The organism is Frigoribacterium sp. Leaf172 (genome assembly GCF_001424285.1).
Lineage (GTDB): Bacteria > Actinomycetota > Actinomycetes > Actinomycetales > Microbacteriaceae > Frigoribacterium.
This window is the reverse complement of sequence record NZ_LMPB01000001.1, coordinates 110,741-167,407: the sequence shown is the minus strand read 5'-3', so window position 1 is coordinate 167,407 and position 56,667 is coordinate 110,741. Positions and strand designations below refer to the sequence as shown.

Sequence of the window (56,667 nt, the reverse complement as noted above, 5' to 3'; positions counted from 1 at the left end):
GGCCGTGAGATCCGCGCCCTGATCGCCCGCAGCACACCCGAACCCGACGCCTGGCCGCTATAGGCGCGGCTCAAGGACTCACCAGCGGCCGGGCGGTTACGCTCGATCCAGGCCAAGTCCCCCCACTTGGCCCCTGGCCCCGGTGTGCACCCCCCTCCGCACCCGGGGCCCCTCTCTGCCCGGCGGCTGTCTCTGACGCCTTGACGGCCCCCTGGCCGGGGTCTCGTTCGTTCGGCTATCGTCCAGGGCACCAGAGGATCAGACCTCTGAGGCCTTGCCTTCATCGCAGGCGGCCACGCCGCCCCGCGCATCCTCACCACGTGCGCGGGGCGGTCCTCATTCCGGGGGAGGAGCGCGACAAATTACACGCGCCCCACGCCCCTGAATCCCGCGGGAAATCAAGGACCCAGGGCACTCGCTGCGCTCGAGGTCGCTTCGCTCCCCGGGGGTGCCGCTGCGCGGCGCTGTGTTGCCCTGACGGGCTCGTTGTTTTGCCGTGAAGCCTTCGGTGGCTCGGTCGCTGCGCTCCCTCGTAGCAACCGGCTGACCCCGCGAAAGCCGCTGCGCGGCCTATCCCCCGAGAACTTCGGCACGCGGTCGCTGCGCTCCCTTACTTCGCGCCGAACTTCTCTCGTCCCCGCCCCTTCGGGGTTGCGCGCTGCCCTCCGGTCGCTAGGCGATGGAACCGCCTTCACGGCAAAAAAACGAGAGGAAGAGAAGAACATGACAACCACTAACGCAGGCACCATCGAGCACGTCGACCCGACCACCATCGAGGTCGAGGAGAACGTGCGACTCGACGTGACGATCGACAAAGATTTCGTCGCGTCGATCAAAGCGAACGGCGTCCTCGTGCCGATCCTCGCGCGTCGGGACGACCAGGGACGCGTCCACGTCCGGGCGGGTCAGCGTCGCACCCTCGCCGCCCGCGAGGCAGGCGTCGCCACGATCCCCGCCTACATCGTCATGGGGGACGACGACACGGCAACGCGGATCATCGAGCAGCTGGTCGAGAACGATCAGCGCCAGGGCGTGAAGCAGTCCGAGCGCGTCGCCGCGTTCAAGCAGCTGTCGTTCGACAGGATGAGCGCTGCCACCATTGGGTGTCGCACCGGCACCAAGGCGGCCGAGGTGAAGAAGGGCCTCGCCGTCGCCGACAGCGCAGCGGTCGCCGAGTCGGCGGACCTCTACGAGCTGACCCTCGATCAGGCCGCTGTGCTCATCGAGTTCGAGGACGACGCCGATGTGTTGGCGGAGCTTTCCGCCGAGGCTCGCCAGAGGCCAGCTCAGTTCCCCCACTCGGTGCAGCGTGCGCGTGACGACCGCGCCCGCGCGGCCTCCGTCGCAGCATTCACCGAGGAGTTGGCCGGTAAGGGGTGGACGGTCCTTGACCGCAGCCCCGGCTACTACGAGACCGAGCACGTCCGCACCTCGTATCTCACCGACGCCGAGGGCAACCCGGTGACCGATGAGGCCGTGGCCGCTGTCGAGGGCCGCGCCGTGTTCGTCGGGTCCGCCTACGGCTCGACCGACGCGCACGCGGAGTCCTACATCACCCGGGCCGAGATGAAGGCCCAGGGCTGGCGCGACCGCAGCAGCGGCGCCGGTGCCGCCGGTCCCATGACCGACGAGCAGAAGGCCGAGTGAAAGACCCTGATTGCCAACAAGAAGGCGTGGGCCTCAGCTGAGGTCGTCCGCCGCGAGTGGCTGACCGAGTTCGTGTCGCGTAAGACGATGCCGAAGGACGGCCAGCACTGGGTCGCCGTGGCGCTCACGCGCCACCGCCAGCCCATCGGGCACGCGCTGGGGGAGAGCAACACCCTCGCCGCGACGCTCCTCGGCGTGGAGGCCACGGCCTCCTACTGGAAGCAGACCGCTATCGAGGAGTACGCCACTGCGCACCCAGCGAAGGCGCTGCACGTGGCCGTCGCGGTCACCCTCGGCGGTATCGAGGCCAGCACGAGCAAGGGCACCTGGCGCAACCCGTCCGAGCGTGACGAGCTCTACTTCGAGCAGTTGGCGGCATGGGGTTACGCTCTGTCCGAGGTCGAGCAGATCGTCGTCGACGGCGGCAAGGCCGACGCCGCCCAGACCGCGGCCCGGGCCTAGAGCATCCGCGGAACCGCCGCGGACGACACCGCAGGCGTGAGCGACGTCGACCCGTTCGACACCGAGGGCGACGACTACGACGAGACCGCCACGGACGAGAGCTAGAACCGGGGGAGGGGAGGGCCTAACCGAAAAAGGCACCTCCCCGTCCCTTCGGTTCCCCGGCGCCGGCGTCCCACCTCCGTTGTGACACGAAGGGGTTCCGCCCCCTCATCCCTCCACAGTGCACCTCGACGGAGCTCGGCGCACGTCACTATCACTGGCCGTGTCTTCAGGATGTGTAGATGTGCCTACGGCCATTACGGGTTGCGCAGGTCAGCGACCACGGCAGCTTCCTGGCTGGCGATGCACTTCGCTTTAGATCCTCGGGGTCAGTATTCGGGGTGGTAGTGATCGAAGTCGGGCGATGCGGAGAGTGTGGACCGGTCCTCGTCTTCTTCGGAGTCGAAGTGGGTCGTCTCAGTCTCGAAGGTGATTGTGACACTCGGTGTGACGAGGACGTCGACGGACTTTCGGCCGAAGACCGAGACGGTGACGAACTTGGCTCCGTCGCGGGCGGCCGCCGCGATTTCGGCTTTGACGAGCGCCGGATCCTGGTTCTGAGCGAGCATGTAGTGAAATCCATTGACACTCATCGTCACTCGCTCCATCAGGCAATACTGCCGACCAGCAGCGAGGGTGTTCGGGGATTGACGTCCAGCTCAGCATGCCCTACCGGGTCTTGCGCCCCGGGTCTGTCGGATGCGGTCTCGCACTTCAGTTCGCGGAGGCCGGTCAGCCTTTGATGTCGGAGGCTCGAGAGGGTGGTCCGCTAAGGGTGACACTCACTCTGGGGTCGGGACTTCCGGCTCCGGATGAGGGAGCGTGAGTAAGACCTTGTTCTCCGCATTCGTGACGATCACCCGCCTTGGCCCGTCTGATCTACGTGACCACGCGCTACCACCGTGTGGTGGAGACAAGGAGGATCGGGAGCGGCGATGCCCAGCACGTACAGGACACAGAACGACCCCCAGGCGAGGTTCGGCGGTATCACTGATGAACCCCCGTCCCTGCCGGAGAATTCGTTCAACCGTCAAGCATGGTCAGGTGCCGACATCGATAATGCGACGGCCCAGCTCGAGGCGGCCCTTGAGGGGCGGCAGTTCCGCGCCCGCCTCGGCGCAGACCCGTTCTCGTTCCGATTCGCCGCCGCCGGCGACGCCCGGCTGAATCTGCAGACGGGCACGTTCACCGGTCACCTCCAAGGCGTGATCCCCTGGTCGCGTGACTACGTCGTGTCGTGGTTTCCCGTGGGAGGGGTCACGATCGACTACCCCCAGGGGCAACTGTCAAGCGTCGGCGGACGACCCTTTCTGACACCGACTGAAACGTCGTACTCGTTCACAATGACCCCACACCGGCACGGGATCGCGCAATTCGGCTCGGACTTCTTCGAAAGTGTCGCAGCCGCCCGCCACGGCGGCCCTCCGCAACGACTCGTCTTCGACTACACCGCCGTGCCCACCGATGGTGCCTTGGCAGGGTGGTCACAGACGTTGGGTCGCGTGACACCGGTGATCGTGAGCCCGAGCTCCACCCCGGATGCTCGTGTTCAAGCGCAGACGGATCTCGCGAACGCAGTTCTCGACCTATTTCCCTGGCGTGCCGTGAACGTGCCGGCGAGCCTCCGAACCGAGTACACCCGAAAACTGCGTCTGGCGGCTGAGTACGTCCACACGTACGTCGAACAATCGTTGACATCGGCCGAGATCGCGCAGGCCGCCGATATGCACCCTCGGACCCTGCAGCAGCAGATGCACGAGTATCTCGGCTCGACCCCGAGTCTCTACGTCAGGAACGTCCGCCTGGATCGGGTTCGTCTGGACCTTCAGGACGCAGAACCCGGAAGCGCCTTCGTTGCTGATATCGCCCGACGATGGGGCTTCAGGAACCTCGGACGGTTCTCGGCCGCGTATTTCGCACGCTTCGGCGAACACCCCCGGGACACTCTTCGCCAGTGAACCAGGCACCCACTGAGCACACGCGTGAGCGCGTGGCCACACCGTTCGCGCCCGAAAGGGCCGCATCGGGTGATCCCGCGAGCCTTGCCAAGCTAGCGCTGGTGATTGCTGCAGGCGCTTCCCTCGGGGCTGCGGGTACTTATCCGCTTGAGGGAGGACAGCAGGGCCGTTGCGGCGATCGCCGGGGCGATTACCGTCACCGGGCGCATGCCAGGAATCTGAAAGGTGAACTCCGTCGCCGAGGGGCCGGTCACGGAGGACCAGGGCGTGACCGCGGTGACATCGAAACTCACCAGCTCGCCGCCAGTGTTTTGTCGATGCCGCAGCTGCACAGCTGTTCTGTGCTCGTGGGCCTCGTAGTAGCCGTTCCGGTCGACCCACTTGACGTAGGTGGTTGCCGTTTCATCACTCCTGGGCGAGGGGTGCTCGGGTTGCACGTATAGATATCCGTTCCGGCACAGGCGACGCACCTAAAGGAACGGTGGCGCGGGTGGGCCGCACCTCCGTCATCCCTGCCCGTGAAGCTCAGCGACAGAGGTGCAGCCGCCAGACGGTAGGAGCGCCCGGCTTCTCGAACATAAGTTCGGCAATACCCACGCAGCAAGTAAGGGAACCCTGCCTGATCAGCAAATTATGACTAGAGGATCTAGACAAGCTTTGTCATCTGGGGTTTCTCGCTAATGCACATGGGACACGGCTGGCCGTTTTGCGAATGTCGGGGAAAAAGATGAGGGGCATGGCCTGCGACGATGTCGCGGACCATGCCCCTCGTGCCGATGTTGTTGCAGTTGAGCTTCACGGGCAGGGATGCAAGCAACACCGGCCAATGAAGACGAAAGAACGCCTTCGACCCGGGGAACACTATGCGTCCTGGCGCCCGAATGCCCATCTCGGCCCGCCAGTGGATAGGGAGGTCAGGCGCCCTGGAGGATGCCGTTCAGCTCACGGGCAACCGAAAGAAGCGCATCCCAGTCGTATCCATTGGGCTCGATCGGGCTGAGGAACTTCACCCGGACCCGCAACGGCTCCTCAGTCCCAGCCAACAGGGCGTTTCCCGAGGCGGCCGCGAGGGCACCCTGAGTGTCGAGCAGGGCAGCCACCCCGGCGACGTCGTGCGCCACGAGCTGCTTGATCGCGACTGCGAGAGCCTTCGTCACTGACTTCCGGGTGCTGGCGTCGAGGTTGGCGATGCCCCACTCGCGGGCGAGGAGGTGCAGGCCGGCGAGGAACTGTGCCGCCTCGGCGTAGAGGACGTCGTCGCGGCTCGCGACGCGGGTGTATCGGTTGGCCTCGATCTCGACGAGGCCGTACGCGTGCAGCTGCGCGATCGCCTCGCGCACCGGCGTGCGGGAGACCCCGAGCCACTTGGTCAGCTCGTCATCGTTCAGGCGCTCACCGGGCTCGAGCGTGCCGTCGACGATGGCGGCGAGCATCTTGTCGAAGACGACGTCGCGCAGCAGGCGGCGGGGAGTGTCAGCAGTGTCAGAGATGGGAACCGGCATAACGCCAGAGTACGACTATTTGATTTCGAATACCACATTTGTGCCGCGTGTTTCGGCTAGATCCGCCAGAATCTGTGAGCACAAGGGGTGCGGGCAGGTGCTGTCAGAGGTTGCGGGCCCAGGTCTGAAGAGTCAGCCCTCACATGGATATGGGGACGGTGCCCGCTTTTGCCTTGTAGTCGAAGAGGGCGCCTACACGGCGGAGCTCACCGAGATAGAGCGGATCGCGCATTCGCCGAACGCTCCACACGTCAGCGCCGACGCATGCGATGACAAAACGGCCTTCACCGCTGTCGAACAGGGCCGTGTCTCCTGCGACCTGGGGCAGCTCGGGGTACGCCAGGGGGTATTCATCATCCACCACGGTGGAAATTTACCGCGCGGCGGGCTGCGCTCGAGGTCGCTGCGCTCCCATCGGAGTCGCCGCGTCGCGTCGACCCTGTCTAGGCCCTGGCGGGCCGTTGTTTTGTCGTGAAGCCTTCGGCGGCTCGGTCGCTGCGCTCCCTCGTAGCCACCTCCGGGTCTGCGTTCAAGTGGCTACGCCACCGGCTCCTCCGAGATTGCCGGCACGCGGTCGCTGCGCTCCCTTATTTCGCGCCGGAATTCTCTCCCCTGCCGCCCGTCGGGTTGCACTGCGCCCTCCTGTTGCTAAGGCGGAAACCGCCTTCACGGCAAAGAAACGAGGAAGAGAAGGAGAGAGCACATGGCTCAGCAGATCACGACCGTCACCACCGTCGTCCCCGTCGTTCAGGAGGAGGGCCTCCAGCGCCAGCTCCGGAAGTTGGGGGAGCGCGACAACGACCTCGCCGGGCACGCTCGCAACGGCTGGACCCTCAGCCACACAGCAGCGATCGGCGGGACCGACCACACGACGTTCGTCGACACCCTCATACGCGACCACTAGCGGGCACACAGAAGCGAGACGGACCCAACCGAAATGGGTCCGTCCCGCTCCATCCAGCCAAGCAGACCCCACGACAGGAGACAAGACCCCATGAGCACCATGATCCCCACCAAAGACGTTGCGAAGCTGCTCCGCACGGAGCTTCGAGCGGCGTTCCCCGGCGTCAAGTTCACTGTCCGGTGCAGCACCGGCACCGCGTCCGCGTGGATGAATGTCAGCTGGGCCGACGGCCCCACGACCGGCCAGGTCGACGAGATCGCCGGCCGATTCGAGGGCCGGAAGTTCAACGGCATGACCGATAGCTACGACCACCAGGGCAGCGTGCTGATCGCCGGTCAGGGCGCCGCCATGCCCGAGGAGGTCGTCTACGGGTGTGACGGCATCCTCACGGCCCGTACCTTCACGGCAGCGGGACACCTCGAAGCCCAGCGGGTGATCGAGACCGACAGCAGCATCCCCTACGTCCGGGTGTGCGACGAGGACGGGAACCTGCTCAAGGGGGCCGGGAACCTCATCCGCCCGGGAGACGAGGTGCAGATCGCCGGGCACGGCTACAGCGACTGGATGGACGTCCACCAGGCCGCTCACCTCGCCCTCTACGAGCGGGACCTGACCCCCGCCCGGACCAAGTGAGGCCCGCCATGCACATCACCTACCGACGCCCCAGCACGCTCAACGCACGCCGGATCGACCCCGCAGCCCCCGACGCAAACCTCGACCACCGCCAGATGGAATGCGAAGCCGCACCCGAGAGCATCCCTGGGTGGCAGTGCACCCGGCCCCTCGGGCACGAGGGCGAGCACCGCGCCGTGTTCGGCGGACTCGGCGACGGCCCCGCCAAGGCCGTCGGCCTCGCGTGGACAGCCGACGACGTAGCCGTCACGCACGTCACCCCGGCGTGCATGTTTGCCAGGAGACGAGCACCGTCGAGCTGACCCGCGCCGAGTACCGGCTGTTCACTGAGGGGGAGGCCATCCAGGACGCCATGCCGAACCGGCCCGCCCCGGAGCGTGAGCTGATCCGCACGGGCATTCACCCGACGTGCTGGTCCGACGCCTTCGGCCCCGCTGATTGACCGCTGCACCAGAATGAACGAAGGGGGTACCGCCATGATCACCGTTTACAAAGAGCCGCAGTGCTTCGCGTGCACCAAGACGATCGAGAAGTTCGAGGCCGCAGGGCTCGAGGTCAAAGTCGTCGATGTCACCGATAACCCTGGCGCCTTGACGTACGTCAAAGACGACCTCGGCTACACCGGCGCCCCCGTCGTGGTCGTGTCAGAGCACGACCACTGGTCAGGGCTTCGCCCCGACCACATCGCCCGTGTCATCGCCGGCGGTGGTGCCGACAATGAGACGCAGGGGGAGTAGGTCATGGACTGGGGAGGATGGGCTGAAGAAGAGGTGCCCCCACCCACCGACGCCGATGCGCCGCCCGTCTTAGATGACCCGACGGACGACGTGCATCCGTGGGAGCTGACTCCGGCCGAACAGCGGATCTACGACGCGGGTTTCATCACCGGCTACGAGCTGCAATCCACCGCTCACACGAACGAAGTCGCGCATCTCAATCACGAGGCCGACCGGCTCTACCGGGCGGCGTTCGATCATCGCAACTGCCAATGCTGGAAGCAGCACCGAACCTGATCACCGGGCCCCTGGCCTCCAGGATCGACACGCGATAGAATGCTCTATAGGAGGTGGTTCACGTGACACTCATGGACATTCCCATTGATGCGCAGCCGGCCGTTCGGGCGCGGCTCCGAAAGGACATCGACGAGCTGGATTACCGGCGAGAGCTGGTGCTCCTGTCCAAGCGGTACAGCCAGCGCGAGATCTCGAAGTTCCTCGGCATCGCCCAGCCGTCGGTCTCGAGCGCACTGAAGACTGCCCAGAACCTGTCGATGCCGATCGAGAATTTCTCCGGCGCGACCCCGGAAGAGATCTGCCGCCGCTATGCCGCCGGGTTCCTGACGAGGGAGCAACTGGTCGACGAGCTCGCCCGCTTCCCGTACGTCAAGGGCGGTACGACTGACGGGTACGACACTCTCATCGTCGACCCGCCTGGTGCCTGGTCCGAGGTCGATGACGCAGCCCGATTGGGCCTGATCGACGATGCCATCTACGAAGAGGTTTTCAACCTCCGCCACGGGCTCGGATAGGTCTTGGCCGAACCGCTGACGCCGGACGAGGTTGTCCGGCACATGGACACTGTTCGCGAGCTGTCCAAACCCGGGCAAGCCCTCGCCGCCGGTGCCCCGTCCGCCACCGTCAACAACCCCCGATGGTGGATCGACGGAGACGTCACTCCGGCGAGGCGGAGGCTACACACGCGCCTTATTGATGAGGTGCGATCGGTCACACCGGATCTCCTCCAAGAGAAGCAAGCGATTGTGCTCGCGGGCCCACCCGGCGCCGGCAAAAGCACGGTCCTGAAAGAGGTCCTCGGGGACCACCGCGGCGAGTACCTCGTCATCGATGCCGACGAGTTCAAACGGTCCCTGCTGCACGAGGCGCAAGCCGACGGAAGCTACAACGACTTCCTCATCCCGAACGAGATCCGGGAGCGCCAGGAGGCGGGGGAGAAGTTCTACCCGCTGGAGCTTGCGTCCCTGGTGCACGAGGAATCGTCCTACCTCGCCAGGGCGCTGCGAACCAACGCCATCGCCACTGGAGACGACATAGTCGTCGACTCCGTCCTGAGTGACATGGACGGGCCGAGACGATGCGGCCGTCCGTGTGGCCGGCCGGACGGCCGGTGGACTGTAACGACGCCGGGAAGACAGACTCAACAGCGCCGTAGTGTGTTTGGTCCAGCACGACTACGAACTGGCGTCCCTTTCGGGCCAGCTGCACCCGAGCACGACATCTTGCCGTCGTGATGCCAGGTCGTGAAGGGCAGAATTTGGTTCGAGTGCCATTCGGCAGTCTCTTATTAGCCACGTTTCAGAGGGACCGGTCTAGTCTACTTAAGCCGTGGAGTCATCACTAGATGCAACCCTGATGCTTGGCTTCCAAGTCTCCACATAGCAGCTATAGGAGAAAGTGATACTGAAATGAATGCGGATCTCACTTTGTCCAACGAGAAGCGTGTAGCTATCGCTGGCGACTGGCATAGCAACCGTGCAGGGGTCCGCACTTCTCTAAGCCGTTTACACCGTGAGGCGCCAGACGTGAAGACGGTCCTACACCTGGGTGACTTCAACCTAGGCGCAAACCGTCCTTGGGTCGCTTACAAGAAGTCCCTACTAGACCTCATGGCCGATTTTGCAATCGAGCGAATCCTTGTCACGCCCGGTAACCATGACAACTGGGCGCAACTCGGCCCCCGTTTCGCCACATACCCCTTCGATCCCTACCCTTTGCCTGGGGCCGAGAGTATCGCGTTCCTTCCGCGCGGCTACCGCTTCAAGATGCAGGAGCGAACGTTTTTGTCCTTTGGTGGTGCCGCATCCCCAGACCAAGATGCTCGGGTCTCAGGCAAGGACTGGTGGCCCGAAGAGGCGCCATCACTAGTCGAAGCTGAGCGCGCGGCCCGTGGCGGGACGGCCGACGTGATGCTCACTCACGAGGCGGTCAACGGTGGCAGCTCGAAAGTGGATGATGTCATCGCATGCCCCAACCGCCAGCAATTCTCCCAGCGCGGCCTAGAGGCCTCACATCGCAGTCGCGCTCTCGTCACCACTCTCTGGAACGAAGTCCGCCCGAAGGTTTTGTTTCACGGGCACATGCATGAACGTGCCGAAGGCCATCTAGCCGACGGACGACACGTCTACTCTCTGGACCGCGACACCAAGGCGGGCAACATTGGTGTCCTTAACCTGAAAGACCTCGCATGGGCCTGGCTTGCTGGATCGTGACGCCGCTCGCAGAACGCCTAACGACGCATGGATCTATAAATCTATAGTTCGGGTCCACCAGGCAATCGGGCCTAGTTTTAGGTTCAAGCGCCAACGGGCGAAACCATCAACACTTTGATCGCATCGCGCAACGGACCTCGGAAATTGGGGCGCTGAGACGCCAGGGCCCTACTTCTGGTCGGCTTCGTCCGCTCTGGCCTGAGTGACCCAGTTGATGAGCGTGCCCTCCGGTCGGTCGACCACCTCGGCGAGGGTCCGGGCTGACAGGCCTCGTCGGTTTGCCTCCAAGATGAGCCTCTGGCGTCTAGATCGCAAAGAGTCGTAGTTCTCGATAGCAGTGATGGTGGCCTTGAGATCGTCGAGCAGATCCTTGTCTTCGGCGGTGGGAAGACGACGCGACTTGGGCATGGTGGGCTCCGTGAGGCAGATGAGATGCTTCGTCACGCACTTTCGGGCGTGGCAAACTGGACTCTGCCAAAGGAGACGTTCGGCTTGAGGTCGCAACTCAGGCCGACTCGATAAGCGAAAAGATCTATCCGAGACCGATTGAGGACCACCTCGACCGGCATTCGTCGTGCTCCGATGCTACCCACCTCTCCCGACATTTTTGCGAGCTTTTTCCCGGCTGCTACAGCACACGCAAATTTAATGTGTCACATACGTTGACGGCATGGATCTTCATGCCTAACCTGAATCCGTGCCCGCGAGTTCCATGCGACCAGCTTGCGGTGCCACCCGTTCCTGCCAACTTCCCCGGCGGAATGTAGGGCGCCGGTCGCCGATCGAGCGCACCGGCGCCCTTTACTCACGGGAGGTCTGATGGACATCGGGCGTCTCTGGCGTGGGTTCCTTACGGCTCTTCTCGGCATGCACGGCGTCCTGAGCTCCAGGCCTGGCAAAGTTTTAGCGCCGTCCACTGTGCTGGTGGTTGGCTGCTCGCGGTACGACCGGGTTAGGCCAGCCCGAGCTGAGAGGCTTGCCAGCATGAGCGTCCGGTTGGCGACGCGAAAACTTGAGAGCCGTGGGCCGAATGCGTAAGCCGCGCGCGAACACATCCGAAGATAAACGAATACTTTTCGGGCAGGCCTACGCTCGGTTCATCGATGCAGAAGGCGTTGCGACCATCGCCTTGCCTCATGAACTTGACGCCGGCGCAATCTTGCATTCGACTCCTGCGCGTGAGTCCCCCAACTTCCCGGGGCAGAGGAACATCACCGGATACGTTTTTAGTGGTATCGACGGCAACCTCCTCTGGCGCGAGTCGAACGTTGAGGCTATCTGCGTTCTTGAGGCTGAGTACTCGCATCGCTTTGTCGGCCTTGTGTCCCAGCCGTTCGATTACCGGTATAACGACGTCACGCACTCTTGGCACGTGCCAGATTTCTTCGGTCTTGACATCGACGGAACTTTTTCGACGTTCGACGTTAAGGAGCGAAGTGCCTTCACATCGGACGTCCGGTCGGCGATGGCGCGCTTCGCTGACGCGATGGAAGACATTGGGATCGGGCACGCGATGTGGCACGAGCCGTCGCTCGTACGACGGCATAACCTTCGACGGCTTTCACGAGTTCGCCTTCCGGGCATCGTGCACGAGCCCACTGTGCAGGCTGCCGATAAGCTTTGGAACGAAGGTGACACTTACGGCGATCTCGAAACCAAGATGAACTCCGCCGGATGCCCGAGCATGTTCGTGCGCTACGCGATCGAGTTCCTGATCTGGCACCGCCGATTCGAGGTGGAGCTGGAGCAGCGGCTCTGTCTGGACACGGTCCTCGGGCCCATTGGCGGTTGAGATGACTGACACCAGCATCGGAACGCAGATCAGGATCGACGACGCCGGCGGCGTCATCGTCGAAAGCCACCGGGACCGCTTCGGCATTCGCATGTCCGATGGAAGTTTCACCGAGGTCGCCAGGACAGAAGTTGATACCAACCTCGATGGCCGCTACTACTTTCCGCAAGTTGAAGAATTCATGGAGCCTTTCGGGGCGAAAGCCATCTTCGACCTCCACGGACCAGAAGCCGTCCGAAAGTTAACTCGGGTGCGTGACCTACTCGACTGGGCTGAGACGGGTGACATCCCGCCAAGCCTTAATGACGAAGATCGCGAACACCTCAGCCAGGTCCACGTCGAAGCGTCCAATATCACGCATCGGATACCAGTTGTGGCCCCAATGATGGGCGTGAAGCCTCGCCAGGCGTGGAATCGCAACGCCGCGAAGGCTAAGGATGACGGCTGGGGCATGATGGGCGAAACTCCGCCGAAGGGCGGCGTGCAGTATCCAGTTGTCGATAGAGCACTCCGGCGACTTGTGAAGAGAGCCGCTATTGCGATGCAAAAATCGGGGCAATCACGCCTGACCAAAAAGCTCCTCCTGGAGAGGGTCGAGTCCTTGGCTACCGATGAGGGTCTGCACTGGCCTTCTCGAACCGCGGTCAACGAGGTGGCGAAGCAGGTGCTTGCGCCCCTCGGAACGTTCCGGCTCGACGTCAAGGCTGAAGACGGCAACGCCACCCGCTTCGGGCTCGACTACGGCCATGTCGAGGCCACCTATCCCGGTGAATACGTGCTGGTTGATTCGACAGTCCTCGATGTCCACGCACGCAGCCCCTACGGACCAACTGTGTGGCACCGAGTCGAACTTACTGTAGCAATGGACCTTTTCTCGCGAGCCATAATCGCAATCCGCCTAAGCCCCTTTTCTACGAAGGGCATAGACATCGCCGAACTGTTCCACGAAATGTTACGGCCTGAGCGCACCTCCTGGGACTCAACCAACAACGTCAATCTGCCGGGCGTTGGGGCTCCGTCAGTCCTTCTCATCGACTGGGAAGGGAGCACTCTATCGACGATTCGCCCGGTGACGATTGTGGCCGACAACGGCAAGGTCTACACGTCGATTCAGATGCGTCGAATCGCTCGATTAGCTGGCATCAGCATCCAATATGGACGCAAGTTGAAGGGAAGCGACAAAGCTCATGTCGAGCGGTTCTTTCGATCCATCCGGACCCTGCTCCTTGAACGCCTTCAGGGCTACAAGGGAAATAGGCCAGGTGCTCATGGGAAGAGGGCAGAGAAGAATGCCATCTACCCCCTCGAACTTCTGAACCGGATCATCCGAGAGGTAGTGGCCACCGTGTACCACTGCGCAGATCACCGAGGCGTCAAAGGATTTGGTGATCCAGGACTGCCTTGGTCGCCGCTGGAAAAACTTGCCGAGGGATTCGAAGACGCCGGCGTCCCTCTCCTTCTTGGCGTCAGAGATCTCGCCGTGCAACTGCTACCCACGTTTATGCGATCCATCAATCACTATCGCGTCGAGTACGGCGGGCGGGTGTATCGAGGAAAAATTGTCCCTGAGTACGCTAACAGGAAGAGCAGCCTTGCAGGCGCCAAGGGCCTTTGGCCCTTCTTCCATAACATCGCACGCCCTGACGTGATCTTCTTCCAAGAGCCGGAATCGGGGCGCATTCATGAACTGGTCGATTTGTCGGCTCCCGACTGGTCCCGTCCTTTTGCTATCGAGACCGCCATTCGGACGGCCGCCATTAATTCCGCCTCGCCTCCGCGCCTTGCTCGCGGGGCGAGGGACCAAGTTGTCGCAAACGGGGTTAATCGAATCATTTCCGCCGTTGACGCAGAGCACAAGATTCCCGGTTGGAAGAGCCTCATGCGGGGTCTCAGCCACGACGAAAAGTTCCGCCCCGACGTATCCCCCAAAGGTGGCGTCGTGAATGTAACCGGGCAGGCCCCCGCTGAGCTTGAAGGCGTGGAATCGGAGTTCGACTGGGACGCGGAGGAGACATGGTGAGTCCAGGGGGCGCCCCCGGACCCTTTACTCGCGAGGGCTTTGAAGAAAATGCCTTGGCACCGCCGCGCGCCATGCCACAGATCCACAGCCGTTCCGCGTTGGAGCGGCTCTCAGATCGCGAAAAACGCGCCGACCTACGGGCCCGCAACGCATGGCACGCGAACCCTCCTTTCATGCTGACCGACGAGCACAACCGTCTCGTAGACGCTCTAAACAGTCACGTGAACACGAACCGCGACATGGCCGGCCAGCGACTGGGTTTCTGGGTCGACGCTGAATCATCCACCGGTAAGACCACGTCGGTCATGGAATGGGCTCATGGCTTTTATCGCAATCGAGTTCAGGAACTCGTCGACGAGACAGGGTCCGACCTCTGGAATGGCAACGTATATGTCCCCTTCGCCTGCATGACCCTCTCGGAGCGACCCACACCGCGAACCATCAACCAGGACCTCAGCCATTTTTTTCCCGGACCGCCGGCCACGAGAAGTCTGACGTCGGCAGAGTATGCCATAAACGCCATCCGCCTCATGGAGAAGTGCGGAACTGAGGTACTACTAATCGACGACGCACATTCACTTGCTAATCGATGGGGCAATACCGACGCGACAAGTCTGCATCTCAAGTACTTGATGTCCCGGTCGAAGGTGACCCTCGTGCTCGTCAGCGCTGACGACCGCAAGCGGGCTCGCCTCATGGAAGAAGGCGTAGAAACCGTGGACTACGACGGTCAACTAAAGCACCGCTTCGTCCCCTACAAAATGAATCGGTTCCAGAAAGGTACACCTCAGTGGAGAAAGGCCGTGGCGTCCATAGCTGTCCGGATGGCGCTATCGGAGTTCGACCGTGACGCTTTCGTGGCGCGTCGCGACCTACTTTTCGACCTATCAGGAGGCTTCTTGGGGAGCATTTGGCTCATCGTTCGCCTGGCAGCGGAACGTGCCATCAGGACGGGTATCGAAGACCTCACGGAACCCTTACTCCTCCAAGTTCATCGTGACTGGTCAGCAACGGAACGTTACACGCCCCCTCTAGGCGGGAGGGCCGTTTAGTATGAAGTCGGTGCGGCCACTTGCGGCGAGGCCGGAACCCGGATACCGGGAACTGATCGACAGCTACATTGACAGGCTTGCTCATCTGCACGACACGAGCCGTCGCGACTTGCTGTACTACCTTGGCCTGACGAAGCGGGAGGTTGATCGCGACTCGCTTACTTTTGGAGTAGGCCTACCAGAAGAGTTCGCAACCGGTTTGTCCCACGCTCTTCGAATTCCAGAAGGTCGACTGCACGAAATGACGATGCAGAGCTACCATCTTCGTGCTCTTCGTGTCGCACCTGACCTGTCGCAGATCGCGACAGCCCTCTGGGGACAGTCCGGTCACATTCGTTACTGCCCGGAGTGCCTCGACGAAACGAAAGGCGAATGGCAGAGCGGTTGGCGGCTGTGCTGGGAATTCGCCTGCTTGAAACATTCACTACTTCTCCGAGACGGCTGTTCGTCATGCGGAAACCTCATCCCCCCGCAGCCGGTCCTACCGTCTGTGGCCCGTGAGCCCTGGACGTGCATGGCGAGCTTCAGGACCCACCGTCGGTGCTCGGCCGATCTCCGCGCCACATGGCGAGAAAGACTCCCTCCTGATCACCCGATCCTCCAAACACAAGCCGAGATTCTGGCTCTAATCGAGGGTGGATCTTCTGATGCCGAAGTCTGGGGCTTCCTTCAAGACCTCCGTGCGATCGCCGTGGGCTTGGAGCACTTTGATTCAAACGACCTCCTCGGCCAAGAGACGCAAGTAGTGTCATCAGCTTTTCTTGGACTCCGACCTCCCTCGGGCCGCAAGGGAGCATCAGCACCGACGGACAGCCTCTGGATGGCCGGCGTATCGACATATGCGCTCCACGCGATGCGCGGAGGCGACAAGGGTGACTCCAACCGCCTCCTGTCACCCATCGTCTCCCACCTGCGCGGCATGGCACGCGAGACGACCCCGTCCGCGATCTTCGCTTACCTGGGCGACACATCGGAGAACCTCAGACGAGAACTAACCAGAGATCTGGATCCTGAGCTTGCCTGGCTTGATCGCCTGAGGTTCTACACCTGCACGAATAATCCCTCGAGGCCTAGCGTCACCGAAAGCGAGATCGATCAACGAGCACGTTGGACACCCGCACTGATGTGGCCCAGCTGGTCGATTCGACTCAGCGCACCATGGGATAAGCACCCCGAGGCCTACCGACGCGCTCTGGCTTCAGCTCTCCTCCTGCCCGGGGCGCCGAGCAGACACATAGTGCGCCTTCGAACCAAGCTAGGGGAAGCGCCCAAGAAACTGCGGTGGACTAAGTACTTCGACGCCGGCGATGACCGAACCCGGGATGTCCTCCGCGAGCTGTGCTCTCTCGCGGACCTTCTGGACAAGAACGGCAGCCCGATCGACTATGCCCGCAGGCGAGGGATCGATTACGACGGGCTCCTCGCCCAGCATGCATGGCAAGAGCTGGCAAGTGCCGACGGAATAACGTCACGCTCCTTCCTTTGGGATGCCTGGTGGGCGGAGCAGTACTTGATCGCACGCGTTTCGGGTGGCGTAGGTACGGAGTCGCAGCAACCAGGACGTGCCAGCCAGTACCACGATCAACTTCGTCGCCGAATGAGCCTCGAAACGCAGCAAGCTCTCGATGCTGTAGCCCTGAAGTTCCTCCTCGACCGTGGCATCAAGGGGGAACCTGTCCTTTGGGAACCGGCACTTCCGGTGTCGCTACCCCAAGGCCTAAGCGAAGTGATTTCCGGAGGGTCTATCCTCGACAACCTCTGGGCCGCTATGTCTCAGGGCAAATCGATTCGTGCACTGGCACCCACACTTGGGTTGTCCGAGTCCGCTGTAGACCTCCTCGTGGACCTCCACCGGCCCTCGCGCAAAGTCCTCGGCGATTAGCGGTCCACAGGACGGCGTGGGCTCACCGGTACAGCCAGCTCTTTATGGTCTCAACGTGATGGGAACCTTCCCCCTCGTCCAGTGAACTCGCTTAGAGGCCGCAGCAGGGACTAGGTGATGGCATTCGAGGCCGGCTTCTGATCAGCCTTCAGAAGCGGCTCCGATCTGAGAATGCGCTTCGCCCCGGGCGGTCAGTCGGGCAGGATCGTGACCTCCTGCACGCTGGTGGCCACCGCGACACCGGCGACGACGATCCTCGGTGACTTCGCGGACTCTAAGCTCGTGCTCGGCCTTCTTCGTACGGAGGAAATCGACCGAATAGTCGGCCCGATGAAATCTTGAATCAATCCGCTGGTGGCAGTCGTGACACAGCAAGAGAAGGTTCTCTTCATCGGATCGTTCCTTGGCCGTGAGTTCGGAATCGCCACGAGGAGAATTGGCGCCTTCGGATGCGCCGACGTTGTGTGCAACTTCACCGACGTTGATGTCGTGCCAGAACGTGGTGTCGTCGATCACCGATCGGGCACAAAGGACGCATCTGCCCGCAGACTTGCCCCACAGCCTCTCGCGCACCGATGGTGCGATCGCAGTCCGCGCTACTGTGCTGTCTCGGACTTCCATGTGCCCCCCCCAAGTCGATCACTCGATGCTATGGGCAGAAGCCAACATTCGGTGAGGTAACCTCACAACGTGGTCAAGTCTCAATAGCACTGAAGGGTGCGAAGCCCGTTCTCGGACACTTAGAGCACGAGACCTTGCGCTCAAATTGGAGCGCTGCACCTTGGGGGCTTGGCTTCTCCAGTTCCCCTAGGGCTTCCCCGAGGGAAGCCAGTCTGAGCATCGAGCTGCATAGGTCCCCGGGACGGGCGTGGTTTGGTGGCGGACGACTTGGTCGCTGGCGTCGCTCGACTCATTCGATACCTTTGGGTGCGAGGGCCACTTCAGCGATGAAACGCAAGACAACAGGTGATGTGTAGAAAAATATCCCTCTTGACCAGGACATTCTGTCCACTGCAATGGACGCTCGGACCCTACAGTTGTTGTCAGCGGCACGCACAACGTGTCTCCCGGCCGCGCAAGTCGTCTCCTCTTCGTAAAAGTGACAAGTTGTATGGCCGGTCACGTTTCAAACAGCATTGCTAAACCCCCAAGCTCGCTGTCAAGTCCGGCGTTCGAGTGCACTTCGTCGTCGACGTTGCAGTGGCAGTGCAGTAGTCCCAACTGATGCAGTGGAGAATGACGAGATTGCGGCGACGACTTACCGCTCATGCGTTGCTTGGCCCATCTCACCCATACGTATTTCGAAGGGGCCCATTATCGTGCGGTGTGAACTCGTGCCCGAGAGAGAGCCAGAGCTAAGTCGTGACTGAAGCCTTCGAAGAGGGTTACTTCGTCCGCGTGCTGTCCTGTCTTGGACGGATTGCTCAAGTCGAGAACGCCCTCGGAGCTGTCTTTCCCCTCCAGCTTCCCAGGGGCCTTCGCGATTTGGAGCCGGGCGTGGCTCTTCAGCTTCTAGCCGGACAGGCCACCCTTGCCGACGAATCCCTCTGGCCTAGTCGGGGCAGAGTGCTCAGGGTGGTTTCCGTAGACGGCGATTTGGCTTTCGCCAATCAGGCGACTGCACCCTTCGCGCTGAAAAACACGGCCGGTTTGGACGTGGCGGCAGGAACCCTTGTTCGCATCAATCCGCTTGGCGAGATCGTGGCCGTCATCGACGAGGGAGAGGCCAAGGGCAACGAGGCGAAGTCAGACTCTCAAAGCGAGGAGTTCGCTGCGCATGCGGAGAGCCTTCTCGAGACCGTGTCCTCGGGTCTGACCTGGTCAGACTTCGGTGGCAGCCCAGACTTGGTGGCCGATGCCAGGGAGTTGGTAGAGCTGCACCTCCTTCAGGCTGACACCTTGACCGGCATGGGAGGTAAACCGACGAGGGGTGTCATCTTCGAGGGTCCTCCAGGCACAGGGAAGACGTTCCTCGGCAAGATCATGGCTAGCGAGGCCGAAGCGAAGATCTTCGTTATCAGCGGGCCCAGCCTGGTGGGAAAGTACGTTGGCGAGAGTGAAGGCCGTCTGAATGCCCTATACGAGGCGGCAGCGGAACAGGCACCTGCGATTGTCTTCATCGACGAATTGGACAGCATCGCCTCAAGTCGGGGTCCGCAATCTCACGACTACGCGGACCGACTTGTAGCGGCCCTGCTGGTCAACATGGACGGGTTCAAGTCCCATGAACGGGTACTGACAATAGGTACGACGAACCAGGTTGACGAGATTGACCCAGCACTGCGCCGGCCCGGGCGTTTCTCCTACTCTCTGCACTTCGACGCCGGAAACGAAAAAGGGCGGGTAGCCGTTCTTACCGCATTGGCCCGGCGACATGACCTTCTCCAAAATCTACCCCTCGCAGAAGTCGCAGCCCGAACCCCTGACTGGACCCCAGCTCAGCTTGAAGAGCTATTCACGATCGCGGCTGTCCGAGCTGTACGTGCACGTCGATCAAGGATTGCGGCAGTGGACTTGCTGAGCGCAGTCCAATTCGCAACGGCCCGTCAACAGGATGGAACAAAATGACCTTTGCTAGCTGGCGAAAAGCACGAGCCGAGCGCCGGCGCCGCGAGACTGAGAGGACGCGCGTCGCGGAGAATCTCGAAAAACGGCTCAAGGCAGATTCGAGTTTGCGCCAGTTCGTCTACCTTGACGCCGTAGCTCTTCGCAGCCTCATGGCTTCACGCTACGGGCCGGAGGAAACACGAACCGTTGAGAACATTTCGTCTAGCCATGACTTTTCCGTCGAAGGCACCATCAGTTCTGGAATTCCGACCCTGTACTCGGCGGACGTGTCAGGTAAGTACGGATCGTCGACGTCCAAAGGCTCTGAAGTTGAACGCCAAGCAACGCTGCAGTCACTGTTCCGGTACTTTTTGGCCGGCGAGAGGTCCCGGCTGGCATGGGACGCGGGTTCAGATATGGCTCAGGGGCTGCCCGCTGGTGGGGCCTTAAAGCGAGGCGACCTCATTGAGGTCCCAGTGGATCTTGACGCCGACCCGCTGCTGAAGATCTCGACCTTTTTCAACGATTTTTCTCAACTGGCCCAAGAGGGTGTCTCTCCTCACGGCCAGACATTCGAGACAACAGAGATGGCCGGGATCGCAAAACTGCTGGGCCGGCTCGCGCGCGGCACCATTCCGATCAAGGCTCCGATCCCGGGCTTCACCGCCCGAGACGGCGAGATCGTGTTCGGTTCGTCCAGCGAGCCTCCGCTCCATCTCGTCGCTCAGACAGAAGAGTCGTCGTTCTGGGTGAACCCCACGCGCGTGCTCTTCGGAAAGCGTCGCTTCCTTGTGTTGGCCCGAGTTGTTGAACCCAAGGTACGGCCTACGTGGTCTGCGGCCCGGCTTTTCGACTCGATGGAGCAAGTCGCGGAACCGCTGAAGAAGGCTCTCGATCCTCTCTTGTTCCAGATCGAACAGCAGAGTTTTCCTGCGCCATCAGTGCAACCCCTCATCGCCGATCTCCTTGTCTCATTTGGCAAGAAAATCGGCCTGGAGGGTGACCAGGTCTTGGAGGATTGCGCCCATCTGATTGGAGGGCAGCGGCGCCTCACTCCTGGTTCCGCAGACGCAGCCGACGCTATGGAAGCGTTGGTCGCTCGAGCAGCGGCAGCAGGCATAGACGTCGACGGGGATTCGTCGGCGGAGGCGCAGCTGGCGACTCTGGAGGAGTTTGCTCCAAGTGCAGGGTCTCAACTAGGCCAGCTTGAGAAGCCTCTTGCGACATCGCATCACCTCGAAGTGGAAATTCTCGCTATCTACTGGTAGCCCGTTGTCATTGCGGCACGTCTAGTTTGAGCCGCAGTTCCCCGGGTTAGCTTCGCAAGCGTGCGGTTGATGGGGGGCGAGAAGGGAATGAATACCTTTTCTTGCTTAGGTAGCGATGTCGGCTCAAGATGCGTTGATTCGCGAAGTCGGGTGTAGTGCTTCGCTGCATTCAGGAGCCTCTCGAGACTGGGCACCGCGACTGGCAGCGATGCGGCCAAGGAGGGCAAACCTGCGACGAACTGATTGACGAAGGCCTCCGTTCCTGGCAATGTCCTCCCTGCTGACAGGACACGATCAAGTGCGCGACTGGCTTGTGACACGGGGTCCATCCTGCAGTGAGCGTGAGGCGCGCAAGAGCACCAGCCCCGTCTCCAGCGCGCTGTCCGGAATGTTCCGCATGAGGGGCAAGCAATTCCCCCAGGCGAGTTGGGGCGAGATCACGATCCCCCCGCAATGCATCCTGGAGCGCGTCGGCAGCGATGGAGATGTCGCCCTCGTCGCTCAGCAAAGCGACGATGGTCCGCTCACGTGTTGTGACGGGCAGGCCGTCGACGACCTCGACGTCACGAGGATCGAGTGGGCGCCAGGAGTAGGCGATGGTTCCCGTCGTGTTCTGCCGGCGGTTGGGGACAATCATTCGGTATGAGGCTGGGCAGACGTCGCCTATGCCATGGTCCATGGCAGCGGCCGCCGAGGCCACCACGGCGTCTGGACGAAGTGATGAGGTCCGGTCTGGTGCCAACGCTCCAGGATTCGTCGACAGTCATGACGCACGGATCGTGTCAAGAGGGTTCGACGGTGCCGCAACAAGTCGGTAAACCCCGTACTCGTCTGTTCGTTCTAGCACGCCCGTCCTGACGCGATGAGCCAAGTTTGCTCGGGCAACGCCCTGCACACGCGCCTGCGCCGTCGTGATCATGCCCCACTGTGTCGCGGCGATGTCAGCGAAGCGCTGGGTCACAGAGGTCTCAGCCGTCATGCTTGAAGCGTGTAGCTGTCGTACACGCTTGAAGTAACCCAAGTCCCTGCACCAGACATAGCTTTGAACTTGAGCCAAGAGCACGCCAGGCGATCACGACGGGAGAGTCATGGAGGCTGCGATCAGGTCCCGCGTCACATTTCGAAGGTCAGCGGTCAGGAAGTGGCGCGGACGTGAGTGGTCTACGGTCCCGAGAGCTTGCTTGCCGTCGTTCGCCGTGTATGTCACAGCATGAATGACCGCGTTCCTCCGCCTTAAGGCTGGGCGCCCGCTTGTGCTTATCCAGGCCTGTTGATCCGATCGCGCTTCACGCTCGGCCAGTCTCTCCAGCTCGGATATGGCCTGTCCCGGTGTCGCCTTGAACGGCGCGTCCGATGCAGCGCCTTGGTAATTGTTGATCGCATCACGCACGCCGGCGTGGAGGCGAGCTGCTGCCCAGGCCACACGTCCCCGCTCCACGAGAAGATCAGGGTCTGAGGGCATCGAATTGACGTAGTCGTCTCGGAGAGGGTTCACGAGCCAAGGTTGTCACTGCGCTGGAAGATCTGGTCCGCTGGCAGCCATGGGCTCCGCGTTCCTGCTTGCATGGAACGACTATTCGGTCGCCATCGTCTTTCTGAAGTCCGACCCTGTCTTCACTCTTCCGCTGGGCCTGCAATCGTTCTTCCAACAGAACGCAACCGACTGGGGGTCAGTCATGGCCGCGTCGGTGCTCATGATGCTCCCGCCAATCGTCATCTTCGCGGTCCTGAGCCGGGGCCCAGCCCTCTTCCGGCCCAGCCCTTCGAGGGACGGTAGAAGCGGTGCGACAGAGCGCTGCCAGTCCGGTCGGAACAGTGCGAGCGGCGATCATCGGAACAGGAATGATCGCTGGAGTTCACGCACAAGCGATTCAAGCCTCCTACGGTCAGATCACAGGCATTCTCGGGCGCAATCAGGCTCGATCTGCGGACAGTGCCGCTGAGCTACGAGAACTGCGTGAAGGAGGGGTGGCATCCGGACGGCTACCCAGGCAACATCGCGTACTCACCGGAGTTGTGGGAATGGGTCACGGGCTTAGGCTTTGGTCTCAACTGGGACCCGTCGCACCTGACGTGGACAGGAATTGACCCGCTCGAGACCATTCTCCCCTTCGCTCAGCGCATCGTTCACGCCCAGGAAAAAGACTTTGAAGTCTTCCCGCGAGACCGCAATCAATACGGGTTCTTTGGCAAGGTCGAGAAGGGGAATGACCCGTGGGACATGGGCTGTTGGCGCTTTCGTGTCCCAGGTCGCGGCGTTGTGGACTGGCCTCGTGTCGGTGACAGGCTTTACGAAGCCGGCTTCGATGGCACGTTTTCGGTCGAACACGAGGATCCGCTTTGGGGTGGCGAGGACGAAAAGATTCTGGAGGGCCTTCGGATCGCACATCGGAGCCTGCGGCCTCTCATTGCCGAAGAGAGGTAGTGCCATGTTCTGCGCTGGTGGACGGCCCAGCGCAGAGGACGAGGTTGCTCTGGCCGAGCCCGCAGCGGTGGCAGGCCAAGCACCCTTGTGCCGCCGCCAGGCACGGTTGCAGCCCTGCGCGATGAGGAATCAGGTCGGCCACCGGAGGGAATCGAAGATCTGGCCCGCCAGGCTGGCGAGATTAGGAGGCGTCTCCTGGGTCACCCACAGGGTTACAAGGGCGACGCCGAGCGAGACAAGAGACACGCCAGTCGCTAGCCGCTGGGCGCGGCGGGCGTCCAAAGACGCTCCCAGGGACGCCGCAGTGCTGAGGACATCCCGGTACCTCGCGTCAAAGGCGACAATCTCTTTCGCCAGCTGCTTCTGGCGATCCCTATCGGACTTGTTAAGGTCGACCCGCTCGAAGGCAGACCGGCCAGCTTCGGCGTCGAGTTTTTTTACCGCCGGCGTGTAATCAAGGTGAAATTGCGGCTCTCGCTCGCGCCAGTGTTGATTGTTATACGTCTCAATGTCTTCTTCAAGCCGCGCAAGGTCGAGACTCGTGGTGAGCGTCCGATCTCGCAGGCGCTTCAGGTCTCGACTACTAGTCCCGCCGTGCAGCTCTCGCGCGTTGTCGTACGCGATGGATGCGTTGCTGCGGAGCTGATCAAGCAGTGCCGTGAGACCAGTGCGCGTGAAGTAGTCGGTCATCTCTTCGCCGACGAAGTAACCTGCGTCAGCAACGCTGGCATCCTCAGTCCCCACCGCCAAATCAGGCACGGCCGACGAATTACCCCACAGTGTCCAGGTGTTGGGGGCGATCTTGGGAGCCCATTCCGTCCGGCCTGGCGGGTGCAGCTGGAGGCCAGGAAGCTGGTCGCTAGCTATGTTGAAGGGCGAATTGACCTCCACGCCACAAGCCCGAGGTGCATCATTCTTGTCGGATTGTGCGTCGTCATCCGACCAATGCTTTGCTACTTCAAAGAAGAGCAGATCGAAGAGAGGATGGACTTCCTTGGACCGCGCAAATGCCCCGGGGAGATTGCTGCCCATCCACTGGCGAAGCTCGTGATGCAGGGCCGTTCGTGCTGTCTGAACACGGTCGTACAGGACGAACCGTGGGCCTTGCGACACGGAGGACCTCCCCTCCCGCTTGATTAGAGCGGCACGATGGAGTTTATGCAGCTCGCCATTGAGACGATCCGCGACTGAGGCTTCTAGGGTGAAGTTTGCCACGACGGCCGTCAGGCCATTTTCGATCGAAACGCCCAGTAGTTCGATGGCCCGAACATCCTTTGGGAGGTTCGCTCGCTGGGAATCGATAAACGCAAACTTGGCCTTGAACGGAACCAGGGTGGCTATGCGCCACCACGTCTGACCTTGGCCGGATCGGGAAGACAACAGAGTGCGAGCGCCCCCGGGGCGTGTCCCAACCCTCGCACCGTCCCAGCCCGACCGGCGCATCGCCCGGTAGAGCTGAGGGACGCTACTAGCCGTGAAGTACTCGACTATCCAGACGTTGGGAATGGACACTCTTTCCGCGGGCGGAACCGTGATCCGCTCGAACCGTCTCGGCGCGTTCTCGCGACGCCGCTCTCGGGTGACGTGAACTTGGAATAGAAATCCGGACGCTGCCCCTATTCGAAGGCGCCAGCGAGTCGGAAGGCGACGAGCCAGCCTGGGTGAGTGAAACGGGCTGAGGAACCGGTACGGGAGGTCGTACCATCGGGCGCCGTGTCCGATCGGACGGCCCCGCGCTCGAGATTGTTCGTCGCCCACGTGGCTGCTCCCGGTGGCGGGAGCCGGCGGGCTCGTCTGCGGGGGGCCCTGGGGTCGCTGGGCTCTGCGGGTGCTCATGACATATACGAGTCTGCCAGCAGGACGCGCGGTGGTTAGTGCGCTCCTAGCTGTGTCTTGTCCATTGGGCCATCACGGGGCCCTCGTGCCTAGTACCGGTCAAGCTCCTCGTTGCCGTGGCCCATCCTTGGTCGCGGGTTCACCGCTCAGGGGCACAGGTCAGACGGTCTCGGCTTCCCTGACACCTGTTGGTTGCTTCAGACTATTGATGGTGCAGCAGCCCCCTCCTCCTGCGGGGCCAGCCCTCGCCTAAAAGGTCGGACAATGGCCGTTCTGGCCAAACGATCGAATTACGTGAGGGGGCGGCGGCAGGGCCGTAAGCCTCCCAGTCGCCGTCAGATCACCCTGGAATTAGCGGCACTCACGCCCGTCAGCAGAACATGAAAAACTATAAATCTATAGTTCTCAACGCACCCCATTCGGGTGCAGTCGACTCGGTGACGACGCGACTTCCCAGCTACGAGACGCCCGATTTCTGCGGACTCCTGTTTTGAGAGCCCTGCCGCAGTACCCGATGGAACCGGTTGATGCTGATTCTCTTGCGCCGCTGGGCAACGAGCGTATCGATGTGTGCCTCGGCCAGCTCCTGGGTGAGGTATTCGACTTTCACGGCAAGGGCAAGTAGGTCGGTTGTCGTGTAGACCTTGATGGGCAGATCCTCGTTCACGATGTATTGCTTGGCTCCCTCATCGTCGGTTATGAAGGTCGCGCCATGAATGCGCCGGTTCGTGATGACTGCGATCGTTTCCGCTTCGCCCAAACTCTTCGTTGGTTTGTCGAGGGGGTCAGCGATGCTCTGGCGGATGAGTCGGGCCTCGCGAGTCTCGAATGGCTCGAGGAGAATGGGGTCGGGCATGAATTCGAATGCCTGATCAATTCCGATGTATAGACCCGTGCGGTACGAGTCCTCGCATTCGGCTTCAACTGCGCCTACCCACTGGCCTTGGCCACGCAGGAGTCGCTTGAGCAAACCCATTTCGCCGATGATGGCGAAGTTGATCATGACGGTGTTGTCAGGAAAATACACGGCTATGCAGTCAATCGACCTTCAGGCCGAACGCCGCGGCGAGGTCGTCCATGTCGGGGAAGCTCTCGGAGGCGTCGTCTTCCCGCTGCTCATCGTCGGTCCCTGATTCGAAGGGGGCACCGAGCATCCATTCGAGTGTGCGCGCGCTCTTCGGCTTGCCTTCGTGGGCAGCGATGAGTCGAACGGGAAACCGTCGAGCAGCCGCTTCCTGTAGGCGTTCGGCAACGGGGTCATCGAACACCGACTGGCCGAGTATGTGCTTCCGGGCCAGAGCGGGTGTCTTCAGGTTCGTTGCCGGCGTCGCGAGCCTGAGGAACGCGAGCCGACGTTGCAGCGCATCGACTGAAACGCCTGCGTGCCAGACGTAATCTGCTAGCTGCGCTTCAGTGACCTGCTCCCACGCGGTGCGACGCAATGCCGAGGCGGGAAGCAGTAGCTCAGCCGCATATTTATGGGCAGCGTTTTCCGCAGAACTTCCAAGGTTGCCATCTGTGGAAAACGCGCCTGAAGCTATGTGCTCAAGTTCGTGTGCGATCGTCCAATTCTGGCGTGCCCAGAAAGCCTCCGTAGGGACAACGATCACTACGGCATTCGGCAGCTTCAGTGACAGCCCGGAAGATCCGGGCAAGTCAGCCTTGATGACGTCGATCCCGAATGTGCGCTCAACAGCGTCGGCGAAGTGCCGCGGCCATGTCGGGCCGAACTCGAGTTCTAGTAACTGGCGGGCCTCGCGGGGGTCGCTCGGCACATCCCGCCGATTGGGCCATTCCGTCAATGCGCCCGCCTGCTCGTATGCCTGGGCGACGCCGCGCACCGTTGCAGCTACGGTCTCGGACCTGTCCAGGACGTAAGAGCCGTTGCCGAGATAGTCATGACGGGCGGCTACCTGAACTGGGAACGGCTCTTCACCGAGCAGTATCCAGTCGACCGAGGTCTGCAACTCCTGCGCGAGGGCGATCAGCTCACGGCCCGCGAGTCCGCGCTTTCCGTTCATCACCCGAGACAAGGCGGATCGATCCATAGAGATTCGGCGGGCGAGTTCGTTCTGCGAGGTACCTGGGTGGACCTCTTCCCATCGCTGCAGGAGACGGGTACCTAGTTCGCTCATGTTGCCAGTGTAATCGAGGTGTTGTGAAAATCACATCAGGAGGCGTATGGTTCTCCTCCGCCTGGAGCGAACGATGGTGTCGACAGGTGACGACGTAGAGACCGCTCCGGCCCCCTCCTGGTTCGTGCGAACACCAGCCTGCTTAGCGAGTGGCCTATGCGCACGGCGGGTCAGCTGCACGGCGAGACGGGGCTCACCGCTGTCCGTTCGCCGATTCACTCAAGCCACGACCATGGCTCGAAGCTTTTCGTGCCAGGTGGGCTCGTGAACTTCGAGCATCCGCCTGTAGGCGGGGGCGCCGTTTGGTGCAAGTACCCACTGTCGTAGGGGTGGCCGGACTCAGGAAGTAATGTCGAATTGACTGCAGACCTAACGCTTTCGAACGAAAAGCGCGTGGCCGTTGCTGGCGACTGGCACAGCAACCGTCTAGGGGTGCGCAGTGCTCTAAGCCGTCTAAACCGTGACGCTCCAGGCGCCCACACAGTCCTGCACCTGATCGATGACTGCTTTCGAGAGCACGCCGAAACCTGCGGGCTTGGAATCGTCGGTTGGGAGGCGGACCTTGCCTTCTGTGTCGCCACCGACGAGGGTGCCGGCCTGGGCGGGGGAACGAGGCCCCGAATTGGTGCGCCGGACCCGACGTCTGTCTCAGCGCGGCAAGACAACCAACGAGCACGCCACAGACGATGACCCCTTGCGCGAGCTGACGGAGCACTTCGCCATGCCGTTGCGCCCGCTAAGGGACGACGCCCGATCGTTCGGCGACCTTGAACGGACGACGGCGCGTATCCGAGTGAATCGTCCATCTTGGGGACAGCGACGCCTCAAGTTCTCGGCGTTAGACAAGATCGCCTCCCCCCACGTCTCGTTCACACTCAACGGCACAAGCGTCACGACACGCAAAGCGAGCGAGGTGGACTCGTCCGTCTTCACGCGTGCGTACCCCATGCGTGACTTCGCCCGTCGCCTGAACCAACAAAATCACCCCACTGCGCCCTGGGTCGAGACGATGGCTCATCTGATCGGTGCGGAATCGCACCATGAGGGCGCCTTCTATCTCCTGGCTGACTTTCATCCCCTCGTCACGCTCATCGCGGGGCAGCCCTTCACATTGTCGTGGCCCAAGGGTGGGACGCTTCAAAGCCACACGCCCGATTGCCTCCTTGCCAGTTCGTCCCATCCCCGGTCCCTCGTCGTCGATGTCAAAGATCCCGTTGAACGGGCGGGCGAAAAGTGGCGCGCCCGGGAGGCTTTCGTGGCGCGGACCTGCGCCGACATGGGCTTGGCCTACATGGTCTGGTCGGGGCTGCCGCGACGATTCCGCCGAAACCTAGAAAACCTCGCCGAAGCCCGGGTGCCCGAGCCCTCACTCGAGGCGTGGGGACCCGCTGCTCGCGAGTTCGCGCGACACGGTAAGAGCCTGAGGGCTGTGGCCATGGAACTCGATTCGCGGGGGTACCAGTACACATGGGCCCTGACCCTCGTTCGTCGCTTGCTCTGGCTTCACGATCTCGAGACGGACCTCGGCAAGCCTCTGGAATTGGACTCAGAGATCTGCTCGCTTCAGTCAAGGACCGATAGCCTCGGCCGAGGGGCGCACTCGGTCGACGACGGGCGCCAGAGGGGAATCGATGAAACACGTGGATATCGACTTGGCTTCTGCCAAGTCGTTGTTTGTCACCTCCCAGGATGATCCCTACGTCTTGATTGAGATTAGCGATCAAGCCAGTGACGACCTCATCCAGATGTTGCCTTCCGCGTTTCGCCAGTTCTATGTCGATGACGACGAACTGGAGCGCGCACACGTCGCCATGCAGCTGCCAAAGAGTGATCTGGTCAAGCTCAAACTTCCTGACCCTGGATCGACAATGTCTGGCGATTTTGGCGAGATGCTGACTTCGGTCATGCAGGCTGCTCTCCAGCACCCCGGCGCGATTGTCGATCCCAAAAAGTGGCGATACAAGCAAGACCGAAAAATGCCCGCGCCAAAGTCCGATGTCGTGCAGTTTGTTCTCCCGTCGTGGCCTGATTCGTCAGAGCAAGATCAGCTGTTCTGCGCGGAAGTCAAGACGAAGGCGACGAGTAAAAAATCGACACCTGTCGAAGATGCCATCAAAGACTCGAAGAAGGATCAAGGCGGGCGTCTCGCTTCGACTCTGGTGTGGCTCCGTGAGCGATCTATCTTCCACACAGAGGTCGAGCTTGTGGCTCAAATCAATAGGTTTATTCACGCAGATGCCCATCCTCAGGCCGAACTAAGCTACCGTGCCGTGGCTGTCATCAGTGCGGATCTGGTTGCTCAAGAAGTTGCTGGGGTCACTGCTGAGACGCTTGCTGGGGCGACCCTCATTGTCGTGTCCGTGCCTGAACTGAAACAAACATATTCAGCCGTCTTCCAAGCCATTTCTGAGACCGTCGCGGTAGTTGCAACAACCGCCGCGGCAGGGACGGTTGAAGCGTGAGGGGGACCCTTCGTAGCTGGATTGTGGAGGCTCAAATTGAACAGACTGCCGATGACTTCGCCCTTGATGCGTCCACTGGGCAACTCGACTTCTCTGAGCGCCGGCGGATGGACCTGTACATCGCCCTGGTGGGTAAACTTTTCGACCTCATCAGATCGATCGACGGTGAGCCACGTGACTACGCCACGGTGGCGAATGCGCTTGAGGTTGAGGCGCGCCGCCTGACAGGCACGAACAAGAACGATGCGCACTTCTTCTCTGCCGTGGCCTTTTTCATGGGCGGATACTCGGCGTCGGCCTACTTAGCAATGCAGCGGGTGCGTCCTCGTGCCCTGACTTTGCCTCGTGCGCGGGCTACCTTCGACCTAGTTACAAGGCCGCGCGTGATCAAAAGCACCCGAGTGCGCGACCTCCTCGACTTGATCCGATCAGGTAAGCCAGGACAGATCTCGGCATCTGCTGAAAAGGCACGATTAGTCGCGGACAACGTCATCGACGAGGGGCCCGAGGCGTGGATTAGCCGCTACTTGTACGGCAAGGTTCTCGGCCGGCTAACGCAAACCAATGTTCGGGCAGTGCTTCCCGATGGCCACTCGCAAGTTTGGGACCCGCTCGTTGCTTCCTTCCTTGAGCGACGCCCTCCTGTGTGGGATTTTTTCCCCTCGCAGATCCAAGCCATCGAGTCGGGGCTTCTCACGAGCGCGGAGAGTTTCTCACTGCAAATGCCGACAGGCGCCGGAAAGACAGCGTTGATGGAGACGTTGATTTTCAGCCACCTTGCCCAAGCGCCCGAAGACCTTGTTGTTCTACTCGTTCCATTTCGGGCGCTCGCCCGTGAACTCCGAACGACTTTGGCGGCGCGCCTCAGCCGAGTTGGGCTGAAGACGCGGACCGTCTACGGAGGTTCGGTTCCTACGGATGACGAGCGGAGAGACATTGACTCGCTCAGCGTTATCGTGGCGACGCCGGAGTCCTTCATCGGGCTGCTTGGGGCGCAACCCGATCTGCTTGGACGAGTCAGCCTTGTTGTTTGTGACGAGGGCCATCTACTGGATTCCGATGGACGAGGGATCGCGCTAGAGCTTTTGCTAGCTCGCCTTCAGCGGGCTCATGCTGCCCCACGGACCGTTTTCCTGTCGGCTGTCGTGCCCAATATCGAGGAAATCAATGAATGGCTTGGAGGTTCGCCGGATTCCGTCGTTCGGAGCACCTTTCGTCCATCGGAGATTGAGTACGCCGTACTTCGGGGTCGCGGTAAAGGGGCGAAGGCGATCGTCGATCTCGAGCTGGCCGAGATCGACACCGCACTACCAGTTCATACCTTGGAAAACTTCCTTGAGCCGCGGGACTTTACGTACTTGAACCTTGAGACGAACAGGTTAAAAACTCACCCATACGATTCGTTCAAGGCCAGGTCCATAGGAGCGGCTCGAAAGGCTCTCAGACTGGGGGCCGTTGCTGTATTTACCACGGCCAAAAGCGGTACCCAGGGTGTCGTCGCCCTATCTAAAGAGCTTCTCCTGCAGTTGGAGCGTGCTCTGCCTCTTCCGGAGCCGATCGACTTTGCAGTGAGGCCGAACTCACTGGAGGTTGTTCACGACTATCTCAGTCGGGAATTTGGTGTCGAGTGGGTGGGCACCAAGATGATCAAAGCGGGAGCTGTCATGCACCACGGCGACTTGCCGCAAGAGACCCGCGAAATCTTGGAACAGCTTCTTGAGACAGGCCAATCGCCGCTGGTCGTCTGCACGTCTACGTTGGCGGAAGGCGTAAACCTCCCTCTGCGAACCATCGTGTTGAACTCAGTTCGCCGGCGAACCAAGGATGCAGAGTTTCCGATGCTGGCGAGAGATATCAAGAATCTCGTTGGACGAGTCGGGCGTCCCGGGAGCGCTACACGCGGTCTCGTCATCTGCGCCAACGCTAATCAGTGGGAAGAGGTGAAGCCTGTCGCGGAGGGGCAGACAGGCGAACCGGTTTATGGAGCCCTGATTCAGATTATTCGTGAGCTTGGATCGCGTCTTGCAACTAGTGGCGTGCTTCTGGACAATGTGCTCCTCGAGGATCAGCCCGAGCTTTTTCCCCTCGTCGACGGCCTCGACCAGACGTTGATCGAACTCATGAGCGAGGAGATAGGTGAGGCAGAGTTCGACGAAGCCGTAGGCGCCCTGGCTGCTTCGACGTTCGCGTCACTTCAGGCCTCCGCACAAGAGAGCCAGCTGCTCTCAACGGTTTTCCGGCTTCGCGGAACCCGCCTGCAGGAACATCGAGAGTCCGGACGGCTTACATGGTTTCGGGAAACAGGCGCTAGCCCAAGGCTGTTTGACAGCGTGCTTACTAGCCTCAGGCCGCGGATCGCTGACTGGTCGTTGATCACGTCGCCGACCGACAACGATCTCCTATCGGGGTTCTGCAATTGGGCTTTTGCGCGGCCGGAATATCTGCAAGCCGTGGACTCAGCGTTTCACACTTCCGACAACCCGCACATTGATGAAGTGCGGTCAATCATTGACAGTTGGATGAGGGGAGCCACCTATTCCGAGATGGCTGAAGCGGCGGGTCTAGACATGGATCTTTGTCTCAGAGTGCATGCCAGCGTTGTCTTGTACACCCTCGTCACTCTCGCAGAGCAAGCGATGGCCATTGTCGAACGACTACTTGAGGCAGAGGGTCTGGGTATGGGAGACCCCGCAAGGAACTTTAGCCAGTATCTACTTCACGGTGTTGCGACACGAGGCGCGCTAGAACTGATGAATGTCGGCGTGCGACACCGCCGGGCAGGCATTCTCCTGGGAGCAGATCCTCAAGAAGGTGACGTGTTCAGCATCCTGATCGACGCGGTCTCGCTTGCTAGGACCAGGTTGGAAGAATCGACAAGCTGGTCAAGTGCCCTCGGGCCTCTCGTGCACTCACGAACGCGTCGGGATTTGGGCTTACCCGAGACGCCATAAGCCCGCGGGTGTCCCTTGATCTAATGCTCCTATAAGCGTCCAGCGGCGCTACTGTCGACTTTCCAGATCAAGGCGGAGGTTCATTCGAGCCAGATCGTGAAAAAGCTTCTTTGTCGAAATTACACGTAGCGTGGCAGCGCGTCGTGACAAGAAGCGGTTGAGAGGCGTCAAATGTCGACCAATCGTGACAAGTAACCTCTAACGCCGACAGTTGTCGTCCGCGGTGTGAAGTGAAAGACAAGTTGTCGTTTTGAAGCGAGAATTGTCGCGGTTGAAAAAATTCATCGTAATACGCAGCGTTGGATCCGCTCGCGAACTTTTCGGGCCGATTAGGCTCAATTTGACGCCGGGTCGAGGGGCCCGCGCTTCCCGTCTGCCATGCAACTTGTTTTATGCGCGCGTCCTAGTGTGCCAATGGACGCGTTCTGAGTTCTTTGCCGCTAGATTCCGGTTGGGGGCAAAATGGCCGACAAGACTGACGAAGAACCCCGCACCTCGACAGAGCGCCGCGGGTCGAAATGGCGAGCCAGCCAGATACTGACGTCTGCGAAAGGCACGGACGCTCAGCCGATGGGTCCGGCCGCAGTGATCGACACCTGGCCAACGAACTTCCCCTTGGCCGAGGAGAGCCCAGACCGCCCGGGACTTCGCACACCCCAGGTCGGTGCGGTCCACGCACTCATCGGGTACTGGACCACCGACCCCCACGTCCCCGCCATCATCGTCATGCCGACCGGTACGGGAAAGACCGACACGATGGTGACCGCCATGGTCGCTACTCGCACCGAGCGTCTTCTGGTTGTCGTCCCCTCCGACGCGCTCCGCGACCAACTCGCTGCAAAGTTCGCAACGCTCGGCGTACTCCCAACGCTCGACCTCGTCCCTGAATCCTCCGCGATGCCCGTCGTTGGGAAGTTGTTCGGCCGACTCGATGACATCGCGGACGCGGACACCCTTGCCGACACGTGCAACGTCGTGATCTCCACGCCAAACGCTCTAACGAACAATCCCGCTGAGGTGCGCTCAGCGTTCCTGTCGCGGTTCACGCACCTCTTAATCGACGAAGCACACCACGTGTCCGCCCGCGCGTGGCGAACCATCCGTGACGGATTCCTTCCAAAGCCTGTTGTTCAGTTCACGGCCACGCCCCATCGCACCGACGGACAGCACCTTGGTGGAAGCCTTATCTAAGCGTTCCCGCTTCGCGAGGCGCAGCGGCAGGGTTACTTCTCGAAGATCCGGTTCGCATCCGTCCTCGAGCTTGTGAACCCCGACGTTGCGGTCGCCAAGCGTGCGATCGCTGCGCTTCGCGCAGACCTCGCCGCCGGCCTCGATCATCTCGTTATGGCGCGTGCGAACACGGTCATCCGCGCACAGGCGATACTCGCGATCTACGAGGCCGAAGCAGCCGACCTCGGCCCCGTGCTAGTGCACAGTGGAACGAAGAAGGCCGACACGGAGTCGGCGCTGACGAATCTCGCATCCCGGAAGTCGAGGATCCTCGTCTGCGTCGACATGTTCGGCGAGGGGTTCGACCTCCCTCAGCTGAAAATCGCAGCAATGCACGACCAACACCGTAGCCTCGGCATCACGCTCCAGTTCGTTTGCCGCTTCGCGCGGAGCGGTGGCGCAACGATGGGGTCCGCGACCGTCGTGGCCGCACGAAGCGAAGTACGGCACAACGACGCGCTCCGTCGCCTGTACGCGGAAGACGCCGACTGGAACCTCATCATCGAGGACCTCACCGCTCGAGCGGTTGGGGAACAGCAAGAGATCGACGAATTCACAAAGGCTTTCGGTAGCTTGCCCGACGGGATCTCAATCCACTCGATTACTCCGGCGCTGAGCACGGTCGTCTACAAACCGACTACCCTCACCTGGCACCCTCAGGGTGCGAGCGAATTCGTGCCGCCCGACCGGTTGGTCACCTACCCGATCCCGATTATTGAGCGCGATCATATTCTCTGGTACGTCACGGCCTCACGGAGCGAACCGCGCTGGGGCATGGTCGACAACGTTAACGCGATCGAGTACAACCTCTTCGTCGTGTACTGGGACGAGAAGCACGGGCTGCTGTACATCCACAGCTCCGACAACAGCTCCGTTCACGAGAAACTGGCTGCCGCCGTCACTCGCCAACAAGGCATCGCCCCACTCAGCGGCGAGGATGTCTTCCGCGTCTTCCACGAAGTGCAGCGCCTGACGCCAAACAACGTCGGACTCCTTGACACCCGGAACCGCAGTCGCCGCTACACGAGTCATCACGGGAGTGATGTCACGGAAGCCTTCCCAGCGGCGGAGGCTCAGACCAAGACGCAGACGCACATCGCAGGAACCGGGTTCTTGAACGGCGCGCAGTACTCCATCGCGGGATCGTTGAAAGGTCGGGTGTGGAGCCACCGGACCGCGAACGGGCTGAAGCAATGGACGGAGTGGTGCGACGTTGTGGGGCCGAAGATCATCGACACCACCATCAGTGTTGATGAGATCATGAGCGGATTCATCCGCCCTGTGACGGTGGACGCGTGGCCTGCGGATCGGATCGTTCTCGACCTGGAACTCAGCGCGGCGCTCGGCGATGTGCTCGAGCCAGCCGACGTGACCGTTGACGATGTCTCTGTTCAGTTCGCGGACGTATCACTCGTCGTGGGTGAGCGCACGAATCTGTCCGATTTGTCGTTTACGGTTCAATCGCCGCTGTGGAGTGTGCAGGACGTGATGCGCCTCACGGCATCCGGACTGACCGTCCACCCAGCAGATCCTGCCCGGGAGGTCGGGATCGTTCGAACGCGGAAGACCCAGCAGCTCTCAGAACTTGCGAACCGATTCGGCATCCGCGTGTTGCTCGACAAGGACGCAGTCATCGAGCCTCCCGGCCTCCTCCTCCAGCCCGATCGGGAAGTGCCGCCGTTCGCGGCAGATGGACTCACGCCACTCGATTGGGGCGGCGTCAACATCCGGAAGGAGTCGTGGGGCCAAGATAGCGATCCGAACACCGTCCAAGGGCGAGCAATGGAGGTTGTTCTGCAGGGCACCTGGGACGTGGTGCTTGATGATGATGGATCCGGTGAGGTCGCGGACATCGTTGCCCTTCGCGAAGTCGATGGGGTACTCGTCATTCAGCTGACGCATTGTAAGTTTTCGAGTGAGGATCAGCCCGGTGCTAGGCTCATTGACCTCTATGAGCTCTCTGGCCAAGCGCAGCGATCCGCTGGCTGGCGGAGAATTACTGAGCGGATGATGCAGCGGCTGATCCGCCTAGAACGAACGCGCGCTTCGTCGAACCGCACGGGGTTCGTGCTCGGAACCATCGAGGACCTTCAGCGACTCTATGAAAGGTCCGAGGCGCTCCGTCCTCGCCTCGACATCGTGATGGCTCAACCTGGTCTCAGTAAGAAGCTCGTCAAGCACAACCAGCTCGAACTCCTCGCCAGCGTCGATATGTACCTCAGCGAAACGGCGCTCTCGAAGCTGACCGTGATCTGCAGTGAGTAGTCCAGGGCCGTAGGAGACTTGGGCCGAGATAGCCAGATTGGTTCTCCCGCAGGCTACGCGAAGGGCTTATGCTATCGAAGTGACGGATCCACAAAGGCGAAGAGGAAAGACCAACAATCAGGCGGCGCTTGACGACCATAAGCTGCGTTTTCGTCGGTCCAGCGTCGCTGCAAGCCAGTTTCTTGACTACCTCGTAGCAAGTGAGGTTGGGGTCTGGCGGGTCGAACCGGACAGCAACCCCTCCCGCTGGTGGCTGAATATAACATTGCCACAGCATCAGCAAAACATCTTTGATCTGCAGCGAGAGATCAAGGTGCTCTTCACCGATTACGAACGTGTAGAGCCTCGGACGCTTGCAGTCATACATGAGCGCGTTCGGAGGGACATTCGAGTAGAATCGGACCTTGCAATACTCGTTAGCAACGACGCAGGTGCAAGAGACAAGGCTCGACGACGGGCCGGTGAGATGGCAATCATCGCGGTTGAACCTAATGCTTTTGTCGGCGATAATCCGCCAAAACTGCATGAGCTGATAGCCGAAGCAATTGCGACTGTTGATCATTACGATGTGACAACGGCCATCCGGGACCCCAGCGGATTCTATGGACGCACGGCGGAGGTGGAGTCAATTGCTGCGGATTTGAAGAGGGCCGTCTCTGTCGGAGTTTTCGGTTTGCGTAAGGCGGGAAAAACTTCTCTTCTGAACGCCGTTACCACGCTCCGCAACAACGAAGGCGGGCACGTAACTATCCACATTGACGTAAGTGAGATTGTTACCGCCGAGCAGTTCCGCTCGGCGGTGCTGGAGAAACTCTGGTCCGCAGTTCGAGACCTGTCCTCGCCTGCGCAATTCTCCCCGCGTCTGCGGACGCTAACGCGGTCAGGAACTCGGAGAATGGAAGTTCTAGATTCAGCACCTTTCTGGGTGCAGGATATTCGCGAAATACTCGCCGAAGTTGATTTCCCTGCCGCTTTGGTCGTGGATGAGATCGATCAAGCGTTCCCATTAAGATCGAACTTGGAGCCTGACGAAGCGCGTGCGTTGTACACCGCGCTGGTGCAGCTACGTAGCCTTCTGCAGGAGCAAGAATCATTAGTCCTGCTATGCGCCGGCGTCGATCCGGCGCTATTCGAGCGACCACTTTTCGACGGTCGAGACAACTTGCTATACAAGCTAGTACGTCTCCTATGGCTCGCACCGATGCCTCGTGAGGAGATGGCGGCGATGGTTCGCTCTCTCGGGCGGCGTATGGGTGTGCGCATCCGCGACCACAAAACCATAGATTCCCTATTTGCGCATTTCGGGGGCCATCCCCTGCTCACTCGAAAAGCGTGTTCCATAGCGGCTAAAGCTCGAACGGCGGAATCGCTTCCGTTCCATCTCACAACTGAGATTCTGAACCGTGCGATCGAAACGCGGGCGTATAGTGGACCGCGGCAGGAAGCCGCTGATGTACTGAAATCATTCACGGAGTGGTTCCCGGATGAATCCGCATTACTACATCTCTACTTTTCCAGGGATGTAGATGAGTCCGAGGGTGGTCGCGAAATCCTCCGGGAAGAGCCGGACGCGCTGGCTCATGCGATTGCCTATGGATTGTGTTTCTCGGATTATAGTGCCCGGATTTCAGCTGCTATTTCGGCACTCGATAGAACAAACTGATGACCAGGTCGACCAGTGCTTGGATCGAGGAGGTCGCCTATAAGCTTGTGGGAGGCCAGCGTTTCCTACTTCGACTTCCGCCACGGGTAGGAAAGACTTACCTGATTCGTGAGCTCGCGGAATATATCGGCTCGAGTGCCATATATGTTGACGGCAATGCCTTCACTGATATGACTCATAAGGCCGAACGCGAAGCCCTGGCGAGCCAGATTGAGGAAGCGGTAAAAGGGCCAGGTGGAGCACAAGTGCTCTTCGATGCCTACGACACGGCGGTATCCCGGCCAGGCGGAGCGCGCTTACAAAACTGGTTGAGCCGTCGTTTCATTGATGGTGACAATGCGCAGGACATAGGGGCAATGTTTACCGCGCGATGCTCAACTCAGGTCGAGAGGCCGGGCGCCGGAAGTCCGCTCCTCTCTCGGGTTTCACCCATCGATCCGCCAAAGCTCGGTATCAGCCGGAGTGCAGATGTAGCGCCGGAAGTACAAGAATGGTTCGGCGATTCATCGCTCTTCGCGAACCAAGCATTCAGTGCCGATGGTTTCTCGCCTACTACGGTCGCGGATCGCTGTGAGCAAGATCGGTCCTACTTACAAGACGTTCGCGAGGCCGCAACTGAAGTGCTCCGACGGCAGCGGATCGATGAGCAGTTCGATTCAGTAGGTGCTCGGAGCGCCGCGAGCGGTCTTTTCACAAGTGAGGGGCCCACCTTGCTCTTCAAGCGGTTGGAAGCATCTTTGCAGCCGCCGGGTATGGACCCAAGATGGCCGAGTGTTCTTTCTGGAAGCGTGCAGAAATTTGTAGAGATGGTCGCAGGTGCTCAAACGATCACGTGGTGCGACCGCTATATGTATAGGGATATTCAGCCCCTTCGAAAATTCTTGCAAGCAGTGGTAACAACTGTTGGGTGCCAAGTGCGCTTGCTTGGTGCTCCCGCCGTAGGGGATCGCGTGATCTCTCGGGCTGAGATGCTTCGGTTAAACCTCATACCTGGCGTTGAAGCGCGTTTCATCACGTCGGCCGACCATTACGATCTGCATGACAGGCACGTCTTCGTTGGCTCGGGAGGGTTCGTTGTTCCGCAGGTGCACGTGATTGTCGGTGAGCAAAGGCCGGGGAGTGCGGTGGCTGCGGTTGTTTCGAGGTTCGGCGTGAATTACGATGTGGTCTGGGAGCGGTCAATTCAGCCTTAGTATGGAGCAGCTCCGATTGAGTCTGCAGATTATCGGCGCCGAGGGACACGGGTATGCCGCTTCGGAGATGCGATGTGCGAGGCAAGCATCGTCGTCGTTTCAAAAGCCGCAGCGAACGCCGTTCATAGGGGGCGAGAGCACTCAGGGGCCACCCACTACGATGAGGTGCAGATGGTGCCCCCGGAAGTGCGCAAGCGCGACGGTGGTTGTCCCTGTCTCGACCCGGAGTAGGAGGTAAGCCGAAGCCGCTCGAGTACGCCGCCTTCGGCGGCACTCACGTGTTTGTGACAACTTATCTCTCAGGACGCTGAGACGATATGCCCTTCCATCTCTGCTGAGTTGCTAACGGACACAACAGTTTGTCTTTCTTTCGACAGTTTGAATCTGTGGTCAGTTTTTCAAGAGCGCGGTTGAGGCAGTGCGCCTCGTATCTCGTGTTCACCGTTCGGCTGCACGTCCGGCGTCACGTCGCTGGTGGTTCCGACGATGTCGCTCACGGACGCGACCTATGGGCTGTACACGACGGAGCCGCGCTTCCGTCCTTGACAGGGCGATCAGGGAGGAACGGCGGCATCGCTGCCGGGGGCTCAGCAGTCGCTCTTGATCTCGTTCGGACCGATGATCGATGCGATGACACCCTTCTCGCTGAAGACCGAGGCGCCGTACGGTCGGTAGTCGCCCTCCCTGACCTCGGGGTTCCTGACGAGGTCGTAGACGATGGACAGCAGCTCCCGGTCGGGCGCCGTCGCGAAGTCGTCCTTCACGGTGGCGTCGAAGGCTTCGTCCAGCGGAGCGACGGAGTCCCCGACGGCCTCGCCGGTCAGAGTCTCGATGCGGACCGAGCGCCCGTCAGACGTCGCCACCGCGGTCTCGTTCGTCCCGAAGCTGAGCGTCCCGTCGTCGGTGTGGATATCGGGCGTGCCGATCCGGGTCGTGTCGCCCCAGGCCCAGGCCGTCTGTGCTCGAACGCAGCTCGCCGCCTCGAGGTCGCTCGAGCGGGGCTCGCCCAGCACCTCCGTCAGGGTCGACACGGCGTCGTCGAGCGGCGTGCCGACCAGGGCGATCGTCGCGACCTCGGAGTCGGCCTCGCGGAGCGACAGCTGCGTGGCGGACACCACGATCGTGTCGACCGAGTCCAGAGCATCCGCGCCCTGTTCGGGAGCCGCGGCGGTCGTCGACGGCGCAGGAGCCGGCGAAGTCGAGGCAGAGGCTGAGGCGGAGGGCGACGAGGTGGGCGTCGTAGACGGCGCCGCTGAATCGGGCGTCGTGCACCCCGCCAGCACGGCCATCACGGACACGGACACGGCGGCTGCTGCCGTGATTCCCCAAGGACTTCTCATGATCCGACCGTAACGCCGTCGCCCGGCCTCCGACCGCTCGTGAGCCGGATCTCCGTCGCCAGAGAACCGGTGTCATCCTCCCGGACGACATCGATCGATCGCCGTGACGGGATCGTGATCTCAGGAGGCGCGGAGTCATCCTCCAGGACGACACCGGTCGCGTAACGGCTGGCTAGCGTGGATGGGCCGGGCCACGGGGGTCAGCACACGAGTACGGGAGAACGACATGATCACACGACGCATCGGCACGATCGGGGCCACCGGCCTCGCCCTCGTCCTGCTCGCCGGCTGCGCGGGCCAGACCACGCCGGCCGAACCCGTCTCGAGCACGACCGACGCGGCCTCCACCTCCTCGTCGCCGAGTCCGTCGGACACGGCGACGACCGAGTCGCCGGCCGCCGCGACCCCGGTCACGATCCCGACCGACTGCACGCAGATCGTCGACGAGGCCGCCTACACGAAGAACTTCGGCGACATCCCGCTGAACCCGGTCGAGTTCGGCTACTCGGGCACCGCCTCCGGAGCGAAGACGCCGTCGGACGCGGGCGACGGGGCGAGCGCGATCGAGACCATCCGAGCGGCGAACGAGCTGTCGTGCTACTGGCGCGACCCGCGATCGGACGTCTCGGGCATCGGCGTCGACATGGCGCGCCTGGACCCGTCGATCACCGGCCCCCTGCTGGAGGGCTTCGCCGCCGAGGGCTACGACTGCACCACGACCGACGGCGGACGCCTCTGCCAGCTCGTGACCCCCGACCCCCAGTACCCGGTCGACCGCACCCAGACGTACTTCGTCCGCGACGACATCGTCGTGACCGTCGATCAGACGAACGTGCCGACCGACGACCTGATCGGGTCGATCGCGACGCGCCTCTGGGGCTGACACCGCGCCTCCCGCCTGCGCCGCGCCTCGGGTCCGCGACGCGGTCTCCTGCGCCCGACGGACGGTCACGGTGGTGGTTCTAGGCTGGGGTACGAGCCCGAGACGCCGATGTCAGGGCCATCGACACGGGAAGCGTCCTGTGTCGGTGACGACCACGAGGGGGACACCGTGACCGATCCGCAGCGAGACGATCGACTTCGTGGAGGCGTGACCGGCGCCTCCTCGGCTGGGCAGACGGCCGAGCAGGCCGCAGAGCCCGTCGAGCCGAAGCCGCCCGTGACAGGCCAGCAGATCAGCGCGACCCCGTACGTGGCCGCGATCGCGCTCTCACCGATCGTGACGTGCGTACTCGTGGTGGTCGCACTCCGACGGTCAGTCGAGCTGCTCACCCCGGGAAGCACGGGCGTCGGGCAGGGGGAGTACGTGCTCGTGCTCAGTGTGAGCTTCGCCATCGGAATCGGCCTGGTCGTCCTTTCGTGGCTTGACCGTCGCACGCTGCAGGCTCGGGGCGTCGAGCGGCCTTTCCACTGGGCCTGGTCGATCGTCAGCCTGCTCATCTACCTGATCGGTCGCAGCATCGTGTTGCAGCGTCGCATCGGAGGCAGCGCCGCGCCGCTCTGGCTCTTCCTCGGGCTGTCAGTCTGCGGCGGAGCCATCGCGATCATCATCGGCATCTCGTCGGGGGTCGCCACCATGGATCGCCAGCCTGTCGATCTCTAGCCGCACGCACCGCAGTCGTCCCCGGCTGAGGCGCACCCGAACATGTCCGGTGCGCCGTCACCGTGATGGAGGAGGAACGTGTCGAAGCCCAGACGGCCACCGAAGCCGATCGAGCCGCTCACGGCTCGGCAGAAGCGCGACCTCAAGGTGACGGGGATCATCCTGCTCGTGTTCGTCGGGGGCATGGGCCTTGTCTTCGCGGCGATGCTGATCTGGAACGATCCCGACTTCCCCCGCGAGATCGCCGAATCGACCCCACACAGCGTCTTCGAGACCGACGACGGCCGCCCGGGATCGTGGGAGTACCTCGACGAGAGCCTCGAGGTGCACCCTCTCGGCGAATGCGTGCGGATCGACGGGTGGCGCAATCAGCGGCCCTGGCAATGCACCTCGGCCGACGGATCACACGTCTTCACCTTCCGTGACCCGGGCGGACATACCGGCGGCGGCTTCCAAGACGAGGCCCTCACCGTCGACGGCCGAGACGTCCCCATCGAGTGCACCCTCGAGAACGACTGGGACGCCCTCATCTACTGCGCGCCCCTGTCGGCGATCCCGACGCCCGAGGCGCGAGGTCTCGCTGCGGGTCGATCTAGCCCTGGGCAGCGTCGAGCAGGGCGGTGAGGGCCTCGTCTCGCGTGGGGAAGCTGCCGTAATCGACGTCACGGGGTGTCGTGGCCGTCCAGCCCCCGACACGCGAGGACAGGAGGACGCCGACGTGGTCGGTGAGGAAGCCGTGCTCGTCGGTGGCGGGGGAGGTGAACACGTCGTAGAACGCCGGGCCGCCGTCGTTCTCGACCCATTCGGCGTTCGGGCGGAGCAGGGTCCCGCGAAGGCCCGCCTCGAGCGCACCGCCTCGCTCGGCGAACGCCTCAGCTCGTCGGTCGACTTCTCGGCTGAGCCGATAGAAGACGAGCTCGCGACCCGCTCGCGCTCTCATGAGCGCGTTCTTCAGGGCGGCGGACTCGAACGCGTAGAGGCTCGTCCCACCCCAGACCGCGGCTCGCTCGTCGGTCGCCCAGACGCGGTAGCCGACGTAGTCGTCGCCGGTCACGACGACCGTGTCCATGACGTTGCCGTGGTTCTCGAAGATCTTCAGGCGCAGCTTCTCAGCGTCGCGCAGTGCGACGAGTTCTTCTCGTGTCAGGTCTGACATGCGTTCCCCCCGGAGCGGGCGGCGGTGGATGCGGCGCCTCGCCCATCCTGTCAGGCCGGTGAGGCGGCCCGCGGAGGACGGCACCCGTGGGGGAGTCGCGGCCACCGCCTCCTGGGGCACGCGACCTGGGGCTTCTCGGCCGGCCCGCGAACGAAGGTGCCCGAACTGGGGCTGGAAGAGGTGAGGATCGCTCCTAGGCTCGATGGGTGTCACTGACCTCACCATCAAGCAGCAAGGCGCCCGGCATTCTGACCGAGCAGACTTTCCACGAGACTCTGGCTGTCTGAGCGCGTGGGGATCTACGTTCGCGAGAGCATCAGAACGGGGCCGTTCCGCTTCGCTGCCCGCGAGACCGCGGTCGACGTCAGCACTGGTCTGCCGGGTTATGGCACACGCGCAGCGCCACGCGCCAACTACGTGACGATGAACGGTGGGGGACTGACGTACCGGGCCACCCGTTCCCGGGCGGAGCGGTCGAGGCGACCCGCGCCTCCTCGGCAGTCGGCGACGCCGGAGGGTGTCGACATGAAGGACGTCACCGGGGCGGCCGTCCACGAGCTCGTCCCGACGGGGCGGGGTGACATCGTCGAGCAGCTCAACGACGCCGCCGGTCACCGGTCGATCCTCTGGCTCATCGCCCCGTTTCTGTTCGTGGCAGGGCTGGTGCTCGCGCCGTGGGGATGGGCGCTCTCGGGTGCAGCGGTGGCGGCACTCGTATTCCTCCTGCTGCGTGACCAGGTCACGAGCCGCGTCGTCGTCTTCTACGACGTCGACGGCGCGGACGAACGCTGGTTCGAGTCGCTGATCGATACGACGAAGATCGCCGCTGGCTCGCAGAGGATCTGGCGCGTGCTCGAGTCGGGGCAGGTCGTGACCACCCGACAACACAAGACCAACGCCGGCGCCGCGAACCTGATCAATCGGATCGTGGCGGCCGTGAGCTTCGACGCTCCGCGCCATCTCGCGACCAACATCACCGTGCCGACCATCACGGCGGGCAGTACGAGCCTGCACTTCCTCCCCGACCGGATACTCGTCAAAGACGGCCGGCACTATGCCGACGTCGCGTACGGCGATCTCTTCAGCGGCGCCACGACCACACGCTTCATCGAAGCGGCCGGAGCGGCGCCCCGCGACGCCCAGAAGGTCGACCGGACGTGGCAGTACGTCAACGTCAAGGGCGGACCCGATCGTCGCTACTCGAACAACCCCGAGCGCTCGGTCATGCTCTACGGACAGCTCGAGATGTCGTCACAGAGCGGGCTCTATTGGAAGGTGCAGACCTCTGCGACGTACGTGGCTGCTCAGCTGAATGCGGCTCTGCGGGCGGCGCCGCGTCACTGACCTCCCGGGCCGTCGGTGTGCGGGATGTCGTGACTTCTCGGGCTCAGCCGTGGTGGCGCGGGGGAGACCAGCGGATCCGCGGCGGCGGCGTGTGCGCGTCGGGGTGGTCGAACCAGAGGGAGATGAGATCACGGGCCTCGCGAGGGGCCGTGGACCTGCTGGCCGCCGCACCGAGGATGCCGAGCTCGGGGACGTCGAGCATCCAGAAGGTGCGGTCGCGGTACACGAAGACGTCGTAGCGCTTCATCGGACTCCGAGGGGGACTCCGCTCTCGCGAAGAGGGCGACGCTACCCGACGCGGCGCGGCCGGGGGCGGACCTCACCGGTCGGGCCGACCCGCGCCTCCCGGGCTGCAGAGCGACAGGTGTCGCCTAGGGCTAGCGTGGGGGGATGACTGAGCTGCCGGCCCGCACCCGCTTCGCCACCGTCGACGCCGAGCGATCGGTCGCGTTCGCCGACGCCGAGCTCGAGGCTCCGGGGGCGCAGCAGGTCGTCGTGCGCATCCGGTACACGGGCGTGTGCGCGACCGACACGCACGGGTGGGCGTCGGGCGGGCTGATCCCGGCCGCCGTGTTCGGCCACGAGTGGACCGGCACCGTCATCGCCGCGGGCACGGGTGTCACGACCGTCGCCGTGGGGGACCGCGTCGTCGCCAGCGTCGGACCGCCCTGCGGCTCGTGCGCCATGTGCCGCGCGGGGCATCCCGACCACTGCGACACCGCCTTCGCCGAGGCCAACGGCATCTCGGACGGCGCCCCCTCGCACGGCGCCTTCGCCGAGCACGTCACCGTCGACGAGCGCCGCGTCCAGCGCGCCCTCGACGGCCTCACCGATGAGCAGCTCGGGCTCGTCGAACCGACCGCGGTCACGTTCCACGCCGTCCGCCGCGCCGGTCAGCGCCTCGGCGACGTCGTCGTCGTGCAGGGGGCCGGGCCGATCGGACTGCTCACCGCCCAGCACGCCCGTCACGCCGGTGCCGGCCACGTGGTGATCGTCGAGCCGATGGAGGCGCGGCGCGAGACCGCCCGCGAGCTCGGCTTCACCGACGTCCACGAGCCGGGCGCCGCGTTCGAGTCGCGCGTGCTCGAGCTCACCGACGGCCTCGGCGCCGACGTGCTGTACGAGTGCACGGGGGCCGCGCCGCTCCTCCAGCCGAGCGCCGAGCTGGTCCGCCGCGGAGGCACCCTCGCCCTGCTCGGCTACCCGATGACCACCTCGGAGGTCTCGTACGGCGACTGGCAGAGCCGCGAACTCACCGTCGTCGGCAGCCTCGCGTACACGCACTCGGACTTCGTCGGGGCGATGCGGTCGCTCGCGGACGGGTCGGTGCAGGCCGAGCCGCTGATCACGGGGACGGTCGGGTTGGACGAGCTGCCGGGGCTGCTGGCGGAGTTCGACGGCGGGAAGACCCGGCACGCGAAGGTGCTGGTGGCGCCGAACGGCTGAGCCCGCCGCATCGGCGCATGGTCGCGTGGTCGCGTCGTCGCGCAGGCGCATCGGCGCATCGGCGACTGCGGAGGGATGCGGGGCCTAGGCGGCGATGTCGAACACGACGACGCGCGCCGACGCGTCACGCAGATACTCCGACACCGGCTGATGCGACGGGTGCGGCAGGTAGCCGTCGAGCGCGGCCCGATCGCGGAACCGCACGACGAGCATCCAGTCGAACCCGGCCTCGAGCTGCTCGCCGCTCAGGCTTTCGCCGCTCGACACGGACAGCACGCCGTCGATGCGGGTGAGGTGCTCGCGCGACAAGCGGGTCGCCTGATCGGCCACATCGGCCGGAGCCCCGTCGGCCCACTCGACCAGGACCACGTGCACCAGCTCGTCCGTCACGCTCATGCCCGCATCCTCACGTCGGCGACGCCGCCGACTGCGGCGTCCCGTCGATCCTGGCACGCGATGTGCGCCCCGACGCCAGGAAGTGGACACGACGCCAGGTTCAAACCTGGCGTCGTGTCCATCTCGTGGCGCGGTAGCGGCCGGGGCCGTGCCAGCCCGCCACGGACTCGACATCCCGCCACGCGATCCGGTGGCGGGATGTCGAGTCGGTGGCGGCGTGGGCGCAGCCTCTGGCGCACAGGCCGCGACCGCGCCACTCTGGGCTCATGGATGAGAAAGAGACCCTCCAGCGCTACCTCTCGCGACAGCGCGCCGACCTGCTCGCGAAGCTCGACGGCCTCGGCGAGTACGACATCCGCCGGCCTCTCGTGCCGAGCGGCACGAACCTGCTCGGGCTCGTCAAGCACGTCGCCAGCGTGCAGCTCGGCTACCTCGGCGAGGTGATGGGCCGCCCCGCCGACCGCGACGTCCCCTGGCTGTCCGACACGAGCGAGCCCGAAGCCGATCTGTGGGCCACGGCCGACGAGACGAGGGAGGCGGTGGTCGAGTTCGCCCGCTACTCCGCCGCCCACGCGGACGCGACCGTCGCCGCGCTCGACCTCGACGCCCCGGGCTTCGTGCCGTGGTGGGGGGCCGGGCGGCAGGAGGTCACGCTGCATCAGATCCTCGTCCACCTCTGCGTCGAGACGGCCCGTCACGCCGGGCACGCCGACCTGGTCGGCGAGCTGATCGACGGGCGCCTCGGCAACGGCCCGGGCGACCTCAACGTGCCCGACCGCGACGACACGGGGTGGCGGGCGCACCACGACCGCGTCGAGGCGGCGGCGCTCGCGGCGGGTGGAGGTGCGGGTGCGGTCGGCTAGGAGAACAGCAGGCGGGGCGCCTCCAGCACCATCCATCCCACGACGATGCCGCCCGGTGGCAGGATGACGAGCCCGCTGATGACGCCGACGATCCGTCCCGAACGGCCGCCGTACTCGCCCGCGGCGAGGCTGACGACGACGGTGCTCGCGACGCCGAGCAGCAGGACGATCCAGACGCTGACGAACGCCGTCGCGGCGAACGTGAAGGCCATCTCGGCGACCACGGTCGCGATCGCGCAGAGCGGCGCCGCGACGGTCAGGACGCGTCCGATCGGCGTCGCCGGTCTCCGCGCCGACAGCGGCACCCGGTGGGGCAGGCGTGCGACCTCGCGCTCGGCACGGCCGAGTTCATCGTTCTCGAACGGATCGACGCTCACGGGGCGACTCTAGATGGTCGGTCGCCCGACGGCGGCTCGGCCAGTGCGCCAGGAGATGGACACGACGCCGGGCTTGAACGTGGCGTCGGGTCCAACTTCTGGCGTCGGGGCGGTGACTCAGGCGACGAGGTGCTGCGTGATGGTGCCGGCGTCGCCGGTCAGCGTGACCTCGGCCAGGGCGCCGTTCACGAGCGGCAGCTGCGGCGGCTGGTGCCCGGCGTCGAAGTCGAGCACGACGGGCAGGCCCAGGTCGCCCAGCGCGCGCTCGACGGCGTCGTGTTGTTCGAGGCCGCCCGCCGAGGGGCCGCCGGTCCGCCCGATCAGCACGCCGTTCGCCGCGTCGAACCAGCCCGCCAGCCGCAGCGAGCGGAGCATCCGCGCGACGGAGATCGCGTCCGACTCGGCCGCCTCGAGATAGACGATCGTGCCCTCGGGCGCATGCCGCCGGGCGAAACCGGGAACATCGCCGTAGGGGGTCCCGGCCAGCAGCGAGACCGTCTCGAGACACCCGCCGATGAGGCGACCGCGCATCGCGACGTCGGGTGCGCCGTCGAGGGCGCGCCACCGGGTCGGCGCCTCGTAGGCCCGCTCGCGGTCGAGGGGTTCGTCGGCCCACTCGCCCCACGGGCGGTCGCGACGGTTCGGGGCGCTCCGCTGCTCGAACGAGCCGCCGATCGCCAGACTCGCGACGTCGCTCCACCGACGGAACTCGCGGGGCAGCTGCCAGGGCTCGTCCATGAGGTTCGCGCCGTGCAGGGTGGCCAGCCCCGTCATCGTCGTCAGCGGCAGCAGCAGGGTCGAGATGTCGGACCACCCGACGAACCAGGCCCGCGTCTCGGCCAGGGCCTGCCAGTCGAGCGCGTCGAGCAGCTCGATCGCCAGCTCGCCGCCCCAGGGCGGCAGCACGGCGTCGCCGGTGCGGAACGCGTCGGCGAGATCGCGCGCCCGCTCGGCGGCGTCGGCCGGGACGAGCCCGCCGCGGGTCGCGTGTTCACGGACGCGCACGTCGAACCCTCGCCCGGTCAACGAGGCGACGGAGGCGCGCAGCCGGTCGTGCAGCTCGGCCGGGACTCCCATGGACGGAGCGGGCACCTCGACGCGCGCTCCGGCCCGCAGCGGTGTCGGATACGTGATGCCGGTCATCCGCCGACGCTAGCGCAGCGACTCGGGCGGGATCGCCTCGATCGACCCCGACGACACGATCCTGTCGCGGTGCTGACGTTCTCTTGACCGGGCGCTGACGGGCGTCTCGAGAAGCTGAGTTCACCGCATCCACCGGCCGGCAACACCGGCCCCCAGCGAAAGAAGCCGCACATGACTCGCCGCCGCCGCATCGCCATCCCCGCCATCGCCGTCTCCGCCGTCGCCGTGCTCGGCGTGACCGGCTACACCGCCGCGACCGCCGCCTCGCCCGACACCGCGCCCGAGGCCCCGTCATCGGCGGCGGCTCCCACCGACGCCGAGGTCATGGCCCTGTTCGACGAGTGGAACGCGTCGCTCGCGACCGGCGACCCGGAGAAGGTCAACGACCACTACGCGGACGACGCCGTGCTCCTGCCGACTGTGTCGCCCGGCATCCACGACACCGAAGAGGAGCGCCTCGGCTACTTCGAGGGATTCCTGCAGAACGAGCCCTCGGGTGAGATCACCGAGAGCGTCGTCCGCGACCTGGGCGACGGGGCCGTCTCGCACTCCGGGCTCTACACGTTCACCATGGGGGCGAGCGGCGACGTCGTGCCCGCCCGGTTCACCTTCGTCTACGAGCAGAGCGACGGCGAGTGGCAGATCGTCGAGCACCACTCGTCGAAGGAGCCCGTCGAGGGCTAGTCGACGGTGACCGCCGACCGGGGCGGCGACCGCTCCGTCCGCCCTCCGTCCAGCCGAGAGTGAGATCGTCTCCTGTGCTCGTTCTGCTCGTGGAAGACGATCCGGCCATCGCCGCCTCCCTCCGAGAGGGCCTCGCCCGCTTCGGCTACGAGGTGGACTGGGTGACGACGGGACGCGAGGCGCTCGCCGCCGAACCCCCCGACATCGTCCTGCTCGACCTCGGGCTGCCCGACATGGACGGCCTCGACGTGTGCCGACGGCTCCGCACCCGGTCGACCGTGCCGATCATCGTCGTCACGGCCCGGGGCGACGAGGTCGACACGGTCGCGGGGCTCGAGGTCGGTGCCGACGACTACGTCGCCAAACCGTTCGGCGTGCGCGAGATCGTCGCCCGGATCCGTGCCGTGACCCGACGTCACGGCATCGACGGGACGGGCGAGACGACCGAGCCCGCTCCTCCTCCCCTTCGGATCGGCGCCGTGTCGGTCGACGTCCCGGCCCGTCGGGTCGTGCGCCACGACGACGAGGTCGCACTCGCTCCCAAGGAGTTCGATCTGCTCGTCGCGCTGACCCGTCGCGTCGGGTCGGTCGTCACCCGCGAGGCGCTGATCGACGAGGTGTGGGACACCCACTGGTTCGGATCGACCCGCACCCTCGACGTGCACGTCTCGGCGCTCCGGCAGAAGCTCGGCCCCGAGATCGTCATCACGACGGTCCGCGGGGTGGGCTTCCGAGTGGAGCACGGCGATGCGTCGTAGGCTCATCGCCTCGTACCTGGTGATCGTCGGTCTGGCTCTCGTCGCCTTCACCGTGCCCGTCGGCATCCAGCTCGGCGATCTGCTCCGCGGCGGTCAGCGCGAGGTCGCCCTGCGCGAGGCACGCACCATCGCCGTGCTCCTCACGACGGCGACCGAGGCCGACGAGGCGACCGCCCGCGGCTCGCGGCTGGCGCTGATCCAGCTGCGGGACGAGGTCGAGGAGCAGACCGACGGACGCGTCGAGCTGATCGGCGTCGACCGCCGCCCCGCCCTCGGTCGCCCCGTCGTCAGTGCGGCGGACGACGACTTCGACGCCGCCCTGGCGGGCCAGGAGCGGGTGCGGTCGCTCGACGACTCCGTGCTCGGGGAACGCGGACTGCAGGTGACCGTCCCGGCGACGACCGACGACGGGCGGGTGGACGGCGCCGTCCGGGTGACGGTGCCGTCCGCCCCGGTTGATGCGCAGGTGCAGGGCATCTGGCTGTTCCGGCTCGCAGCCGGATCGATCGTGCTCGTGCTGTCGGTCATCGCCAGCGCGGTCGTCGCGACCTCGCTGCTGCGACCGCTCCGGCTGCTCGACGCCATGGCCGACCGCATCTCCCGAGGAGACCTCGCAGCCCGAGCGGACCTCGACGCGATGGGCCCGCCCGAGATGCGGAGACTCGCCGGCACCCTGAACGACGGCACGCGGCGCATCGAGGTGCTGCTCGCCGCGCAGCGAGCCTTCACGGCAGATGCCTCGCACCAGCTGCGGACGCCGCTCACCGCCCTGCGCCTCGGTCTCGAGAACCTGCACGACCGCCTCGACGACCCCGACGACAAGGCGGCGGTCGACCGGGCCCTCCGCGAGTCGGGGCGGCTCAGTCGACTGGTCTCCGACCTGCTCGTGCTCGCGCGGAGTCAGGCGTCGTCGGCGACGCCTGTGCCGATCGACGTCGGTGCGGTGCTCACGGACCGGGCCCGGTTCTGGTCGCCGGCCGCTGAGGACGTCGAGGCTCGGATCGTGGTCGAGCTCGTGCCCGCCGGTCCGGTGCCGACCGCTGTCGGCGTGAGGCGGCCACCTGACGCGGGTTCTGCCGGAACTCGGTCTGCTGCCGGCGCGGGGGCTGGCGGATCGGCGGGGTCCGTCGGCGCACGATCTGCTGGCGCACGATCCGCGGGCGAGGCGGCGACGTCCTCCGGGTCCGGCCCAGGGCGGCCGTCAGCGGTCGGCGCATCCGCGACGATCGCGACGACAGGGTCGCGAGCGCTCGGCGCTCTCGCGACCCGGGGTCACCTCGAGCAGGCGCTCGACAACCTCATCGACAACGCGCTTAGGGTGACTCCGGCCGGGGCGGCGGTGACGCTGCGCGGGTCGTCGGTGCCGAGCGGCGTGCTCGTCGAAGTGGTCGACCGTGGTCCGGGCATGTCGCCCGACGACCGCTCCCGAGCCTTCGACCGCTTCTGGAGCACGACGCCCGGCGGCTCCGGTCTCGGGCTCGCCATCGCCCGCGAGCTCGTCGAGCACGATCACGGGTCGGTCGAGCTGGTCGAGACACCCGGCGGCGGGCTGACGGCGCGTCTGCTGCTGACGCGCGTCATGTCCGGAGTCGGATACCCGCTCCGCTGACGAGGGCGGCGCGGTGCGCCCACCCGGCCGGGCGCAGGATCATCCCGCCACGGAGTCGACGACCCGCCACACGATCCGGTGGCGGGGTGTCGAGCTCGTGGCGGGATGAGGAGGCGCGGCGTGGTGGCGGCGGCACGCAGGGCGGGGCAGCGCAGGGCAGCGCGCGCGAAGCGCCGCCGGGCTCAGGCGGTGGGCCAGGCGGCCAGCAGCACCTTGCCGCTCACCGCGGAGTCCTTCGCGACCTCGAACGCGTGCTCGGCGGCATCGGTGCCGATCACGTGCGTCACGACCGCCTCGAGCGACGGCGTCGACGCCAGGATCCGCACGGCCTCGTCGATCTCGTCGACGAAGCGGAACACACCGAGCACCGACAGCTCCTTCGAGATGGCGGGCGCGAGGTTCACCGGGCGCTCCTCGTTCGGCATCATGCCGACCTGCGCCACCGTGCCCTGGCGGCGCGCGGCGACGAACGCCGCACTGACCGCCTTCGCCGCACCAGAGCACTCGAGCACCACGTCGAACGACTCGGCCGGCACCTCGTCGACCCCGAGCCGCAGCGCCTCGTCGGCGCCGATCGCCAGCGCACGGCTCAGCGGCCCCGGCAGCAGGTCGACCACCGTCACGCTCGCCGCGCCGCGCGCCCGCGCCGCGGCCGCCGCCAGCAGGCCGATCGGGCCCGCACCCGAGACGAGCACCCGCGCGCCCGTCACATCGCCGACGCGGGTCAGAGCGTGCAGACCGACGGCCAGCGGCTCGGCCAACGCCGCCCGCTCGAGCGGCAGACCCTCGGGCAGCACGCGGATCATGCCGGCGTCGACGACCAGGTACTCGCTCAGCGCCCCCTGCGTGTGCGGGTGCGTCGACGCGCTGCCGAGATACGACCCCCCGCGCCGCAGGTGCGGGGCGTTCTCGAGACCGGGCTCGTCGGCGCCGAAGCGCGCGGGGTGCACGGTCACCGGCGTGCCCGCCGCGAGACGCCCGCTCGGGTCGACGTCGACCCGGCCCGAGAGCTCGTGGCCCGGCGCCAGGGGCTCCTCGACGACGAACGCCCCGTTCGCCCCCTCGAAGAAGTAGTGCAGGTCGGAGCCGCAGATGCCGACGTAGTCCACCCGGATCCGCACCTCCCCCTCGGTGGGTTCGGGAGTCGGCACCTCGCGCTCGGTGAGGACGTGGGCGGAGTCGATCTGGATGGTCTTCATGCTGGTTCTCTCTCGGATCTGCGCGGGATGAGGCTCGGTCGTCAGACGACGCTCGTCATGCCGCCGTCGACGAAGATGTTCTGCCCCGACACGAAGTCGCTCGCGGCCGAGGCGAGGTAGACGAGCGTGCCGTGCAGCTCCTCGATGCGGCCCCAGCGCTGCGCCGGGGTCCGCTGCTTCAGCCACGTGTCGAACGTCTCGTCCTGCCAGAGCGCCGTGTTCATCTCGGTCGCGAAGTACCCGGGCGAGAGCGTGTTCACCTGCACGTTGTGCCGTGCGAGGTCGGCCGCCATGCCGCGGCTCAGCTGCGCGACGCCGCCCTTGCTCGCCGAGTACGGCGCGATGGTCTGGCGGGCGAGCATCGACTGGACGCTCGCGATGTTGATGATCTTGCCCGACCCGCGCTCGACCATGCCGGGCGCCACGAAGCGCGACACGTAGAAGACGCTCGACAGGTTCGTCGAGACGACGGCGTCCCAGTCCTCCACCGAGAACTCGGTGAACGGAGCGCGCTTCTGCACGCCGGCGTTGTTGACGAGGATGTCGGGGACCCCGTGCTCCGCGACGAGGCCGGCCAGCGCCTCCTCGACGGCCTTCGCGTCGGTGACGTCGAACAGCGCCGCCGCCGGCCGGGTGCCCGTCGACTGCTCGATGGCGTCCTGCGTCGTGGTGACGGTCGACGCGTCGCGACCGTGCACGACCACGCGGGCGCCCGACTCGGCGAGGGCGATCGCGAGCGACCGCCCGAGTCCGCGGGACGAGCCGGTCACGAGCGCGAGCCGCCCGGTGAGGTCGAAGAGCGAGGATGACATGAGACTCCTTCGTGAGGGTGACGGCTGACGCCGCCAGGAGGCGCGGGCCGGACAGGAGGCGCGGGTCGGGTCGACCGAGCGCGCCCGGTCGACCCGACGGGCGCGGATCAGAGCAGCGAGCCGACCGCGAACACGAGCAGCGCGGCGGCGAAGCCGAGCACGGACTCGATGGCCTGCTGCAGGGTCCAGACGCGCAGGGTGGTCTTGACGTCCATGCCCATCAGGCGGCCGACGAGCCAGAAGCCCGAGTCGTTGACGTGACCGGCGAAGACCGATCCGGCCGCGGTGGCGAGCACGACGGCGGCGAGCTGGACGGCGTTGAGGTCGGCGAGGGCGACGGCGGGCGCCACCAGGCCGGCGGCGGTGACCAGCGCGACGGTCGCCGAGCCCTGCGCCAGTCGCAGGATCGCGGCGATGACCCATGCGGCCACGATGACCGGCAGACCGAGGTCGCCGAGCACGTCGGCGAGGGCGTCGCCGATGCCGGAGGCGCGCAGCACGCCGCCGAACATGCCGCCGGCGCCGGTGATCAGCACGACGGAGCAGATCGGGCCGAGCGCGCTGTCGAGCACCTTCTCGAGGGCGCTGCCGGTGACGCCGCGGGCGCGGCCGAGCACGATCGCGGCGACGAGCACCGAGATGAGCAGCGCGATGCCGCTCGTGCCGATGAGGACGAGGGCCTGCACCCAGCCCGCCTCGGGGTCGACGATGCCGACGGAGCCGAGCGAGCTGAGGCCCGTGTTCAGCAGGATGAGCACGAGGGGCACGGCGAGCACGGCGATGACGGTGCTGGCCTTGGGCGGGTTGGCCGCCTGGACGTCGTCCTTCTCGCTGCCGAAGAGCGAGAGCACGGGCAGCGGGATGCGCTTGTTCACGGCCTTGGCCCACAGGTAGCCCGAGACGTACCAGACGGGGAACACGATCACGAGACCGGCGAGCAGCACGATGCCGAGGTTCGCGCCGAGCAGCTCCGTCGCCGAGACCGGACCGGGGTGCGGCGGCAGGAACACGTGCATGACCGAGAAGGCCGCGGCCGCGCTGATGCCGTAGAGCAGCATCGACTTGCCGCCCATGCGGCGGGCGACGGCGAACACGATCGGCAGCATGACGATGAGGCCCGCGTCGAAGAAGATCGGGAACCCCATGATCAGCGACGCGAGGCCGAGCGCGAACGGCGCCCGCTTCTCGCCGAAGACGTCGACCATGCGGTCGGCGAGCACCCGGGCGCCGCCCGACGACTCGACGAGGCGGCCGAGCATCGCGCCGAGTCCGACGAGCAGGGCGACCGAGCCGAGGGTCGTGCCGAAGCTCGTGACGAGCAGATCGGCGATGGCGCCGGTGGGGATGCCGGTGACGATGGCCGTGAGCGCGGCCACGATGACCAGCGTGAGGAACGCGTGAAGCTTGAACTTGATGACGAGCAGCAGGATCAGCGCGATCGATCCGGCGGCTATGGCGAGCAGCGGGCCCGCGTCGAGTGTCTGTGTCCAGTCGTCCATTGAGGGGTTCTCCGTCGAATCCGGTGGTGCTGCGGGTTTGCCGATGGGTGATCCGTCGGGCACCTGATCGCCGACTCCATCGTGGTCCGGGTAGGTTGCCACCAAAAGTAGTACTTTTGCAACCCCGGGTAGGGTCGACCGATCTCGTGTCCGTTCGGACCCGAGGACCGAGGAGGCGCGCGACGGATGGTCTCGACGACGTCACCCTCCCCCCGGGAGGGCACCCACGCGCAGCTCGTGCAGACGCTCGGCCGCGCGATCGCGGCGGGAGAACCGCCTCCGGGGACGGTCCTGACCCTCGCCGGCCTGGAACGCGAGCACGGCGTCTCGAGGACGACGACGCGCGAGGTCGTCCGCGTGCTCGAGTCGCTCGCGATGGTCGAGTCGCGACGCCGGGTCGGCATCACGGTGCTTCCGCGGACGCGCTGGCGGGTGCTCGACCCGCAGCTGATCCGATGGACGCTGGCCGGACCCGCCCGTCGTCACCAGCTCGTCGAGCTGATGGAGCTGCGGGCCGCGCTCGAACCGGCCGCGGCGCGTCTCGCCGCCCAGAACGCGTCAGACGAGCAGCGCGCCGGACTCGTCGCCCACGCCACCGAGCTCGACCGCCTCGGTCGCGCCGGACGCGGCGACACGGCCGAGTACCTCGCCGCCGACATCGATTTCCACACCCTGCTGCTCGTCGCGAGCGGCAATCTGCTCTACGCCGAGCTCGCGGCCCCGGTGCGCGAGATCCTGCAGGGGCGGCACGAGCTGGGGCTCACCCCCGCCGATCCGGCGCCCGGCACGCTCGACGCCCACGTCGGAGCCGCCCGGGCGATCGCCGCCGGCGACGGGGCGGGGGCCGAGCGGAACTCGGCGACGCACCTGTCGATCGTGAGCGGGGAGGTCGAGGTCGGCGGCGCGGGCGGCGCCGGCGGCGGAGCGGGCGGCGCCGGCGGGTAGAACGCCAGGAGATGGACACGACGCCGGCTTCGACTGCGGCGTCGTGTCCATCTCCTGGCGTCTCGGCTCACGCGTCGGTCTCAGTCGTCGAAGAGGTGCCAGTCGCGGGCGAACCCGGTGACGGACTGCGAGTCGAGATCACGGCGGACGGCCACGAGCAGTCGGTCGGCCTCCTCGAGGGTGCCGGCCTCGGTGCGGAGGACCTCTCGGCCCGTGTCGCGGCGGCTGACGACGAGGTCCACGCCCGCCGAGGCGGCGGCCCCGTCGGAGGCGAGCGCTCCGCCGAGGAGTCCGGCGACCAGCCGACCCGCACGCACCAGGCGCGACTCGTCCCGCCGATCGAGTCGCGCCTCGAGCACGTCGGCTGCGCGCGTGGGGTCGTCGCTCATGCGCAGAAC

The 56,667-nt window shown here is 64.2% G+C and carries 56 protein-coding genes and 1 pseudogene; 37 read left to right on the top strand and 20 right to left on the bottom strand.

Features of this window, described 5'->3' with window-relative positions:
- Positions 1–723 precede the first annotated feature (723 nt).
- A complete protein-coding gene (locus tag ASF89_RS00765) occupies positions 724–1,647 on the top strand; it encodes a ParB N-terminal domain-containing protein (protein WP_055811214.1) in 924 nt (307 codons plus the stop codon).
- Between the two features lie 72 nt (positions 1,648–1,719).
- Positions 1,720–2,109: a hypothetical protein gene (locus ASF89_RS00760; RefSeq protein WP_156463280.1), complete on the top strand. Its 390-nt coding sequence runs from the start codon at positions 1,720–1,722 to the stop codon at positions 2,107–2,109.
- A 371-nt stretch (positions 2,110–2,480) separates the two neighbouring features.
- Here ASF89_RS00760 and ASF89_RS00755 read toward each other — a convergent pair whose 3' ends face one another.
- Entirely contained in the window at positions 2,481–2,720 is a 240-nt protein-coding gene (locus ASF89_RS00755) for a hypothetical protein (RefSeq protein WP_055811208.1), read from the bottom strand.
- A 366-nt stretch (positions 2,721–3,086) separates the two neighbouring features.
- Here ASF89_RS00755 and ASF89_RS00750 point away from each other — a divergent pair, with 366 nt between their 5' ends.
- Positions 3,087–4,109 (top strand): helix-turn-helix domain-containing protein, encoded by a 1,023-nt coding sequence (locus tag ASF89_RS00750; RefSeq protein ID WP_055811205.1) that lies wholly within the window; start codon positions 3,087–3,089, stop codon positions 4,107–4,109.
- A 92-nt stretch (positions 4,110–4,201) separates the two neighbouring features.
- Here the strand turns inward: ASF89_RS00750 and ASF89_RS15550 are convergent, their stop codons facing one another.
- From ASF89_RS15550 to ASF89_RS00735, 3 genes are all read right to left on the bottom strand, one after another.
- On the bottom strand, positions 4,202–4,546 hold the full coding sequence (locus ASF89_RS15550; RefSeq protein WP_156463279.1) for a hypothetical protein: 345 nt from the start codon (positions 4,544–4,546) through the stop codon (positions 4,202–4,204).
- A gap of 477 nt (positions 4,547–5,023) precedes the next feature.
- Complete coding sequence (locus ASF89_RS00740) at positions 5,024–5,611, bottom strand: GntR family transcriptional regulator (protein WP_055811200.1); 588 nt, start codon at positions 5,609–5,611, stop codon at positions 5,024–5,026.
- 139 nt (positions 5,612–5,750) lie between these two features.
- Positions 5,751–5,975 carry a hypothetical protein gene (locus ASF89_RS00735; protein WP_156463278.1) on the bottom strand — a complete coding sequence of 75 codons (225 nt, stop codon included), beginning with the start codon at positions 5,973–5,975 and terminating at the stop codon, positions 5,751–5,753.
- Positions 5,976–6,314: 339 nt separating this feature from the next.
- Here ASF89_RS00735 and ASF89_RS00730 point away from each other — a divergent pair, with 339 nt between their 5' ends.
- The 8 genes from ASF89_RS00730 (at position 6,315) to ASF89_RS15240 (ending at position 10,374) form a co-directional block, all read left to right on the top strand.
- Positions 6,315–6,515, top strand: a complete 201-nt coding sequence (locus ASF89_RS00730; protein ID WP_055811193.1) for a hypothetical protein — start codon at positions 6,315–6,317, stop codon at positions 6,513–6,515.
- 90 nt (positions 6,516–6,605) lie between these two features.
- Positions 6,606–7,148, top strand: coding sequence for an LPD29 domain-containing protein (locus tag ASF89_RS00725; protein WP_055811191.1), 543 nt, complete (start codon positions 6,606–6,608; stop codon positions 7,146–7,148).
- 8 nt (positions 7,149–7,156) lie between these two features.
- Positions 7,157–7,450 carry a hypothetical protein gene (locus tag ASF89_RS15545; RefSeq protein ID WP_156463277.1) on the top strand — a complete coding sequence of 98 codons (294 nt, stop codon included), beginning with the start codon at positions 7,157–7,159 and terminating at the stop codon, positions 7,448–7,450.
- A gap of 174 nt (positions 7,451–7,624) precedes the next feature.
- Positions 7,625–7,885 (top strand): glutaredoxin family protein, encoded by a 261-nt coding sequence (locus ASF89_RS00720; RefSeq protein WP_055811188.1) that lies wholly within the window; start codon positions 7,625–7,627, stop codon positions 7,883–7,885.
- Positions 7,886–7,888: 3 nt separating this feature from the next.
- The gene (locus ASF89_RS00715; protein WP_156463276.1) at positions 7,889–8,161 is read left to right on the top strand and encodes a hypothetical protein; all 273 of its coding nucleotides are present in this window, start codon (positions 7,889–7,891) and stop codon (positions 8,159–8,161) included.
- 62 nt (positions 8,162–8,223) lie between these two features.
- Positions 8,224–8,676, top strand: coding sequence for a hypothetical protein (locus ASF89_RS00710; protein WP_156463275.1), 453 nt, complete (start codon positions 8,224–8,226; stop codon positions 8,674–8,676).
- A gap of 3 nt (positions 8,677–8,679) precedes the next feature.
- On the top strand, positions 8,680–9,396 hold the full coding sequence (locus ASF89_RS15245; protein WP_162240673.1) for a zeta toxin family protein: 717 nt from the start codon (positions 8,680–8,682) through the stop codon (positions 9,394–9,396).
- Positions 9,397–9,570: 174 nt separating this feature from the next.
- Positions 9,571–10,374, top strand: a complete 804-nt coding sequence (locus tag ASF89_RS15240) for a metallophosphoesterase (protein ID WP_082489685.1) — start codon at positions 9,571–9,573, stop codon at positions 10,372–10,374.
- 168 nt (positions 10,375–10,542) lie between these two features.
- On the opposite strand, the gene ASF89_RS00700 is transcribed toward ASF89_RS15240, so the two are convergent.
- Positions 10,543–10,818 carry a hypothetical protein gene (locus ASF89_RS00700; RefSeq protein WP_055811175.1) on the bottom strand — a complete coding sequence of 92 codons (276 nt, stop codon included), beginning with the start codon at positions 10,816–10,818 and terminating at the stop codon, positions 10,543–10,545.
- 586 nt (positions 10,819–11,404) lie between these two features.
- On the opposite strand from ASF89_RS00700, the gene ASF89_RS00695 reads away from it, so the two are divergent.
- The 5 genes and pseudogenes from ASF89_RS00695 (at position 11,405) to ASF89_RS16005 (ending at position 17,120) form a co-directional block, all read left to right on the top strand.
- Positions 11,405–12,166 carry a hypothetical protein gene (locus tag ASF89_RS00695; protein ID WP_156463273.1) on the top strand — a complete coding sequence of 254 codons (762 nt, stop codon included), beginning with the start codon at positions 11,405–11,407 and terminating at the stop codon, positions 12,164–12,166.
- A 1-nt stretch (position 12,167) separates the two neighbouring features.
- A complete protein-coding gene (locus ASF89_RS15235) occupies positions 12,168–14,186 on the top strand; it encodes a DDE-type integrase/transposase/recombinase (RefSeq protein WP_082489684.1) in 2,019 nt (672 codons plus the stop codon).
- Between the two features lie 173 nt (positions 14,187–14,359).
- Complete coding sequence (locus ASF89_RS15230; RefSeq protein WP_162240671.1) at positions 14,360–15,238, top strand: TniB family NTP-binding protein; 879 nt, start codon at positions 14,360–14,362, stop codon at positions 15,236–15,238.
- 1 nt (position 15,239) lies between these two features.
- Positions 15,240–15,659: pseudogene (locus tag ASF89_RS16255) on the top strand (TniQ family protein); the annotation flags it as partial.
- Positions 15,660–16,058: 399 nt separating this feature from the next.
- Positions 16,059–17,120 (top strand): hypothetical protein, encoded by a 1,062-nt coding sequence (locus ASF89_RS16005; protein ID WP_235483944.1) that lies wholly within the window; start codon positions 16,059–16,061, stop codon positions 17,118–17,120.
- A 141-nt stretch (positions 17,121–17,261) separates the two neighbouring features.
- Here ASF89_RS16005 and ASF89_RS15540 read toward each other — a convergent pair whose 3' ends face one another.
- Positions 17,262–17,741 carry an HNH endonuclease gene (locus ASF89_RS15540; RefSeq protein ID WP_156463272.1) on the bottom strand — a complete coding sequence of 160 codons (480 nt, stop codon included), beginning with the start codon at positions 17,739–17,741 and terminating at the stop codon, positions 17,262–17,264.
- A gap of 741 nt (positions 17,742–18,482) precedes the next feature.
- Between ASF89_RS15540 and ASF89_RS15220 the strand changes: the two genes are divergently transcribed.
- A complete protein-coding gene (locus tag ASF89_RS15220; protein ID WP_156463271.1) occupies positions 18,483–19,688 on the top strand; it encodes a 26S protease regulatory subunit in 1,206 nt (401 codons plus the stop codon).
- Complete coding sequence (locus ASF89_RS15535) at positions 19,685–20,935, top strand: hypothetical protein (protein WP_156463270.1); 1,251 nt, start codon at positions 19,685–19,687, stop codon at positions 20,933–20,935. Before ASF89_RS15220 ends, ASF89_RS15535 begins: the two co-directional genes overlap by 4 nt.
- A 763-nt stretch (positions 20,936–21,698) precedes the next feature.
- On the opposite strand, the gene ASF89_RS16250 is transcribed toward ASF89_RS15535, so the two are convergent.
- Positions 21,699–21,914 carry a type IV toxin-antitoxin system AbiEi family antitoxin domain-containing protein gene (locus ASF89_RS16250; RefSeq protein ID WP_082489680.1) on the bottom strand — a complete coding sequence of 72 codons (216 nt, stop codon included), beginning with the start codon at positions 21,912–21,914 and terminating at the stop codon, positions 21,699–21,701.
- Between the two features lie 954 nt (positions 21,915–22,868).
- Between ASF89_RS16250 and ASF89_RS00675 the strand changes: the two genes are divergently transcribed.
- Positions 22,869–23,360 carry a sugar phosphate isomerase/epimerase gene (locus tag ASF89_RS00675; RefSeq protein ID WP_235483943.1) on the top strand — a complete coding sequence of 164 codons (492 nt, stop codon included), beginning with the start codon at positions 22,869–22,871 and terminating at the stop codon, positions 23,358–23,360.
- A gap of 129 nt (positions 23,361–23,489) precedes the next feature.
- Here ASF89_RS00675 and ASF89_RS15530 read toward each other — a convergent pair whose 3' ends face one another.
- The 3 genes from ASF89_RS15530 to ASF89_RS15200 all read right to left on the bottom strand — a co-directional run bounded on the left by ASF89_RS15530 (position 23,490) and on the right by ASF89_RS15200 (position 27,331).
- Positions 23,490–24,575, bottom strand: coding sequence for a hypothetical protein (locus tag ASF89_RS15530; RefSeq protein WP_156463269.1), 1,086 nt, complete (start codon positions 24,573–24,575; stop codon positions 23,490–23,492).
- A 1,078-nt stretch (positions 24,576–25,653) separates the two neighbouring features.
- Entirely contained in the window at positions 25,654–26,199 is a 546-nt protein-coding gene (locus ASF89_RS00665; protein ID WP_156463268.1) for a hypothetical protein, read from the bottom strand.
- Between the two features lie 34 nt (positions 26,200–26,233).
- A complete protein-coding gene (locus ASF89_RS15200) occupies positions 26,234–27,331 on the bottom strand; it encodes a helix-turn-helix domain-containing protein (protein ID WP_082489677.1) in 1,098 nt (365 codons plus the stop codon).
- Between the two features lie 499 nt (positions 27,332–27,830).
- Here ASF89_RS15200 and ASF89_RS16245 point away from each other — a divergent pair, with 499 nt between their 5' ends.
- From ASF89_RS16245 to ASF89_RS15520, 7 genes are all read left to right on the top strand, one after another.
- Positions 27,831–29,024 carry a TnsA-like heteromeric transposase endonuclease subunit gene (locus ASF89_RS16245; RefSeq protein WP_082489676.1) on the top strand — a complete coding sequence of 398 codons (1,194 nt, stop codon included), beginning with the start codon at positions 27,831–27,833 and terminating at the stop codon, positions 29,022–29,024.
- A complete protein-coding gene (locus ASF89_RS15195) occupies positions 28,963–29,793 on the top strand; it encodes a Hachiman antiphage defense system protein HamA (RefSeq protein ID WP_082489675.1) in 831 nt (276 codons plus the stop codon). Before ASF89_RS16245 ends, ASF89_RS15195 begins: the two co-directional genes overlap by 62 nt.
- A complete protein-coding gene (locus tag ASF89_RS15190) occupies positions 29,790–32,744 on the top strand; it encodes a DEAD/DEAH box helicase (RefSeq protein WP_156463267.1) in 2,955 nt (984 codons plus the stop codon). Before ASF89_RS15195 ends, ASF89_RS15190 begins: the two co-directional genes overlap by 4 nt.
- A gap of 462 nt (positions 32,745–33,206) precedes the next feature.
- Positions 33,207–33,935: a DEAD/DEAH box helicase family protein gene (locus ASF89_RS00650; RefSeq protein WP_082489673.1), complete on the top strand. Its 729-nt coding sequence runs from the start codon at positions 33,207–33,209 to the stop codon at positions 33,933–33,935.
- A 72-nt stretch (positions 33,936–34,007) separates the two neighbouring features.
- Positions 34,008–36,239 carry a DEAD/DEAH box helicase gene (locus ASF89_RS00645; RefSeq protein WP_055811146.1) on the top strand — a complete coding sequence of 744 codons (2,232 nt, stop codon included), beginning with the start codon at positions 34,008–34,010 and terminating at the stop codon, positions 36,237–36,239.
- Positions 36,240–36,318: 79 nt separating this feature from the next.
- Entirely contained in the window at positions 36,319–37,902 is a 1,584-nt protein-coding gene (locus tag ASF89_RS15525; RefSeq protein WP_156463266.1) for an ATP-binding protein, read from the top strand.
- On the top strand, positions 37,902–39,095 hold the full coding sequence (locus tag ASF89_RS15520) for a hypothetical protein (protein ID WP_156463265.1): 1,194 nt from the start codon (positions 37,902–37,904) through the stop codon (positions 39,093–39,095). The genes ASF89_RS15525 and ASF89_RS15520 overlap by 1 nt, the downstream gene beginning before the upstream one ends.
- Positions 39,096–39,682: 587 nt before the next feature.
- Here ASF89_RS15520 and ASF89_RS00640 read toward each other — a convergent pair.
- Complete coding sequence (locus ASF89_RS00640; protein WP_055811143.1) at positions 39,683–40,210, bottom strand: hypothetical protein; 528 nt, start codon at positions 40,208–40,210, stop codon at positions 39,683–39,685.
- Between ASF89_RS00640 and ASF89_RS00635 the strand changes: the two genes are divergently transcribed.
- The 4 genes from ASF89_RS00635 to ASF89_RS00620 all read left to right on the top strand — a co-directional run bounded on the left by ASF89_RS00635 (position 40,200) and on the right by ASF89_RS00620 (position 42,662).
- Positions 40,200–40,448 carry a hypothetical protein gene (locus tag ASF89_RS00635; protein WP_156463264.1) on the top strand — a complete coding sequence of 83 codons (249 nt, stop codon included), beginning with the start codon at positions 40,200–40,202 and terminating at the stop codon, positions 40,446–40,448. The two genes, ASF89_RS00640 and ASF89_RS00635, sit on opposite strands and share 11 nt — an antisense overlap.
- Positions 40,449–40,661: 213 nt before the next feature.
- Positions 40,662–41,318 carry a hypothetical protein gene (locus tag ASF89_RS00630; RefSeq protein WP_055811136.1) on the top strand — a complete coding sequence of 219 codons (657 nt, stop codon included), beginning with the start codon at positions 40,662–40,664 and terminating at the stop codon, positions 41,316–41,318.
- A gap of 168 nt (positions 41,319–41,486) precedes the next feature.
- On the top strand, positions 41,487–42,038 hold the full coding sequence (locus ASF89_RS00625; protein ID WP_156463263.1) for a hypothetical protein: 552 nt from the start codon (positions 41,487–41,489) through the stop codon (positions 42,036–42,038).
- 78 nt (positions 42,039–42,116) lie between these two features.
- Entirely contained in the window at positions 42,117–42,662 is a 546-nt protein-coding gene (locus ASF89_RS00620) for a hypothetical protein (RefSeq protein ID WP_055811130.1), read from the top strand.
- Here the strand turns inward: ASF89_RS00620 and ASF89_RS00615 are convergent.
- Positions 42,631–43,194 (bottom strand): hypothetical protein, encoded by a 564-nt coding sequence (locus tag ASF89_RS00615; RefSeq protein WP_055811127.1) that lies wholly within the window; start codon positions 43,192–43,194, stop codon positions 42,631–42,633. The genes ASF89_RS00620 and ASF89_RS00615 overlap by 32 nt on opposite strands.
- Before the next feature lie 525 nt (positions 43,195–43,719).
- On the opposite strand from ASF89_RS00615, the gene ASF89_RS00610 reads away from it, so the two are divergent.
- Positions 43,720–44,538, top strand: a complete 819-nt coding sequence (locus ASF89_RS00610; RefSeq protein ID WP_055811124.1) for a hypothetical protein — start codon at positions 43,720–43,722, stop codon at positions 44,536–44,538.
- 43 nt (positions 44,539–44,581) lie between these two features.
- Here ASF89_RS00610 and ASF89_RS00605 read toward each other — a convergent pair whose 3' ends face one another.
- Positions 44,582–44,785 carry a hypothetical protein gene (locus ASF89_RS00605; protein ID WP_055798938.1) on the bottom strand — a complete coding sequence of 68 codons (204 nt, stop codon included), beginning with the start codon at positions 44,783–44,785 and terminating at the stop codon, positions 44,582–44,584.
- Positions 44,786–44,928: 143 nt separating this feature from the next.
- Here ASF89_RS00605 and ASF89_RS00600 point away from each other — a divergent pair, with 143 nt between their 5' ends.
- Positions 44,929–45,984 carry a zinc-binding dehydrogenase gene (locus tag ASF89_RS00600; protein ID WP_055811121.1) on the top strand — a complete coding sequence of 352 codons (1,056 nt, stop codon included), beginning with the start codon at positions 44,929–44,931 and terminating at the stop codon, positions 45,982–45,984.
- Positions 45,985–46,068: 84 nt separating this feature from the next.
- On the opposite strand, the gene ASF89_RS15810 is transcribed toward ASF89_RS00600, so the two are convergent.
- Complete coding sequence (locus ASF89_RS15810) at positions 46,069–46,380, bottom strand: Dabb family protein (RefSeq protein ID WP_055811118.1); 312 nt, start codon at positions 46,378–46,380, stop codon at positions 46,069–46,071.
- Between the two features lie 266 nt (positions 46,381–46,646).
- Here ASF89_RS15810 and ASF89_RS00590 point away from each other — a divergent pair, with 266 nt between their 5' ends.
- Positions 46,647–47,243, top strand: coding sequence for a DinB family protein (locus ASF89_RS00590; protein WP_055811116.1), 597 nt, complete (start codon positions 46,647–46,649; stop codon positions 47,241–47,243).
- Here the strand turns inward: ASF89_RS00590 and ASF89_RS00585 are convergent.
- Together ASF89_RS00585 and ASF89_RS00580 are read right to left on the bottom strand one after the other, a co-directional pair.
- Complete coding sequence (locus tag ASF89_RS00585; protein ID WP_055811113.1) at positions 47,240–47,620, bottom strand: hypothetical protein; 381 nt, start codon at positions 47,618–47,620, stop codon at positions 47,240–47,242. The two genes, ASF89_RS00590 and ASF89_RS00585, sit on opposite strands and share 4 nt — an antisense overlap.
- Before the next feature lie 117 nt (positions 47,621–47,737).
- Positions 47,738–48,763: a S66 peptidase family protein gene (locus ASF89_RS00580; protein WP_055811110.1), complete on the bottom strand. Its 1,026-nt coding sequence runs from the start codon at positions 48,761–48,763 to the stop codon at positions 47,738–47,740.
- 171 nt (positions 48,764–48,934) lie between these two features.
- Between ASF89_RS00580 and ASF89_RS00575 the strand changes: the two genes are divergently transcribed.
- From ASF89_RS00575 to ASF89_RS00565, 3 genes are all read left to right on the top strand, one after another.
- Positions 48,935–49,447, top strand: a complete 513-nt coding sequence (locus tag ASF89_RS00575; RefSeq protein ID WP_082489671.1) for an SgcJ/EcaC family oxidoreductase — start codon at positions 48,935–48,937, stop codon at positions 49,445–49,447.
- Between the two features lie 74 nt (positions 49,448–49,521).
- Complete coding sequence (locus tag ASF89_RS00570; protein WP_055798922.1) at positions 49,522–50,205, top strand: response regulator transcription factor; 684 nt, start codon at positions 49,522–49,524, stop codon at positions 50,203–50,205.
- Positions 50,195–51,814 carry a HAMP domain-containing sensor histidine kinase gene (locus ASF89_RS00565; RefSeq protein WP_055811107.1) on the top strand — a complete coding sequence of 540 codons (1,620 nt, stop codon included), beginning with the start codon at positions 50,195–50,197 and terminating at the stop codon, positions 51,812–51,814. The genes ASF89_RS00570 and ASF89_RS00565 overlap by 11 nt, the downstream gene beginning before the upstream one ends.
- 182 nt (positions 51,815–51,996) lie before the next feature.
- On the opposite strand, the gene ASF89_RS00560 is transcribed toward ASF89_RS00565, so the two are convergent.
- From ASF89_RS00560 to ASF89_RS00550, 3 genes are all read right to left on the bottom strand, one after another.
- Entirely contained in the window at positions 51,997–53,013 is a 1,017-nt protein-coding gene (locus tag ASF89_RS00560; RefSeq protein WP_055811105.1) for a zinc-binding dehydrogenase, read from the bottom strand.
- Positions 53,014–53,054: 41 nt separating this feature from the next.
- Positions 53,055–53,825 (bottom strand): SDR family oxidoreductase, encoded by a 771-nt coding sequence (locus ASF89_RS00555; protein ID WP_055798913.1) that lies wholly within the window; start codon positions 53,823–53,825, stop codon positions 53,055–53,057.
- Positions 53,826–53,932: 107 nt separating this feature from the next.
- A complete protein-coding gene (locus ASF89_RS00550; protein ID WP_055811102.1) occupies positions 53,933–55,324 on the bottom strand; it encodes a GntP family permease in 1,392 nt (463 codons plus the stop codon).
- Positions 55,325–55,510: 186 nt separating this feature from the next.
- Between ASF89_RS00550 and ASF89_RS00545 the strand changes: the two genes are divergently transcribed.
- Positions 55,511–56,269: a FadR/GntR family transcriptional regulator gene (locus ASF89_RS00545; protein ID WP_055798907.1), complete on the top strand. Its 759-nt coding sequence runs from the start codon at positions 55,511–55,513 to the stop codon at positions 56,267–56,269.
- A gap of 80 nt (positions 56,270–56,349) precedes the next feature.
- On the opposite strand, the gene ASF89_RS00540 is transcribed toward ASF89_RS00545, so the two are convergent.
- Entirely contained in the window at positions 56,350–56,658 is a 309-nt protein-coding gene (locus ASF89_RS00540; protein ID WP_055811099.1) for a hypothetical protein, read from the bottom strand.
- Between the last annotated feature and the right edge of the window lie 9 nt (positions 56,659–56,667).

Excerpts from the sequence above, each read along its gene's own strand:
- ASF89_RS00765 (WP_055811214.1), top strand. The coding sequence starts at position 724 with ATGACAACCACTAACGCAGGCACCATCGAGCACGTCGACCCGACCACC.
- ASF89_RS00755 (WP_055811208.1), bottom strand. The coding sequence starts at position 2,720 with ATGCTCGCTCAGAACCAGGATCCGGCGCTCGTCAAAGCCGAAATCGCG.
- ASF89_RS00750 (WP_055811205.1), top strand. The coding sequence starts at position 3,087 with ATGCCCAGCACGTACAGGACACAGAACGACCCCCAGGCGAGGTTCGGC.
- ASF89_RS00740 (WP_055811200.1), bottom strand. The coding sequence starts at position 5,611 with ATGCCGGTTCCCATCTCTGACACTGCTGACACTCCCCGCCGCCTGCTG.
- ASF89_RS00730 (WP_055811193.1), top strand. The coding sequence starts at position 6,315 with ATGGCTCAGCAGATCACGACCGTCACCACCGTCGTCCCCGTCGTTCAG.
- ASF89_RS00725 (WP_055811191.1), top strand. The coding sequence starts at position 6,606 with ATGAGCACCATGATCCCCACCAAAGACGTTGCGAAGCTGCTCCGCACG.
- ASF89_RS15545 (WP_156463277.1), top strand. The coding sequence starts at position 7,157 with ATGCACATCACCTACCGACGCCCCAGCACGCTCAACGCACGCCGGATC.
- ASF89_RS00720 (WP_055811188.1), top strand. The coding sequence starts at position 7,625 with ATGATCACCGTTTACAAAGAGCCGCAGTGCTTCGCGTGCACCAAGACG.
- ASF89_RS00715 (WP_156463276.1), top strand. The coding sequence starts at position 7,889 with ATGGACTGGGGAGGATGGGCTGAAGAAGAGGTGCCCCCACCCACCGAC.
- ASF89_RS15240 (WP_082489685.1), top strand. The coding sequence starts at position 9,571 with ATGAATGCGGATCTCACTTTGTCCAACGAGAAGCGTGTAGCTATCGCT.
- ASF89_RS00695 (WP_156463273.1), top strand. The coding sequence starts at position 11,405 with ATGCGTAAGCCGCGCGCGAACACATCCGAAGATAAACGAATACTTTTC.
- ASF89_RS15235 (WP_082489684.1), top strand. The coding sequence starts at position 12,168 with ATGACTGACACCAGCATCGGAACGCAGATCAGGATCGACGACGCCGGC.
- ASF89_RS15230 (WP_162240671.1), top strand. The coding sequence starts at position 14,360 with ATGCTGACCGACGAGCACAACCGTCTCGTAGACGCTCTAAACAGTCAC.
- ASF89_RS16005 (WP_235483944.1), top strand. The coding sequence starts at position 16,059 with ATGGCCGGCGTATCGACATATGCGCTCCACGCGATGCGCGGAGGCGAC.
- ASF89_RS15540 (WP_156463272.1), bottom strand. The coding sequence starts at position 17,741 with ATGGAAGTCCGAGACAGCACAGTAGCGCGGACTGCGATCGCACCATCG.
- ASF89_RS15535 (WP_156463270.1), top strand. The coding sequence starts at position 19,685 with ATGACCTTTGCTAGCTGGCGAAAAGCACGAGCCGAGCGCCGGCGCCGC.
- ASF89_RS16250 (WP_082489680.1), bottom strand. The coding sequence starts at position 21,914 with ATGACGGCTGAGACCTCTGTGACCCAGCGCTTCGCTGACATCGCCGCG.
- ASF89_RS00665 (WP_156463268.1), bottom strand. The coding sequence starts at position 26,199 with ATGATCAACTTCGCCATCATCGGCGAAATGGGTTTGCTCAAGCGACTC.
- ASF89_RS15200 (WP_082489677.1), bottom strand. The coding sequence starts at position 27,331 with ATGAGCGAACTAGGTACCCGTCTCCTGCAGCGATGGGAAGAGGTCCAC.
- ASF89_RS16245 (WP_082489676.1), top strand. The coding sequence starts at position 27,831 with ATGACTGCTTTCGAGAGCACGCCGAAACCTGCGGGCTTGGAATCGTCG.
- ASF89_RS15195 (WP_082489675.1), top strand. The coding sequence starts at position 28,963 with ATGAAACACGTGGATATCGACTTGGCTTCTGCCAAGTCGTTGTTTGTC.
- ASF89_RS00650 (WP_082489673.1), top strand. The coding sequence starts at position 33,207 with ATGGCCGACAAGACTGACGAAGAACCCCGCACCTCGACAGAGCGCCGC.
- ASF89_RS15520 (WP_156463265.1), top strand. The coding sequence starts at position 37,902 with ATGACCAGGTCGACCAGTGCTTGGATCGAGGAGGTCGCCTATAAGCTT.
- ASF89_RS00630 (WP_055811136.1), top strand. The coding sequence starts at position 40,662 with ATGATCACACGACGCATCGGCACGATCGGGGCCACCGGCCTCGCCCTC.
- ASF89_RS00615 (WP_055811127.1), bottom strand. The coding sequence starts at position 43,194 with ATGTCAGACCTGACACGAGAAGAACTCGTCGCACTGCGCGACGCTGAG.
- ASF89_RS00610 (WP_055811124.1), top strand. The coding sequence starts at position 43,720 with ATGAAGGACGTCACCGGGGCGGCCGTCCACGAGCTCGTCCCGACGGGG.
- ASF89_RS00605 (WP_055798938.1), bottom strand. The coding sequence starts at position 44,785 with ATGAAGCGCTACGACGTCTTCGTGTACCGCGACCGCACCTTCTGGATG.
- ASF89_RS00600 (WP_055811121.1), top strand. The coding sequence starts at position 44,929 with ATGACTGAGCTGCCGGCCCGCACCCGCTTCGCCACCGTCGACGCCGAG.
- ASF89_RS15810 (WP_055811118.1), bottom strand. The coding sequence starts at position 46,380 with ATGAGCGTGACGGACGAGCTGGTGCACGTGGTCCTGGTCGAGTGGGCC.
- ASF89_RS00590 (WP_055811116.1), top strand. The coding sequence starts at position 46,647 with ATGGATGAGAAAGAGACCCTCCAGCGCTACCTCTCGCGACAGCGCGCC.
- ASF89_RS00580 (WP_055811110.1), bottom strand. The coding sequence starts at position 48,763 with ATGACCGGCATCACGTATCCGACACCGCTGCGGGCCGGAGCGCGCGTC.
- ASF89_RS00575 (WP_082489671.1), top strand. The coding sequence starts at position 48,935 with ATGACTCGCCGCCGCCGCATCGCCATCCCCGCCATCGCCGTCTCCGCC.
- ASF89_RS00565 (WP_055811107.1), top strand. The coding sequence starts at position 50,195 with ATGCGTCGTAGGCTCATCGCCTCGTACCTGGTGATCGTCGGTCTGGCT.
- ASF89_RS00560 (WP_055811105.1), bottom strand. The coding sequence starts at position 53,013 with ATGAAGACCATCCAGATCGACTCCGCCCACGTCCTCACCGAGCGCGAG.
- ASF89_RS00555 (WP_055798913.1), bottom strand. The coding sequence starts at position 53,825 with ATGTCATCCTCGCTCTTCGACCTCACCGGGCGGCTCGCGCTCGTGACC.
- ASF89_RS00550 (WP_055811102.1), bottom strand. The coding sequence starts at position 55,324 with ATGGACGACTGGACACAGACACTCGACGCGGGCCCGCTGCTCGCCATA.
- ASF89_RS00545 (WP_055798907.1), top strand. The coding sequence starts at position 55,511 with ATGGTCTCGACGACGTCACCCTCCCCCCGGGAGGGCACCCACGCGCAG.
- ASF89_RS00540 (WP_055811099.1), bottom strand. The coding sequence starts at position 56,658 with ATGAGCGACGACCCCACGCGCGCAGCCGACGTGCTCGAGGCGCGACTC.